This is a genomic window from Pseudomonas sp. FEN (assembly GCF_904067045.1).
Taxonomy (GTDB): Bacteria; Pseudomonadota; Gammaproteobacteria; order Pseudomonadales; family Pseudomonadaceae; genus Aquipseudomonas.
This window is the reverse complement of record NZ_CAJFDC010000036.1, coordinates 668,701-726,371: the sequence shown is the minus strand read 5'-3', so window position 1 is coordinate 726,371 and position 57,671 is coordinate 668,701. Positions and strand designations below refer to the sequence as shown.

Annotated in this window: 46 protein-coding genes, 1 tRNA gene and 1 pseudogene (1 of these 48 running past the window's edge); 25 read left to right on the top strand and 23 right to left on the bottom strand. The window is 61.1% G+C overall.

Annotation, left to right across the window (positions count from 1 at the left end):
- Positions 1-61: 61 nt before the first annotated feature.
- The 6 genes from PFEN_RS26900 to PFEN_RS26875 all read right to left on the bottom strand — a co-directional run bounded on the left by PFEN_RS26900 (position 62) and on the right by PFEN_RS26875 (position 8,001).
- The gene (locus tag PFEN_RS26900) at positions 62-886 is read right to left on the bottom strand and encodes an ABC transporter permease (protein WP_191489633.1); all 825 of its coding nucleotides are present in this window, start codon (positions 884-886) and stop codon (positions 62-64) included.
- 12 nt (positions 887-898) lie between these two features.
- Positions 899-2,146: an ABC transporter permease gene (locus PFEN_RS26895; RefSeq protein WP_191489632.1), complete on the bottom strand. Its 1,248-nt coding sequence runs from the start codon at positions 2,144-2,146 to the stop codon at positions 899-901.
- 277 nt (positions 2,147-2,423) lie between these two features.
- Entirely contained in the window at positions 2,424-3,464 is a 1,041-nt protein-coding gene (locus PFEN_RS26890; RefSeq protein WP_191489631.1) for an ABC transporter substrate-binding protein, read from the bottom strand.
- Between the two features lie 69 nt (positions 3,465-3,533).
- A complete protein-coding gene (locus PFEN_RS26885) occupies positions 3,534-4,658 on the bottom strand; it encodes an ABC transporter ATP-binding protein (RefSeq protein WP_191489630.1) in 1,125 nt (374 codons plus the stop codon).
- Positions 4,659-4,927: 269 nt separating this feature from the next.
- Positions 4,928-5,563 carry a response regulator transcription factor gene (locus PFEN_RS26880; RefSeq protein ID WP_191489629.1) on the bottom strand — a complete coding sequence of 212 codons (636 nt, stop codon included), beginning with the start codon at positions 5,561-5,563 and terminating at the stop codon, positions 4,928-4,930.
- Positions 5,560-8,001 carry a PAS domain S-box protein gene (locus PFEN_RS26875; protein WP_191489628.1) on the bottom strand — a complete coding sequence of 814 codons (2,442 nt, stop codon included), beginning with the start codon at positions 7,999-8,001 and terminating at the stop codon, positions 5,560-5,562. Before PFEN_RS26875 ends, PFEN_RS26880 begins: the two co-directional genes overlap by 4 nt.
- A gap of 72 nt (positions 8,002-8,073) precedes the next feature.
- On the opposite strand from PFEN_RS26875, the gene PFEN_RS26870 reads away from it, so the two are divergent.
- Positions 8,074-9,063, top strand: coding sequence for an alpha/beta hydrolase family protein (locus tag PFEN_RS26870; protein WP_191489627.1), 990 nt, complete (start codon positions 8,074-8,076; stop codon positions 9,061-9,063).
- Positions 9,064-9,226: 163 nt separating this feature from the next.
- On the opposite strand, the gene PFEN_RS26865 is transcribed toward PFEN_RS26870, so the two are convergent.
- From PFEN_RS26865 to PFEN_RS26855, 3 genes are read right to left on the bottom strand one after another with little or no spacing between them, the layout of a single operon-like run.
- Positions 9,227-9,994 carry a TerB family tellurite resistance protein gene (locus tag PFEN_RS26865; protein WP_191490265.1) on the bottom strand — a complete coding sequence of 256 codons (768 nt, stop codon included), beginning with the start codon at positions 9,992-9,994 and terminating at the stop codon, positions 9,227-9,229.
- Between the two features lie 2 nt (positions 9,995-9,996).
- The gene (gene murU, locus PFEN_RS26860; RefSeq protein WP_191489626.1) at positions 9,997-10,668 is read right to left on the bottom strand and encodes an N-acetylmuramate alpha-1-phosphate uridylyltransferase MurU; all 672 of its coding nucleotides are present in this window, start codon (positions 10,666-10,668) and stop codon (positions 9,997-9,999) included.
- On the bottom strand, positions 10,665-11,690 hold the full coding sequence (locus PFEN_RS26855) for an aminoglycoside phosphotransferase family protein (protein ID WP_191489625.1): 1,026 nt from the start codon (positions 11,688-11,690) through the stop codon (positions 10,665-10,667). The genes murU and PFEN_RS26855 overlap by 4 nt, the downstream gene beginning before the upstream one ends.
- 130 nt (positions 11,691-11,820) lie before the next feature.
- On the opposite strand from PFEN_RS26855, the gene PFEN_RS26850 reads away from it, so the two are divergent.
- The 11 genes from PFEN_RS26850 (at position 11,821) to PFEN_RS26800 (ending at position 25,962) form a co-directional block, all read left to right on the top strand.
- On the top strand, positions 11,821-14,631 hold the full coding sequence (locus PFEN_RS26850; RefSeq protein ID WP_191489624.1) for an LPS-assembly protein LptD: 2,811 nt from the start codon (positions 11,821-11,823) through the stop codon (positions 14,629-14,631).
- Positions 14,612-15,928: a peptidylprolyl isomerase gene (locus tag PFEN_RS26845; RefSeq protein WP_191489623.1), complete on the top strand. Its 1,317-nt coding sequence runs from the start codon at positions 14,612-14,614 to the stop codon at positions 15,926-15,928. The genes PFEN_RS26850 and PFEN_RS26845 overlap by 20 nt, the downstream gene beginning before the upstream one ends.
- On the top strand, positions 15,925-16,914 hold the full coding sequence (gene pdxA / locus PFEN_RS26840) for a 4-hydroxythreonine-4-phosphate dehydrogenase PdxA (RefSeq protein ID WP_191489622.1): 990 nt from the start codon (positions 15,925-15,927) through the stop codon (positions 16,912-16,914). The genes PFEN_RS26845 and pdxA overlap by 4 nt, the downstream gene beginning before the upstream one ends.
- Positions 16,911-17,729, top strand: coding sequence for a 16S rRNA (adenine(1518)-N(6)/adenine(1519)-N(6))-dimethyltransferase RsmA (rsmA, locus tag PFEN_RS26835; protein ID WP_191489621.1), 819 nt, complete (start codon positions 16,911-16,913; stop codon positions 17,727-17,729). The genes pdxA and rsmA overlap by 4 nt, the downstream gene beginning before the upstream one ends.
- A gap of 107 nt (positions 17,730-17,836) precedes the next feature.
- A complete protein-coding gene (gene apaG / locus PFEN_RS26830; RefSeq protein ID WP_191489620.1) occupies positions 17,837-18,217 on the top strand; it encodes a Co2+/Mg2+ efflux protein ApaG in 381 nt (126 codons plus the stop codon).
- Positions 18,217-19,092 carry a symmetrical bis(5'-nucleosyl)-tetraphosphatase gene (locus PFEN_RS26825; RefSeq protein ID WP_191489619.1) on the top strand — a complete coding sequence of 292 codons (876 nt, stop codon included), beginning with the start codon at positions 18,217-18,219 and terminating at the stop codon, positions 19,090-19,092. Before apaG ends, PFEN_RS26825 begins: the two co-directional genes overlap by 1 nt.
- A gap of 35 nt (positions 19,093-19,127) precedes the next feature.
- Positions 19,128-19,457 carry a thiosulfate sulfurtransferase GlpE gene (glpE, locus tag PFEN_RS26820; RefSeq protein ID WP_191489618.1) on the top strand — a complete coding sequence of 110 codons (330 nt, stop codon included), beginning with the start codon at positions 19,128-19,130 and terminating at the stop codon, positions 19,455-19,457.
- Between the two features lie 302 nt (positions 19,458-19,759).
- Positions 19,760-21,682: a PrkA family serine protein kinase gene (locus PFEN_RS26815; protein WP_191489617.1), complete on the top strand. Its 1,923-nt coding sequence runs from the start codon at positions 19,760-19,762 to the stop codon at positions 21,680-21,682.
- Positions 21,683-21,822: 140 nt separating this feature from the next.
- The gene (locus PFEN_RS26810) at positions 21,823-23,094 is read left to right on the top strand and encodes a YeaH/YhbH family protein (protein ID WP_191489616.1); all 1,272 of its coding nucleotides are present in this window, start codon (positions 21,823-21,825) and stop codon (positions 23,092-23,094) included.
- On the top strand, positions 23,091-24,668 hold the full coding sequence (locus PFEN_RS26805; protein ID WP_191489615.1) for a SpoVR family protein: 1,578 nt from the start codon (positions 23,091-23,093) through the stop codon (positions 24,666-24,668). The genes PFEN_RS26810 and PFEN_RS26805 overlap by 4 nt, the downstream gene beginning before the upstream one ends.
- Before the next feature lie 64 nt (positions 24,669-24,732).
- Positions 24,733-25,962, top strand: coding sequence for a multifunctional CCA addition/repair protein (locus PFEN_RS26800; RefSeq protein WP_191489614.1), 1,230 nt, complete (start codon positions 24,733-24,735; stop codon positions 25,960-25,962).
- Between the two features lie 242 nt (positions 25,963-26,204).
- Here the strand turns inward: PFEN_RS26800 and folK are convergent, their stop codons facing one another.
- Together folK and folB are read right to left on the bottom strand one after the other, a co-directional pair.
- Complete coding sequence (gene folK / locus PFEN_RS26795; RefSeq protein WP_191489613.1) at positions 26,205-26,723, bottom strand: 2-amino-4-hydroxy-6-hydroxymethyldihydropteridine diphosphokinase; 519 nt, start codon at positions 26,721-26,723, stop codon at positions 26,205-26,207.
- Positions 26,714-27,067, bottom strand: coding sequence for a dihydroneopterin aldolase (gene folB / locus PFEN_RS26790; protein ID WP_191489612.1), 354 nt, complete (start codon positions 27,065-27,067; stop codon positions 26,714-26,716). The genes folK and folB overlap by 10 nt, the downstream gene beginning before the upstream one ends.
- A gap of 74 nt (positions 27,068-27,141) precedes the next feature.
- Between folB and plsY the strand changes: the two genes are divergently transcribed.
- Complete coding sequence (plsY, locus tag PFEN_RS26785; protein WP_191489611.1) at positions 27,142-27,711, top strand: glycerol-3-phosphate 1-O-acyltransferase PlsY; 570 nt, start codon at positions 27,142-27,144, stop codon at positions 27,709-27,711.
- A gap of 46 nt (positions 27,712-27,757) precedes the next feature.
- Here plsY and tsaD read toward each other — a convergent pair whose 3' ends face one another.
- Positions 27,758-28,783 (bottom strand): tRNA (adenosine(37)-N6)-threonylcarbamoyltransferase complex transferase subunit TsaD, encoded by a 1,026-nt coding sequence (gene tsaD / locus PFEN_RS26780; protein ID WP_191489610.1) that lies wholly within the window; start codon positions 28,781-28,783, stop codon positions 27,758-27,760.
- 198 nt (positions 28,784-28,981) lie between these two features.
- Between tsaD and rpsU the strand changes: the two genes are divergently transcribed.
- From rpsU to PFEN_RS26750, 6 genes are all read left to right on the top strand, one after another.
- The gene (gene rpsU, locus PFEN_RS26775) at positions 28,982-29,197 is read left to right on the top strand and encodes a 30S ribosomal protein S21 (protein ID WP_002551877.1); all 216 of its coding nucleotides are present in this window, start codon (positions 28,982-28,984) and stop codon (positions 29,195-29,197) included.
- A 242-nt stretch (positions 29,198-29,439) separates the two neighbouring features.
- Positions 29,440-31,398: a DNA primase gene (gene dnaG / locus PFEN_RS26770; RefSeq protein ID WP_191489609.1), complete on the top strand. Its 1,959-nt coding sequence runs from the start codon at positions 29,440-29,442 to the stop codon at positions 31,396-31,398.
- A 67-nt stretch (positions 31,399-31,465) separates the two neighbouring features.
- Positions 31,466-33,313 (top strand): RNA polymerase sigma factor RpoD, encoded by a 1,848-nt coding sequence (gene rpoD, locus PFEN_RS26765; RefSeq protein WP_191489608.1) that lies wholly within the window; start codon positions 31,466-31,468, stop codon positions 33,311-33,313.
- Between the two features lie 118 nt (positions 33,314-33,431).
- Positions 33,432-37,172: a bifunctional diguanylate cyclase/phosphodiesterase gene (locus PFEN_RS26760; RefSeq protein WP_191489607.1), complete on the top strand. Its 3,741-nt coding sequence runs from the start codon at positions 33,432-33,434 to the stop codon at positions 37,170-37,172.
- A gap of 15 nt (positions 37,173-37,187) precedes the next feature.
- Positions 37,188-37,264 (top strand) — tRNA-Ile (locus tag PFEN_RS26755).
- 428 nt (positions 37,265-37,692) lie between these two features.
- On the top strand, positions 37,693-39,636 hold the full coding sequence (locus PFEN_RS26750) for a methyl-accepting chemotaxis protein (protein WP_191489606.1): 1,944 nt from the start codon (positions 37,693-37,695) through the stop codon (positions 39,634-39,636).
- 142 nt (positions 39,637-39,778) lie between these two features.
- Here the strand turns inward: PFEN_RS26750 and PFEN_RS26745 are convergent, their stop codons facing one another.
- On the bottom strand, positions 39,779-40,018 hold the full coding sequence (locus PFEN_RS26745) for a type II toxin-antitoxin system RelB/DinJ family antitoxin (RefSeq protein ID WP_100938517.1): 240 nt from the start codon (positions 40,016-40,018) through the stop codon (positions 39,779-39,781).
- Between the two features lie 125 nt (positions 40,019-40,143).
- Positions 40,144-40,513 (bottom strand): annotated as a pseudogene (locus tag PFEN_RS26740) (hypothetical protein).
- 501 nt (positions 40,514-41,014) lie between these two features.
- On the opposite strand from PFEN_RS26740, the gene PFEN_RS26735 reads away from it, so the two are divergent.
- The 5 genes from PFEN_RS26735 (at position 41,015) to PFEN_RS31160 (ending at position 45,717) form a co-directional block, all read left to right on the top strand.
- A complete protein-coding gene (locus tag PFEN_RS26735; RefSeq protein WP_191489605.1) occupies positions 41,015-42,166 on the top strand; it encodes a Fic family protein in 1,152 nt (383 codons plus the stop codon).
- Between the two features lie 40 nt (positions 42,167-42,206).
- Complete coding sequence (locus PFEN_RS26730) at positions 42,207-42,668, top strand: Lrp/AsnC family transcriptional regulator (protein ID WP_191489604.1); 462 nt, start codon at positions 42,207-42,209, stop codon at positions 42,666-42,668.
- A gap of 306 nt (positions 42,669-42,974) precedes the next feature.
- The gene (locus tag PFEN_RS26725) at positions 42,975-44,657 is read left to right on the top strand and encodes a flavin monoamine oxidase family protein (protein ID WP_191489603.1); all 1,683 of its coding nucleotides are present in this window, start codon (positions 42,975-42,977) and stop codon (positions 44,655-44,657) included.
- A gap of 13 nt (positions 44,658-44,670) precedes the next feature.
- A complete protein-coding gene (locus PFEN_RS26720) occupies positions 44,671-45,465 on the top strand; it encodes a carbon-nitrogen hydrolase family protein (RefSeq protein ID WP_191489602.1) in 795 nt (264 codons plus the stop codon).
- A gap of 117 nt (positions 45,466-45,582) precedes the next feature.
- Complete coding sequence (locus PFEN_RS31160; protein ID WP_263596646.1) at positions 45,583-45,717, top strand: hypothetical protein; 135 nt, start codon at positions 45,583-45,585, stop codon at positions 45,715-45,717.
- Here PFEN_RS31160 and PFEN_RS26715 read toward each other — a convergent pair.
- The 4 genes from PFEN_RS26715 to PFEN_RS26700 form a co-directional block, all read right to left on the bottom strand.
- Positions 45,714-46,034 (bottom strand): helix-turn-helix domain-containing protein, encoded by a 321-nt coding sequence (locus PFEN_RS26715; protein WP_191489601.1) that lies wholly within the window; start codon positions 46,032-46,034, stop codon positions 45,714-45,716. The two genes, PFEN_RS31160 and PFEN_RS26715, sit on opposite strands and share 4 nt — an antisense overlap.
- Positions 46,027-46,383 carry a type II toxin-antitoxin system RelE/ParE family toxin gene (locus PFEN_RS26710; protein WP_191489600.1) on the bottom strand — a complete coding sequence of 119 codons (357 nt, stop codon included), beginning with the start codon at positions 46,381-46,383 and terminating at the stop codon, positions 46,027-46,029. The genes PFEN_RS26715 and PFEN_RS26710 overlap by 8 nt, the downstream gene beginning before the upstream one ends.
- A gap of 217 nt (positions 46,384-46,600) precedes the next feature.
- The gene (locus PFEN_RS26705) at positions 46,601-47,884 is read right to left on the bottom strand and encodes an aminotransferase class III-fold pyridoxal phosphate-dependent enzyme (protein ID WP_191489599.1); all 1,284 of its coding nucleotides are present in this window, start codon (positions 47,882-47,884) and stop codon (positions 46,601-46,603) included.
- Positions 47,881-48,579, bottom strand: a complete 699-nt coding sequence (locus PFEN_RS26700; protein WP_191489598.1) for an MOSC domain-containing protein — start codon at positions 48,577-48,579, stop codon at positions 47,881-47,883. Before PFEN_RS26700 ends, PFEN_RS26705 begins: the two co-directional genes overlap by 4 nt.
- 102 nt (positions 48,580-48,681) lie before the next feature.
- On the opposite strand from PFEN_RS26700, the gene PFEN_RS26695 reads away from it, so the two are divergent.
- Positions 48,682-49,605: a LysR family transcriptional regulator gene (locus PFEN_RS26695; protein ID WP_191489597.1), complete on the top strand. Its 924-nt coding sequence runs from the start codon at positions 48,682-48,684 to the stop codon at positions 49,603-49,605.
- A 232-nt stretch (positions 49,606-49,837) separates the two neighbouring features.
- Here the strand turns inward: PFEN_RS26695 and PFEN_RS26690 are convergent, their stop codons facing one another.
- The 5 genes from PFEN_RS26690 to PFEN_RS26670 form a co-directional block, all read right to left on the bottom strand.
- Positions 49,838-51,616 carry an acyl-CoA dehydrogenase C-terminal domain-containing protein gene (locus PFEN_RS26690; protein WP_191489596.1) on the bottom strand — a complete coding sequence of 593 codons (1,779 nt, stop codon included), beginning with the start codon at positions 51,614-51,616 and terminating at the stop codon, positions 49,838-49,840.
- A 317-nt stretch (positions 51,617-51,933) separates the two neighbouring features.
- The gene (locus PFEN_RS26685; protein ID WP_191489595.1) at positions 51,934-53,730 is read right to left on the bottom strand and encodes an acyl-CoA dehydrogenase C-terminal domain-containing protein; all 1,797 of its coding nucleotides are present in this window, start codon (positions 53,728-53,730) and stop codon (positions 51,934-51,936) included.
- A gap of 89 nt (positions 53,731-53,819) precedes the next feature.
- The gene (locus tag PFEN_RS26680; RefSeq protein ID WP_191489594.1) at positions 53,820-55,112 is read right to left on the bottom strand and encodes a GGDEF domain-containing protein; all 1,293 of its coding nucleotides are present in this window, start codon (positions 55,110-55,112) and stop codon (positions 53,820-53,822) included.
- 233 nt (positions 55,113-55,345) lie between these two features.
- Complete coding sequence (locus tag PFEN_RS26675; RefSeq protein ID WP_191489593.1) at positions 55,346-57,151, bottom strand: phenylacyl-CoA dehydrogenase; 1,806 nt, start codon at positions 57,149-57,151, stop codon at positions 55,346-55,348.
- Between the two features lie 464 nt (positions 57,152-57,615).
- Positions 57,616-57,671, bottom strand: the final stretch of a protein-coding gene (locus PFEN_RS26670; RefSeq protein ID WP_191489592.1) for a pyrroloquinoline quinone biosynthesis protein PqqE. The gene runs 238 nt beyond the window's last position; the window shows 56 of its 294 coding nt (coding positions 239-294); its start codon lies beyond the right edge, outside the window; it ends in the stop codon at positions 57,616-57,618.

Sequence of the window (57,671 nt, the reverse complement as noted above, 5' to 3'; positions counted from 1 at the left end):
CGTTCCCATGGACGCCACGAACCCGTGGGAGCAGGGTTCGTGGTGTTTTAATAGGCCATTCTCACACCTGGGTGGTACGCATTTTCTCGCTACGCCCACGCAACCACTCCAGGGTCAGCAGCAGGATCACCGAGAAGGCGATCAGCAAGGTCGCCGCGGCAGCGATGGTCGGGCTGAGGTTCTCGCGAATACCACTGAACATCTGCCGAGGCAGGGTCGCTTGTTCGGGGCCGGCGAGGAACAAGGTCACCACGACCTCATCGAAGGAGGTGGCAAAGGCAAACAGCGCTCCGGAGATCACCCCTGGCGCGATCAACGGCAAGGTCACCCGACGGAACGCCGTCAGTGGCGAGGCGCCCAGGCTGGCAGCGGCGCGCACCAGGTTGTGGTTGAAACCCTGCAAGGTCGCCGACACCGTGATGATGACAAACGGCACGCCCAGCACCGCATGCACCACGATCAACGAGAAGAAGCTGTTGCCCAGCCCCAGCGGGGCGAAGAACAGGTAGCTGGCGACACCGATGATCACCACTGGCACCACCATGGGCGAGATCACCAGGGCCATTACCAGCGGCTTGCCCGGGAAGTCGCCACGGGTCAGGCCGATCGCCGCCAGGGTCCCGAAGACCATGGCCAGCGCCGTGGCCGCCGGGGCGACGATGATGCTGTTGCGCAAGGCCCGCATCCATTCCGCCGAGGCGAAGAAGTCCTGGTACCAGTGCAACGAGAAGCCTTGCAGCGGATAGACCAGGAAGCTGCCCGAGTTGAACGACAGCGGGATGATCACCAGCACCGGCAGGATCAGGAACAGCAGGATCAGCCCGCACAGAATACGCGAACTGTAGAACCAGACCCGCTCGACGGGCGACATGTAGGGGCTCAACATTTCTTATTCTCCTTAGCTCAGGCGCAGGCGGCTGGCGCCCACCAACCGGCTGTAAATCAGGTACAGGATCACGGTCGCCAGCAGCAGCAAGCCACCCAATGCGGTCGCCATGCCCCAGTTGATGCTGGTGTTGGTGTAGAAGGCGACGAAGTAGCTGACCATCTGGTCGTTCGGGCTACCCAACAACGCCGGGGTGATGTAGTAACCAATCGCCAGGATGAACACCAGCAGGCAACCCGCGCCAACACCGGCGTAGGTCTGCGGGAAATACACCCGCCAGAAGCTGGCGAAGGGGTGACAGCCGAGGGAAATCGCGGCGCGCATATAGGTCGGCGAGATGCCTTTCATCACGCTGTAGATCGGCAGGATCATGAACGGCAGCAGGATGTGCACCATCGAGATGTAGACGCCGGTGCGGTTGAAGACCAGTTCGAGCGGCTTGTCGATCACGCCCATGGCCATCAACGCGCTGTTGATCAGGCCGCCGGACTGCAGCAGCACGATCCAAGCCGCGACCCGTACCAGGATCGAGGTCCAGAACGGCAACAGCACGAGGATCATCAGCAGGTTGCTTTGCCGTGACGGCAGGTTTGCCAGCAGGTAGGCCAGCGGATACGCCAGCACCAGGCAGATAGCGGTGATCACCAACCCCATCCAGAAAGTGCGGGCAAAGATATCGAGGTAGATCGCCTGATCGGGGGTGGCCGGGGCCAGCTCACCGAGGTCGTCGATCCGATGGTCGACGGCCGCCAGCAGGTAGTAAGGGGTGATGCTGCTGGTGTTGCGACGGATCGCCTGCCAATAGGCCGGATCCCCCCAGCGTTCGTCGAGGGCCTCCAGTGCTTCTTTATAGGAGGCGGGTTCGGTCTTGAACGGCAAGGCACGCGCGGTCTTGGTCAGCAGGCTGCGGTAGCCGGCCAGTTCCATGTTCAGGCGCTTGGACAGATCGCCCAGCGTCTGGTTCTTGCGGGCGTCACCAAGGTCCTCGCTCAAGGCCTTGTAGACCGGTTCGCCGGGCAGGCTTTTGCCGTCCCAGGCCGCGACGGCCACCACGGTGCGCGGCATGGCGCCGACCACTTCCGGGTTACCGACGCTTTTATAGAGCAGCGCCACGATGGGTACCAGAAACACCAGCAGCAGAAACAGCACCAGCGGTGCAATCAAGGCCTGGGACTTCCAGCGGTTGACCCGCTCGGCATGCGCCAGGCGCTGCTTCAAGGTGGGACTGGTGACCTCGTTCAGAGGAACGGTGAGGGCCATGGCGAACTCCGGAATTCTTTTATTGTGACAGCGGGTGGCGCCCCGCTTCGGGACACCGCCTGTTGTTCTTCTGAAACACACAAACCCAGCAGGCTGAACACGCTCTTTGTAGGAGCAGGGCTTGTCAGATCGCCGCACCGCCACGCAGGCGGCCTTGAAACTGCCAAAAGCGTCGTCGGAACGCCGCCCGGACCAAGCCCAGCTCCTACCGGTTACGTGGCGCCTGCAAGACCGGGGCCCCGCAGGTTACGCCACGTAGTACCCGGGGCCTGCGGTATTACTTGGCCGCCCAGGCGTTGAAGCGCTGCTCCAACTGCTCACCGTTGTCCGCCCAGAAGCCGACGTCGATCTGCACCTGGTTGGCGATGTTTTCCGGGGTGGTCGGCATATCTTTCAGGATCGCCTTGTCAAGCAACGGTACTGCCTGGGTGTTGGCCGGACCGTAGGCGATGTTTTCCGAGTAGATCTTCTGCTGCGGCGGCGCTACCGAGAACGCGATGAATTTCTTCGCGGCGTCAAGACGTTCGCCTTTCAAGCCTTTTGGAATCGCCCAGGAGTCGAAGTCATAGACACCGCCGTTCCAGACGACCTTCAGATTGCTTTCCTTCTGTACCGCGGCAATCCGCCCGTTGTAGGCCGAGCTCATCACCACGTCACCGGAGGCCAGGTACTGTGGTGGCTGCGCACCGGCTTCCCACCACTGGATATTCGGCTTCAGTTCATCGAGCTTCTTGAACGCACGGTCCTGACCATCCTTGCCCGCCAGTACCTTGTAAACGTCTTTCGGCGCCACGCCATCAGCCATCAAAGCGAATTCCAGGGTGTACTTGGCGCCCTTGCGCAGGCCACGCTTGCCCGGAAACTTCTTGGTGTCCCAGAAATCGGCCCAGCTGGTCGGTGCGGTTTTCACTTTGTCGGCGTTGTAGGCCAGGACCGTCGACCAGACGAAGAAGCCAACACCACAGGGCTGGATGGCCCCCTTGACGTAGTCCGCGCCCTTGCCGAACAGCGCTGGGTCGAGGGGTTCGAACATGTCTTCGTCACAACCGCGAGACAACTCGGGCGACTCGACTTCCACCAGGTCCCAGGACACGCTCTTGGTGTCGACCATGGCCTTGACCTTGGCCATCTCACCGTTGTACTCACCCGCGACGATCTTGCCCTTGCCCGCCGCCTCCCACGGCGCATAGAACGCCTTGACCTGCGCGGCCTTGTTCGCGCCACCAAAGGACACCACGGTCAGGTCGGTCGCCGCCATGGCATTTGCCGCGCACATCAGCCCAAGGGTCAGGGCGCTGAATTTCAGGGATTTAAGCATTTATTCTTCTCTCCACAGTGCAGGTTGGTGAAGCACGGGGCGATGGATTCGCCTCTTGGGTTACCGCGGTCAGCTGGCGTCCAGTAACGGATCGAGCGCGCGAACGTGCTCCACCTGCCAGCCAAGGGGTACGACGTCGCCGACCGCCAGGGCCGGATCCAGCTCGGCAATCGGCTGTTTCACGAAAAAGTCGGTCTTGCCACAGACTTCCAGGCGCACACGCACGTGATCGCCCAAGTAGATGAACTCGGCCACGCGGCCCGAGAAGCGGTTCACGCAGGACTCGCTGGAACCGTTGAGGCTGATGCGCTCCGGGCGGATCGACAGGGTCACCGGCTCGCCGGTCTTGCCGACGTTCACCGCCAGCGCCTCGACCTTCTCGCCACGACCGAGCTCGACCACGCAACGATCACCGGTACGGCTGTGCAGACGGCCATTGAGGCGGTTGTTCTCGCCGATGAAGTTGGCGACGAAGGTGTTTTTCGGCTCTTCATAGAGAGTGCGCGGTGGCGCGATCTGCTGGATCTCGCCCTGGTGGAACACCGCCACGCGGTCGGACATGGTCAGAGCTTCGCCCTGATCGTGGGTCACGTAGACCACGGTCACGCCCAAGCGTTGGTGCAGGTGCTTGATTTCCATCTGCATGTGCTCGCGCAATTGCTTATCCAGTGCACCGAGGGGCTCGTCCATCAACACCAGCTGTGGCTCGAACACCAGCGCCCGGGCCAATGCCACCCGCTGCTGCTGGCCGCCGGACAACTGCGCCGGATAGCGCTGGGCGAACTTGTCGAGCTGGACCATGCCCAGCACCCGCTTGACCCGTTCGCCAACGTCGGTCTTGCTCAAACCGCGCACGGTCAACGGGAATGCCAGGTTCTCGGCAACGGTCATGTGCGGGAACAGGGCATAGTTCTGGAACACCATGCCGATGTCGCGCTTGTGCGGCGGAACATTGTTGATCGAGCGTCCGGCCAACAGGATCTCGCCGGCGGTCGGGGTTTCGAACCCGGCCAGCATCATCAGGCTGGTGGTTTTGCCGGAACCGGAAGGCCCGAGCAGGGTAAGGAATTCGCCTTTGCGAATGTCCAGGTTGAGGTCTTTGACGATCAGGTTCTCACCGTCGTAGCTTTTTTGTACGCCACGAAAGCTGACCAGTACATCGTTCGCCCCAGCGCTTGAATCGACCTCGCTCATACCCTCACCTTTTTGTTTTGGACTGCCGTGGAGCTAAGCCTAGTGAAGGCTCACCGCAGCGCAAATCGGGGGGGGAGAGAGATTGGCCTCAGCCGTCTGGAAGAATTGGGGTAGGGATCGCCCTACAAGGATGGCGGGATTGGATAAGCCCGCGGGCGGTTCCCGTCGCAAAGGCCCGGAACAGCGTCAAACGACTGCCCGATCTTGTCGTAAATGGATATGCACACACCTTTTTTGTGGGAGCGCGCTCCTACAGAGGAGGCGCGGGTTCAGAGCAGTTTGTGCTCCATTGCGTATTTCACCAGCTCGGCCAACGAGGTGATGTGCAGTTTTTGCATCAATCGCGCCTTGTGGGTGCTGATGGTCTTGCTGCTCAGCGCCAGTTGCTGGGCGATATCGTTGACGTTGGCACCCTGGGCCAGGCGTTCGAACACCGAAAACTCGCGTTCCGAGAGCAAGGCGTGCAGCGGCCGCGCATCGGTCAGGCCAACTTCGAAGACCATCCGGTCGGCCAGGTCCGGGTCAATGTAGCGACCGCCGGCCGCAACCTTGCGGATCGCTGTCAGCAACAGCGCCGGATCGCTGTCCTTGGTGGCGTAGCCGGCGGCACCGATCTTGAGGGCTCGTGCCGCCATCTGCGCCTCGTCGTGCATGGACAGCACCAGGATCGCCGGGGGATTGTTCAACGCGCGAATCCGTGGAATCGCCTCCAGGCCGTTGACGCCGGGCATGGAGATATCCAGCAGCACCACCTCGCAGGGTGTGTGGCGCAGGGCTTCGAGCAGTTGCTCACCATTGCTGGCCTCACCTACCACCGACAGGTCCTTGGCCAGACCGATCAACTGCTTGATGCCCTCGCGGACAATGGTGTGGTCTTCTGCTACCAGTACGCGGATCACGTTCATCTCCCGGTTGAATCAGTTGGACCGCTATCGCCGGCAATCAAGGCCTGTTCATCCAGCGGTACCCGTACGCTCAGGGTCGTCCCCTCCCCCAGCTCACTTTCCAGTTGCATAGTGCCGCCGAGCATCAACACCCGCTCACGCATGCCCACCACCCCAAAGGAGGCCGGCCTGTCGTCAGTAGCGACAAATCCGACACCATCATCACTGATGGTCAGGCACAAATCCTCGCCTTCGATCGCCAACGTCAGTTCAACAGTATGCGCCTGGGCATGGCGCATGACATTGGTCAGTGCTTCCTGAAGGATACGGAACAGGCCAATGGCTTTCGCATCACTGAGCGCCGGAACATGCTCTGGCACTTGCACCAGGCAGGGAATCTGGGTCCGAGCCTCGAACCGCCGGGCCTGCCACTCGATGGCCGAAGCAATACCCGCATCGAGAATCGGTGGGCGCAAGGCGGTCGCCACATCCCGGACCAACTGGAATAACTGGGCAATCAGCTTCTTCATGCTGTTGAGCCGCTCATTCAAGCCGGGATCGAGCTGGGCATAGGCCAGCTCGCACATGGAGGTTTCCAGCTTGAGCACGGTGAGCATCTGGCCCAGCTCGTCGTGAACTTCCCGGGCGATACGGGCTTTTTCCTCTTCACGGACGCTTTCCAGGTGGGCTGACAGTTCACGCAACTGTTCGCGGGAGGCTGCCAGCTCCAGCTCGATGCGCTTGCTTTCGCTGATATCCCAGACGATACCGTCCCAGACCACGCTGCCATCCTCCAGGCGACGGCTGATAGCCTTGATCTCGGCCCAGCGCTGCTGACCTTCGCGGGTCATGATCCGCCCTTGCCAGGACCAGTCGCTGTTCGCATCCAGTGCCCGATCCTGGGTCTGCTGGTAACTGGCCTTGTCATCCGCATGCACCAGGCTGCGCAGCCCGATGCCCGGTTGGCGCAGGATCGCCGGGGCGTAACCCACCAGGCTTTCACTGCCCTCGCTGATGTAGGGAAAATGCAGCTCGCCGGTCAGGGGCACACGCTCCAGGCGAAACACCAGGCCCGGCACATTGGCCGCGATCGCCTTCAAGCGTGCTTCGCTTTCCTGCACCGCCGCCAGCGCGCGGCGGCGCTCGGTGACGTCGTTCAGATAGACCACCAGGTATTCGCTTTCGCGAAAGCGCAAAAAACTCAACGACACATCGGCGGGCAGAACACTGCCATCAGCGCGAATACACTGGGTTTCAAAGCTTTGCACCCCCTCTTCATTGGCCCGGGCGCGCTTCCACAGGTTCAGCCAGCGATCCATGTGCAGGTTGGGCTCGAAGTCGATCAACGGGCGGTCGAACACCCCGCCCGGCGGATAACCGAGCATTTCTTCCGCCGCTCGGTTGGCATAACGGACATGACTGTCCCAGTTGACCCAGAGAATCCCCACCGTGCTCTGATCGATGGAAAACTGGGTCAAGCGCAGGGCTTCCTCGCTCGCCTCGCGCCGGGCAAGGTTTTCCCGGGCCGCGAGTAACTCGTGCTCCAGGCTGTGCTGCTGGCGACGCAGCCAGAAAACAATGGCCAAGCCTGCCAGCAGCAGCACCGCCAGCAGCAAGCACAGGTTTTGCCAGAAACCGGGCGACTCGGCCAGACGTGGATACTTCGGTTGCAGCCAACGGGCATGCAATTGCTCCAGATCCCGGGCCGGGATGGCGTGCAGGGCCTTTTCCACGATACCGGCCAGTTCCGGCCAGTCACGCCGCGTCGCAACCCGCAGCAGTTGCGGAAAGCCGATATCGCCGACCACTGCCAGTCCGGCGAACTCCTCCTCACTGGACAAGCGACCGAGCTGCGCCTCATCGATCACCGCGTAGCGGGCCTGCTGGCTCACCAACAATTGCAGGGCCTGCCGCTCCAGGGGGACACCCTGCAGATTGAGGCTGGGGTATGTGCCGCGCAGGTAGTCGGCGACCACGCTGGGCATGCGCACGGCCACGCGGGTCTGGCTGTCGAGTTTTTCCAGCTCCACGGCGCCCGCCCCGTTGCGCTCACCGACCACCAGTTGCGGTACGCGCATGTACGGATCGGAGAACAGCCACAGGTGCAACCCCGCCGGGGTCTGGGTCAACCCCGGCGCCAGGTCGATCTCACCCTCGCGCAAGGCTTTGTCCAGTTGCGCCTGATCGGGAAAGTTGCGCCAGGTCAGCTCGATATCGAGGCTGTTGGCGACCCAGTTCATGAGGTCCACATTGGCCCCGGACAACCGCTGCAAGCGGCGATCATATTGCGCATAGGGCGCCTGCAAGACCAGGCCGACCCGCAGCTCGCGATGCTGCTCGAGCCACTGGCGCTGCTCGCCGGACAAAGCGATAACCGGCCCAGGGGGAGCCGGAGCCGCCCAGGCGATCAAGGGAAAACACAAACAGCCGATAACCCACAGGCAGCAAAACCGTATCATCCGACGCTCACACACTGACAAATGCTGACCAACCCATTAGGCTGCCAGGATGACTCTGGCCTGGAAAATCCGATGCCCTTTCTCTACCGCCTGGCACTGCCTGCGCTGTGCCTGTCGCTGATACTACCCTGTGCCGCGCCAGTCCTGGCGGCTAATCCAACACCGGCCCCTACGCCAGCTCCCGCCGAAAAACCGGCGGAGCGCCAGCCCCTGCCCGAGCGTAGCCAGGACGACGCGGCCGCGCTGGAGCGGCAGTTGCCCCAGCAGGAACAACAGCAACTGCAGGCCGCAGGCGATAGCTTCCTGGCCTTGTGGAAACCGGCCAACACGCCCTCGCCCCTGGGTGCCGTGATCCTGGTTCCCGGTGCCGGCGAAACGGCGGACTGGCCCCAGGTGATCGGTCCGTTGCGCGGTAAGTTCCCGGATGCCAAGTGGAGCAGCCTGAGCCTGACCTTGCCGGATCTGCAAAGCGATGCGATCCAGCCGCGGGTGGCCGAGGCGCCCACGGCGCCGGCAGCGACCGCCAGCAACGGCAAGGACGCCAGCACCACGGCCAAACCCATCGAACAGGCGACCAGCGCTGAAGCCGAGGTGGTCGATCACGCCGCGGCACAAACCGCCGAAGACCAACTGAAGGCCGATGCAGAACGAATCTTCGCACGAATCGATGCGGCTATTGCCTACGCAAAACAGCAAAATGCTCGTAGCGTAGTTCTGTTGGGCCATGGCACCGGCGCTTACTGGGTGGCCCGCTATATGAGCGAGAAGCCCTCGCCGCAGATACAGAAACTGGTCCTGGTCGCCGCGCAGACCCCCACCAGCGCCACGCAGAACCTGGCGCAGCTCACCCCCGGACTGAAACTGGCAACGGCGGATTTCTTCTATCAGGACCGGCCGCTGGATCGCAAAGCCGCACTGGAGCGGTTGCAGGCCAGCAAGCGGCAGAAAACCTCGAGCTACAGCCAGGTTGCACTCAAGGCCCTGCCGGGCAACGCCGGCCAGGAACAATTGTTCCGACGCATTCGCGGCTGGTTGAATCCGCAGGATGTCGGCGGCCTCTGAGCACGGTCGGATACCGTCCTACCCACTGCGGCCAATACAAGGAGCCAGCTTGCTGGCGATGAGACCAGCAAGCCTCGCGCGGTCTGATTGGCCGCTATCGCCAGCAAGCCGACGCCTACCGGTACGGTGTTTTTCCGCAAAGCCCGCGGTTTCGCTCCAGGGCCTAACGAAAATCCCTGCGTTCGCGAATCAGCGAATAGGCATTGTGCAGGTCACGGGTCTTCTCCGTAGCCTCACGCACTTGCAAAGGCGTCGCCCCGCTGCCCGCAACCTTGTCGGGGTGGTGGCGGCTGAGCAGGCGTCGATAAGCCCGCTTGATTTGCGCCGGCTCGCTGTTGGCCGCCACCCCCAGTAACACAAGCGCCTCCTCGTAAGTCCCAGTACTGTTCGACAGCGACTTGCGACCGGGCTCGTAGTCATTGGCCAGGGCCTGGACCTGTTGCCTGGACCAGCCCAGCCATTTGCCCCAGAGCATGATCAGTTCACGCTCCGTCGACCCGACCCGGCCATCGGCCCAGACCATCCGCCAGCACGCCCGCAAAACGCCTTCGGCGGCATGGGGCTGCTGCTTCAGATGGTTCAGATAGCCGCGCAATCGATCATGCCCCGACTTGCCCCGGTTGAACGCGGCAATCGCCCGGCGCAGCGCCGCGTCGTGCATATCCAGTTGGCGCATTTCCTCGCGCGCCTGCTGGATATGTCCGTCGACCACCCGCCCATCACTCTTGGCCAACCGTCCCAGCAGGACGAACAGTAATTCATCGTTACGCAACGCGGGCTTGCCCCCCAGGCGTTCGCGCAAATGTGCGAGGCTGTGCAATTGCAGGCGCCGATCCAGCGCCTGTCCGAGCAATGCGCCCAACATGGCCCCCGGAATGCTGGCGATGGCAAAACCCGCCCCGGCTCCAATCAGAGTCCCTGGCCACAACATAATCACTGTCTCTCTTTCAACAATTGCTCGACTTGCGCCAGACGATCCAGCGTGCCGACATCTACCCAGTGTCCGCGCATGTGCTCTCCACTCACCCGTCCCTGCGCCATCGCCTCGCGCCACAGCGGCGCGATCTTGAAAGCACCGGCCGTGCAGGCGGCAAACAGTTTCGGGTGCAGGACTGAAATACCGCTATAGGTCAGTTTCTCGCCGACCGTTCCACCGTCATGCAATTGGCCGTCAAGCAGATTGAAGTCCCCGGACGGGTGATGCGCCGGATTGTCGACCATCACCAGATGTGCCAGCCCGCTGATCGGCCGACGCAGGGAGGCAAAATCATAGTCGGTCCAGATATCGCCATTGATCACCAGGAAAGGCTCCTCCCCCAGCAACGGCAATGCATGAAAAATACCGCCGCCGGTTTCCAGCGGCTCACCTTCGGGCGAATAGACGATATGCAGGCCATAGCGGGAGCCATCGCCCAGGTAGTCTTCGATTTGTTGCCCCAACCAGGCGTGGTTGATCACCACGTCCTTGAAGCCGGCGATAGCCAGCGCGCGCAGGTGATAGTCGATCAAGGGCGTACCCGCGGCCCGGATCAGTGGCTTGGGGGTGTGCAAGGTCAACGGGCGCATCCGCTCGCCTTTACCGGCGGCCAGAATCATCACCTTCATGACACGACACCTACCGGCTGACGCAGACCGGCCAACAACTCACCCAGCTCGGCCAGCTCGGGGCGGCGCGCCACCACCGCGTCTATATAGGCAAAGAAACGCGGCACATCCGCCAGATAACGCGGTTTGCCGTCCCGATGGCAGATCCGCGCAAAAATCCCGATCACTTTCAGATGGCGTTGCACGCCCATCAGGTCACTGGCCCGCAGGAACGCCTCGAAATCGGTCTGTACCGCGATCCCGGCGTCAACCGCCCGCTGCCAGTAGTCCCGTAGCCAGCCGTGGACCCGCGCTTCGGGCCAACTGAGGAAAGCGTCCTTGAACAGGCAGGTAATGTCGTAGGTCACCGGCCCGTAGACCGCATCCTGGAAATCCAGCACACCAGGGTTGGGCGTGCTGACCATCAGGTTGCGTGGCATATAGTCACGGTGCACCAGCACTTTCGGCTGGGCCAGGGCGCTGTCGATCAACAGGCCGCTGACCCGCTGCCACAGCGCCAATTGCGCGGGATCGAACGCACGCCCCAACTCATGCCCCACGTACCACTCGGGAAACAGTTCCAGCTCACGGCGCAACAACGCCACGTCATAACTGGGCAGTTCGCTGTCCATCGGCAGTTGCTGGAAAGCCAGCAAGGCGTCGATGGCATCGGCGAACAACCCATCGGCGTTGTCGGCGTCGATCACATCCAGATAGGTCTGGTTGCCCAGGTCGTTGAGCAAAAGAAAACCGTTTTCCAGATCCTGCGCGTAAATTTTCGGCACATTGATCGCGGATTTCGCCAGCAAATGGGCGATATCCACGAAAGGTTTGCAGTTTTCCCGGGGTGGCGGAGCATCCATCACGATCAGACTACGGCCCTCGCCCTCCCAGCGAAAATAGCGCCGAAAACTCGCATCGCTGCTGGCCGCGGTCAACGTGGCCGGGGGAATGGTGCCCCAACCTTCGACCTGGAAGAGCTTTTCCAACTGCAGATCCAGCCAAACTTTCAGGTGTTGCAAGCGTACATCTTGGTCAGGCATTACATGGGTCTCCGACGACGCTAGCCGTCAAGCGGGTGTTGCTTTATTATCCAGCATCTTTTTCTGACCATCGATAGGCGTGTGACCCCCACCGCGGGCAGATGGCACGCAGGAAGCCCGGACTAATAAGATGGCATTGAAATCCCCCGCGTTTCGTAAAAAATTCCCGTTGCTGGTTACCGGCGGTTTGCTGGCTCTGCAACCTCTTGCCACCCCATTCGCGGTCGCCGCGGAACAGTATGACTGTTCTGTCTCGACTTCCGGGTCCTGGGATTGCGCGCCCAAGACCACCACGGCCCAGTTGCCGCCACGTCCCGTGCATGACGGCAATGCCGAGGCCCTGGGCAGCAATGCCCCGGCGGACAGCGGTGCCAGCAGCGACAAGGCGGCCGGCCCGGTGCTGGTCACCGAGGCCAAGGGTCGCGGCCTGAAGTCGCGTAGCGCCGACTACAGTCACCTCGACTGGGTCCCGCGTGACAAGCTGACTGCCGCGCAGTTGGCCGAAGCCGGTCCTTATTGCTCTGGTTCCTATATCGAACCAATTCGTCCTGGCATGAATGACAAGACGAATAAAAGTGATGCACCGACCTTCATCGGCGCCAAAGCCTCGCGTTATGAGCAGGACAAGCAGGTCGCGACACTGGCCGGCGACGTGGTCATGCGCCAGGGCAGCATGCAGGTCGAAGCCGACGAAGCCAGCCTGTATCAAGCGGAAAACCGTGGCGAGCTGAACGGCAACGTTCGTGTTCGCGACCAGGGCGCCCTGCTGGTCGGCGACCATGCCGAGGTGCAGTTGGACACCGGCGAATCGCAGGTCGATAACGCCGAATATGTGATGCACAAGTCACGTGTGCGCGGCAGCGCGCTGTATGCCAAGCGCGCCGAGAACGCGATCATCCGCCTCAAGGACGGTACGTACACCACCTGCGAACCGAACAGCAACGCCTGGCAACTCAAGGGTAACAACATCACCCTGAACCCGGCGACCGGCTTCGGCACGGGGACCAACGTGACCTTGCGCGTCAAGGACATTCCGGTCTTCTATACCCCGTATATCTATTTCCCGATCGATGACCGTCGGCAATCCGGTTTCCTGCCGCCAAGCCTCTCCAGCGACAGCACCTCGGGTTTCAACCTGACCACGCCTTACTACTTCAACCTGGCACCGAACTACGATGCCACGTTGTATCCGCACTACATGAGCAAGCGCGGGATGTTGACCGAAGGCGAATTCCGCTACCTGACCAAGTCCAGCGAAGGGCAGTTCGGCGGCGCGGTCCTGAGCGACGAGAGCAACGACCGCGACAAGCAGTCGGATGCCACCAAAGATCGCTACATGGTCAACTGGCAGCACAAGGGCGGGCTGGATTCGCGGGTCCTGACCACGGTCGACTACACCAAGATCAGCGACCCGTACTACTTCCAGGATTTGCAGACCAACCAGCTCGGCGTCAAGAGCACTGACTATGTGAATCAGCAGGCCACGACCACCTATCGTGGTGACAGCTTTACCGCGCAGTTGAACGTGCAGGCCTATCAATTGGCGAGCGTGGCCGTTATCACGCCGTACAACCGCCTGCCGCAGATCACCTTCAACGGTACCTTGCCTTATCACCCGGAAGGGCTCAATTTCAGCTATGAAACTGAAGCCGTTCGCTTTGAGCGAAGCCTGGAAACCGGTACATTCTCCGACAAGGATGGCGTCACCACGCCACGCCTGGATACCAACGTGACCGGCCTGGCCCGCGCCAACGGCGACCGCCTTAACCTCAAGCCGGGGGTCAGCCTGCCACTCAACTGGACTTACGGTTTCATCACGCCGTCGCTCAAGTATCAGTACACCCAATACGATCTGGATCTGGGTTCGCAGGGTCAAACCGATATTGTGAACGCTCAGATTGCGGCTGCGGCAGCAGGCAAGGATTACGTTGGCGGGACCTACAGCCGATCGCAAAACCGTGGAGTCCCCATCGCCAGCATCGACAGCGGCCTGTATTTCGACCGCAGCACCGAGCTGTTCGGCACCAACTACCGCCAGACGCTGGAACCGCGCCTGTTCTATCTCTATGTTCCAGAGGAAGACCAGAAGAACATTCCCGTCTTCGATACCGGCGAGTACAGCTTCAACTATGCCTCGCTGTTCCGTGAAAACCGCTTCTCCGGCAACGACCGCGTCGGTGACGAGAACAAGCTGTCCCTGGGCGTCACCAGCCGCTGGATCGAGGACAACGGTTTCGAGCGTCAGCGCGTGAGTGTCGGCCAGGCGTACTACTTCAAGGATCGCGTCGTACAGTTGCCGGGCGTTGACTTCGCGACTCGCGCCGACGCCAAGACCAATGTCTCGCCGTATGCCCTGGAGTACGCCTACAACTTCAACCGCGACTGGCGTGCCACGGCCGACTACAACTGGGACCCGAAAAGTCACCAGCCACGGTCCGGCAGTGCAATGTTCCACTACCAGCCCGAAGACAACCCGAACAAGGTTATCAACGCCGGCTATCGCTATCGCAACGACCAGGTGATCTACAACCAGAACACCGGTCAATGGCAGTTCGGCGGCGACTACGGCACACCTGGCCAGCCAGGCTTCGTGAAGGACTACTACAAGATCGAGCAGCACGACTTCTCGGTCATCTGGCCGGTCGTGCCACAATGGAACGTCATCAGCCGCTGGCAGTACGACTACAACCGCAACCGTACGCTGGAGGCCTTCGGTGGCTTCGAGTACGACAACTGCTGCTGGAAAATGCGCCTGATCAACCGCTACTGGGTCCAGTATGACGAATTCAGTCAACAGGCTCCGCAAAACGAACGAGGCGACCACGGTATCTTCCTTCAGTTTGTACTGAAGGGCCTGGGTGGCGTCATGGGCAACAAGGTCGAGAGCTTCCTCGACAAAGGCATCCAAGGTTATCGTCAACGTGAAGATCAAGCTTTCTGATTGTCTGCGCCCGCTGATGCTGGGCGCGCTGGTCCTGAGCGCGGCGGTCCACGCCGCCGTGCAGCCCCTCGACACCGTCGCGGCCATCGTCGACAACGATGTGATCATGAAGAGCCAACTGGACCAGCGCGTCCACGAGGTTCAGCAGACCATCGCCAAGCGCGGCGGCGGCGTGCCGCCCACCAGTGTCCTCGACCAACAGGTCCTGGACCGCCTGATCGTCGAGAACCTGCAACTGCAGATCGGCGAGCGCTCCGGCATTCGCATCAGCGACGACGAGCTGAACCAGGCCATCGGTACCATCGCCCAGCGCAACAACATGAACATCGATCAATTCCGCGCCGCCCTGGCGCACGACGGCCTCTCCTACGAGGACGCCCGTGACCAGGTTCGCCGGGAAATGATCATCAGCCGCGTGCGTCAGCGCCGCGTCGCGGAGCGTATCCAGGTGTCGGAACAGGAAGTGAAGAACTTCCTCGCCTCGGACCTGGGCAAGATGCAGCTCTCCGAAGAACTGCACCTGGCCAATATCCTGATTTCGACCCCGGACAGCGCCAGCTCGCAAGCTATCCAGGCGGCAGCGGCCCAGGCCCAGGATGTCTACCGGCAACTCAAGCAAGGCGCCGACTTCAGTCAGTTGGCCATTGCCCGCTCCGGCAGCGATAACGCCCTGGAAGGCGGCGACATGGGCTGGCGCAAGCCGGCCCAGTTGCCACCACCGTTCGACCGCATGCTCAGCAGCATGGCGATTGGCGATATCAGCGAGCCAGTACGCACACCCGGTGGTTTCATCATCCTGAAAGTCCTGGAAAAGCGCGGTGGCGAGACACAGATGCGTGACGAAGTGCACGTTCGTCATATCCTGATCAAGCCCAACGCCATTCGCAGTGAAGCCGAAACCCAGGCCCTGGCGCAGAAGCTCTACGAGCGGATCTCCAACGGCGAAGACTTCGCCACCCTGGCCAAGAGCTTCTCGGAAGACCCGGGCTCGGCGCTCAACGGCGGCGACCTGAACTGGGTCGACCCGAACGCACTGGTACCGGAATTCCGCGAAGTGATGGCCAAGACCCCACAAGGCGTCCTGTCCAAACCGTTCAAGACCCAATATGGCTGGCACGTCCTGGAAGTCCTCGGCCGCCGCGCCACCGACAGCACCACCCAGGCCCGCGAACAGCAAGCGATGACCGTGCTGCGCAATCGCAAATACGATGAAGAGCTGCAAACCTGGCTGCGGCAGATCCGCGACGAAGCCTACGTTGAAATCAAGCTCCCCGGCGCGGAACAGGCGCCAAAGTGAAACCCCAGCGTTTCGCATTGACCCCCGGCGAGCCGGCGGGCATTGGTCCAGACCTTTGCCTGCTGCTCGCCTCGCAGCCCCAGCCTCACCCCCTGATCGCCATTACCAGTCGTGACCTGCTCCGTGAGCGGGCCACGCAACTGGGTGTGGCGGTCGACCTGCTGTCCGTGGCACCGGGCCAATGGCCCGATCAACCGGCACCCGCAGGCAGCCTGTATGTCTGGGATACCCCGCTGTCGACCGCCGTCGTCGCCGGGCAACTGGACAAGGCCAATGCGGCGTTTGTCCTGGAAACCCTGAGCCGTGCCGGCAACGGTTGCCTGGACGGCGATTTCGCCGGCATGATCACCGCCCCCGTGCACAAAGGCGTGATCAACGAATCCGGCATCGCCTTTTCCGGCCACACCGAATTCCTCGCCGACCTGACCCACACCGCCCAGGTGGTGATGATGCTGGCAACCGGTGGGCTGCGCGTGGCCCTGGTGACCACTCACCTGCCCCTGCGGCAGGTCGCCGATGCCATTACCGCGGAGCGCCTGGAGCGGGTCACCCGCATCCTGCATGACGACCTGCGGAAAAAGTTCGGTATCGCCCACCCACGCATCCTGGTCTGCGGGCTCAACCCCCATGCCGGCGAAGGCGGGCACCTGGGCCACGAAGAAATCGATATCATCGAACCGACATTGGAGCGCCTGCGCGGCGAAGGCATGGACCTGCGTGGCCCGCTGCCCGCCGACACTCTGTTTACCCCCAAATATCTGGAGCACTGCGACGCGGTGCTGGCGATGTACCACGACCAGGGCCTGCCCGTGCTGAAGTACAAAGGTTTCGGCGCCGCAGTCAACGTGACCCTGGGCTTGCCGATCATCCGTACTTCGGTCGACCACGGCACTGCCCTGGACCTGGCCGGCAGCGGCAACATCGACACCGGCAGCCTGCAAGTCGCCCTGGAAACCGCCTACCAGATGGCCGAGACCCGTTTATGACCGAGCAATACCAACACCGGGCGCGCAAGCGTTTCGGACAGAACTTCCTGCACGACGCCGGTGTGATCGACCGCATCCTGCGCGCCATCAATGCCAAGACCGAAGACCGCCTGCTGGAAATCGGCCCGGGCCAGGGCGCCCTGACCGAGGGCCTGCTGGACAGCGGCGCGCAACTGGATGTCGTTGAGCTGGACAAGGATCTGGTGCCGATCCTCAACCAGCAATTCGCCGGCCGGTCCAATTTCAGCCTGCACCAGGGCGATGCGCTGAAGTTCGACTTCACCCGCCTGAACCCGGCGCCCAACAGCCTGCGGGTGGTCGGCAACCTGCCCTACAACATCTCCACGCCGCTGATCTTTCACCTGCTGCACAACGCCAGTCTGATTCGCGACATGCACTTCATGCTGCAAAAGGAAGTGGTCGAGCGCCTCGCCGCGGGCCCCGGCGGTGGCGATTGGGGACGCCTGTCGATCATGGTCCAGTACCACTGCCGCGTGGAACACCTGTTCAATGTCGGCCCAGGCGCCTTCAACCCACCGCCCAAGGTCGACTCGGCCATCGTCCGCCTGGTGCCTCACGCCGTCCTCCCGCATCCGGCCAAGGATCACCGGCTACTCGAGCGCGTCGTTCGCGAAGCCTTCAACCAGCGCCGCAAAACCTTGCGCAACACCCTCAAGGCCCTGCTCAGCAATGCCGAGATCGAAGCCGCCGGTGTCGACGGCAGCCTGCGCCCGGAACAGCTCGACCTGGCCGCCTTCGTGCGCCTGGCCGACAAACTCAGTGAGCAGGTCGCCACGGCCCCCGACGCCAACTGATCTGCCGGGTAGCAGGCCAGCGTGCATGGCTGGCCTACTACCCGGGACTTGACCTAGACTGGGCTTCGTCCAGCGTCTCTTGCGCTTCAGCTTCCAAGGCCTTTTGCATGTCCGATCCTCGTTATCAGGTCGACGTCAGCGTCGTCACCCGTTTCCTTGCGGAACAATCGCAACCCGAGCAGAACCGCTTTGCTTTCGCCTACACCATCACAGTGCGGAACAACGGTGAACTGCCCGCCCGGCTGATGTCACGACACTGGGTGATCACCGATGGCGACGGCCATGTGGAAGAAGTCCGCGGCGCCGGCGTCGTCGGTCAGCAACCGCTGATCGAGGTCGGCCAGAGCCACACCTACAGCAGCGGCACGGTGATGACGACGAAAGTCGGCAACATGCAAGGCAGCTACCAGATGCTGGCCGAAGACGGCAAGCGCTTCGACGCCGTGATCGCCCCCTTCCGCCTGGCCGTGCCCGGGGCCCTGCACTGATGGCGGTGTATGCCGTTGGTGACCTGCAAGGCTGCCTGGAACCGCTCAAATGCCTGCTTGAGCGCGTCAGGTTCGACCCCGCCCAGGATAAACTGTGGCTGGTGGGCGACCTGGTCAACCGTGGTCCGCAATCCCTGGAAACCCTGCGTTTTCTCTACGGCATGCGCGAGTCGCTGGTCTGCGTGCTGGGTAACCATGACCTGCACCTGCTCGCAGCCGGACATAACATCGAACGCCTGAAAAAAAGCGATACACTGCGCGAGATCCTCGACGCGCCGGATCGTGTCGAACTGCTGGACTGGCTGCGCAGCCAAAAGCTGCTGCACCATGACGCCGAGCGCAACGTGGTACTGGTCCATGCCGGCATTCCCCCGCAGTGGAGCCTGAAGAAGGCCCTCAGATACGCCGCTGAAGTGGAAGCCGCCTTGCGCGACGATAGCCTCTTGCCGCTCTTCCTCGACGGCATGTACGGCAACGAGCCGAACAAGTGGGATAGCGCGTTGCACGGTGTAACCCGCCTGCGGGTGATCACCAACTACTTCACCCGCATGCGCTTCTGCACCGCCGACGGCAAGCTCGACCTCAAGGGCAAGGAAGGCGCCAACACCGCCCCGCGCGGCTACGCCCCCTGGTTCAGCTACAAGGAACGCCGGACCCAGGACCTGAAGATCATCTTCGGTCACTGGGCGGCGCTTGAGGGTCAATGCGACGAGCCCGGCATCTTCGCCCTGGATACCGGCTGCGTCTGGGGCGGCGCCATGACCCTGATGAACGTTGATACCGGCGAACGCCTGACCTGCAAATGTGACGCCCAGGGTGGTGTCGCCCCGCCACCAACCCTGGCCGAGCGATTCCGGGCCTGGCTATATCGCTAGACTGTACGACCTACCCGCACCAGACGGAGCCCGACATGACCGAATTCAAACGTATCCCGCCCGACCAAGCCCAGGCCCTTCGCGAGCAAGGCGCCGTGGTCGTCGACATCCGCGACCCGCAGACCTTCGCCCTGAACCATATCAGCGGCGCCCGGCATCTGGACAACCACAACATCGCCGATTTCATTCGCGCCGCCGACCTCGACGCCCCAACGGTAGTGTGCTGCTACCACGGCAACTCGAGCCAGGGCGCGGCCGCCTACCTGGTCAGCCAGGGCTTCAGCGACGTCTACAGCCTGGATGGTGGCTTCGAACTGTGGCGCACGACCTATCCGTCAGAAATTGCTCAAGATATGTCCGAATAATTTTTTTCTCTCGCTGAAGCCCGCAGGATTCGCGGGCCAGAGCCTTTCCTGACGAACGGTCAAGCATAACTAATTGCTCATCTTGACTTGCCCCCGCCGATTCCGAACTATCCTTAAGCGCAGGCCATCCAAATCAGGGGAGAGCCGGTACACCGGCGTACGGGTCATCGGTAGTAATTTTCAAAGTGAGCGTCGCTTTGAAGGTGTTCTGGGGGGTAAACGGCAACAGCTTCTTGCGGTTGCATGCCAGCACTGGACTGATTGATCCGGCACCGGCTCCACGTATCGAGCGAGGTGACGTCATGAGCATTTTCAGCCATTTCCAACAACGCTTCGAATCCACACGGCAAGAAGAACTCACGCTGCAGGAGTACCTTGAGCTGTGCAAAAAGGATCGCAGCGCTTACGCGTCGGCAGCTGAAAGGCTGCTACTGGCAATCGGCGAACCCGAACTGCTGGATACGTCCACCAACTCACGGTTGTCGCGCATCTTCTCCAACAAGGTGATCCGTCGCTATCCGGCCTTTGAAGACTTCCACGGGATGGAAGAATGCATCGACCAGATCGTTTCGTATTTCCGCCATGCCGCCCAAGGCCTGGAAGAGAAGAAACAAATCCTCTACCTGCTCGGTCCCGTGGGGGGTGGTAAATCGTCCCTGGCCGAAAAACTGAAACAACTGATCGAGAAAGTGCCCTTCTACGCCATCAAGGGGTCGCCGGTCTTCGAGTCGCCACTGGGGTTGTTCAACGCCACGGAAGATGGCGCGATCCTCGAGGAAGACTTCGGTATTCCACGGCGCTACCTGAACACCATCATGTCGCCCTGGGCCACCAAGCGCCTGGCCGAGTTCGGCGGTGACATCAGCCAGTTCCGGGTGGTCAAGCTCTACCCGTCGATCCTCAACCAGATCGCCGTGGCCAAGACCGAACCTGGCGACGAAAACAACCAGGACATCTCCGCCCTCGTCGGCAAGGTCGATATCCGCAAGCTTGAAGAGTTCCCACAGAACGACGCCGACGCCTACAGCTACTCGGGTGCGCTGTGCCGGGCCAACCAAGGCCTGATGGAGTTCGTGGAAATGTTCAAGGCACCGATCAAGGTGCTGCACCCACTGCTCACCGCCACCCAGGAAGGCAACTACAACAGTACCGAAGGCCTGGGGGCGATTCCGTTCACCGGCATCCTGCTGGCCCACTCCAACGAATCGGAGTGGCACACCTTCCGCAACAACAAGAACAACGAAGCCTTCATCGACCGTATCTACATCGTCAAGGTGCCGTACTGCCTGCGGGTCAGCGACGAGGTGAAGATCTACGACAAACTGTTGTTCAACAGCTCCCTGTCCAAGGCCCATTGCGCGCCGGACACCCTGAAGATGCTCGCCCAGTTCACCGTGCTCTCGCGCCTCAAGGAGCCGGAGAACTCGAACATCTACTCGAAAATGCGGGTCTACGACGGCGAAAACCTCAAGGACACCGATCCGAAGGCCAAGTCGATCCAGGAGTACCGCGACAGCGCCGGTGTCGACGAGGGCATGAACGGCCTGTCGACCCGTTTCGCCTTCAAGATCCTGTCGAAAGTCTTCAACTTCGATCCCCACGAGATCGCCGCCAACCCGGTGCACCTGCTGTACGTGCTGGAACAACAGATCGAACAGGAACAGTTCCAGGCCGAAACCCGTGAGCGCTACCTGCGCTTCCTCAAGGAATACCTGGCACCGCGCTATATCGAGTTCATCGGCAAGGAAATCCAGACCGCGTACCTGGAATCCTACAGCGAGTACGGCCAGAACATCTTCGACCGCTACGTGCTGTACGCCGACTTCTGGATTCAGGACCAGGAATACCGCGACCCGGAAACCGGCGAAATCCTCAATCGCGTGGCCCTGAACGAAGAGCTGGAGAAAATCGAGAAGCCGGCCGGCATCAGCAATCCGAAGGATTTCCGCAACGAGATCGTCAACTTCGTCCTGCGTGCCCGGGCCAACAACAACGGCAAGAATCCAACCTGGCTCAGCTACGAGAAGCTGCGGGTGGTGATCGAGAAGAAGATGTTCTCCAACACCGAGGATCTGCTGCCAGTCATCAGTTTCAACGCCAAAGCCAGCAAAGAGGATCAACAGAAACACAACGACTTCGTCACACGCATGGTCGAACGTGGCTACACCGACAAACAGGTACGACTGCTCTCCGAGTGGTATCTGCGGGTCAGGAAATCGCAGTAGTAACGGCAGCTGCAAGCGGCACGCGACAAGCCGCGGGCACGTTTATCGACGTGCTTGCGGTGCAGGAGCTGACCGCTTGTCTTTAAGCTTCCAGCTTGGCGCTTGAAGCTTGTAACTTGAAGCTGTCCGGAGGGCTCCTCATGAGCTATGTGATCGACCGACGTCTCAATGGCAAGAACAAGAGCACGGTGAACCGTCAGCGCTTCCTGCGGCGTTATCGTGACCACATCAAAAAGGCTGTCGAGGAAGCCGTGAGCCGGCGTTCCATTACCGACATGGAGCATGGCGAACAAATCAGCATCCCGGGCCGCGACATCGATGAGCCCGTGCTGCACCACGGCCGTGGCGGCAAGCAGACCGTGGTTCATCCTGGCAACAAGGAATTCACCAGCGGCGAGCATATTCCCCGACCTCCTGGCGGCGGCGGTGGCCGCGGCCCGGGCAAGGCTGGCAACTCGGGCGAAGGGATGGACGAGTTCGTCTTCCAGATCACCCAGGAAGAGTTTCTCGAATTCATGTTCGAAGACCTGGAACTGCCGAACCTGGTCAAACGCAACCTCACCGGCACCGATACCTTCAAAACCGTCCGCGCCGGGATCAGCAACGAGGGCAACCCCTCGCGCATCAACATCATCCGCACCCTGCGCTCGGCCCATGCGCGGCGAATCGCCCTGTCCGGCAGCAGCCGGGCCAAACTCAAGGAAGTCAAGGCCGAACTGGAGCGCCTGAAACGGGAAGAACCGGACAACTTCGGCGATATCCAGGAAATCGAGGCGGAAATCGAGAAACTCAGCGCGCGTATCCACCGCATACCGTTCCTCGACACCTTCGACCTCAAGTACAACCTGCTGGTCAAGCAACCCAACCCCAGCTCCAAGGCCGTGATGTTCTGCCTGATGGACGTGTCCGGCTCCATGACCCAGGCGACCAAGGACATCGCCAAGCGTTTCTTCATCCTGCTGTACCTGTTTCTCAAACGGAACTACGACAAGATCGAAGTGGTGTTCATCCGCCATCACACCAGCGCCCGGGAAGTCGACGAAGAGGAGTTCTTCTACTCGCGGGAAACCGGCGGCACCATCGTTTCCAGCGCATTGAAGCTGATGCAGGAGATCATGGCCGAGCGCTACCCGACCAACGAGTGGAACATCTACGCTGCCCAGGCGTCCGACGGCGACAACTGGAACGATGACTCACCGATCTGCCGCGATATCCTGATCAACCAGATCATGCCGTTCGTGCAGTACTACACTTACGTGGAGATCACCCCCCGCGAACACCAGGCCCTGTGGTACGAATACGAGCGCATCAGCGAAGCGTTCGGCGATACGTTTGCCCAGCAGCAGCTGGTGTCGGCCGGCGATATCTATCCGGTCTTCCGTGAACTCTTCCAGCGCAGGTTAGTGACATGACCGCCAAAGAGCAGAAACAGAAACAACAGAAGCGCCAACCCATCTCCACCGGTTCGGAGTGGACCTTTGAGCTGATCCAGGCCTACGACCGCGAAATCAGCCGTATCGCCAATCGCTACGCCCTGGACACCTACCCCAACCAGATCGAGGTCATTACCGCCGAGCAGATGATGGACGCCTACGCCTCCGTCGGCATGCCCCTGGGTTATCACCATTGGTCCTACGGCAAACACTTCCTCAGCACGGAAAAATCCTATAGCCGCGGCCAGATGGGGCTGGCCTACGAGATCGTGATCAACTCAGATCCATGCATCGCCTACCTGATGGAAGAAAACACCATCTGCATGCAGGCGTTGGTAGTGGCCCATGCCTGCTATGGCCACAACAGCTTCTTCAAGGGCAACTACCTGTTCCGCACCTGGACCGATGCCAGCTCGATCATCGACTACCTGGTCTTCGCCAAGCAGTACATCATGCAATGCGAGGAGCGCCATGGCATCGACGCGGTCGAGGACCTGCTCGACTCCTGCCATGCCCTGATGAACTACGGTGTCGACCGTTACAAACGACCCTATCCGATTTCCGCCGAGGAGGAACGGCGGCGGCAGAAGGACCGCGAGGAACACCTGCAAAAGCAGATCAACGACCTGTGGCGCACCATCCCCAAGGGCGCGGACAAGTTCAGCGACAAGGACAACGCACGCTTCCCCCCCGAACCCCAGGAAAACATCCTCTATTTCATCGAAAAACACGCACCGCTGCTGGAGCCCTGGCAACGGGAAATCGTCCGGATCGTGCGCAAGATCGCCCAATATTTCTACCCGCAACGCCAGACCCAGGTCATGAACGAAGGCTGGGCGACGTTCTGGCACTACACCCTGATGAACGATCTCTACGACGAAGGACTGGTCACCGACGGCTTCATGATGGAGTTCCTGACCTCCCACACCAGCGTGGTGTTCCAACCGGGCTTCGACAGTCCCTACTACAACGGCATCAACCCCTATGCACTGGGGTTTGCCATGTATCGCGACATTCGACGGATCTGCGAGTCCCCCACGGATGAGGATCGTCACTGGTTCCCGGAACTGGCCGGCAGTGACTGGCTCTCGAGCATCAAGTTCGCCATGAGCAGCTTCAAGGACGAGAGCTTCATCCTGCAGTACCTGTCACCGAAAGTGATTCGCGACCTCAAGCTGTTCAGCATCCTCGATGACGACCAGCGCGACGACCTGCTGGTGCCGGCCATCCACGACGAAGTGGGCTACCGGACCATTCGCGAAACCCTGGCCGCCCAGTACAACCTGGGCAACCGCGAGCCCAACGTGCAGATCTGGAGCATCGACCGCCGTGGTGACCGCTCGCTGACCCTGCGTCACCAGCAACATGACCGCAAACCCCTGGGTGACTCGACCGAGGAAGTGCTCAAGCACCTGCACCGCCTCTGGGGCTTCGATATCCACCTGGAAACCCTGCAGGGCGACCAGGTCATGAAAACCCACCACGTCCCGCCCAGAGGCGAGCACAGCGATGGGGATTACGGTCGACTGGACCTGGCCGTGATTCATCTCTGAACCGCGTCCTTGCCTCCGTTGGCGCGATACACAGGTTATCCTGTCGTGCCAACGGAGGTTTTTCATGCAGATTTATAAAGTCGGCGGCGCGGTTCGCGATCGCCTGTTGGGCCAACCGGTGACCGATATCGACTGGGTCGTGGTCGGTGCCAGCGCCGAAGACATGCTCGCCAAGGGGTTTCGCCCGGTCGGCGCGGACTTTCCAGTGTTTCTCCATCCCTCCAGTGGCGAGGAATATGCCCTGGCCCGGACCGAACGCAAGAGCGGACGCGGTTATGGCGGCTTCACCTTCCACGCCAGCCCCGAGGTCACACTGGAAGAGGACCTGATCCGTCGGGACCTGACCATCAATGCCATGGCGGAAGACGAGCACGGCAACCTGACCGATCCCTATCACGGCCAGGCGGATCTCGCAGCCCGTCTTCTCCGCCACGTTTCCCCCGCATTTGCCGAAGATCCCCTCCGGGTCCTGCGCGTTGCCCGCTTTGCCGCGCGTTATGCCGCCCTGGGTTTCAAGGTCGCTCCCGAGACACTGGCACTGATGCGCCAGCTGGCTGAATCGGGTGAACTGCAGACGCTGACGCCAGAGCGCAGTTGGAAGGAAATCTCCCGCGCCCTGATGGAAGGCCAGCCCCAGGTGTTTATCCGGGTGCTGCGCGACTGCGGCGCACTCGCCGTGCTGTTTCCAGAAGTCGATGCGTTGTTCGGGGTACCGCAACCTGAAGCCCATCACCCGGAAATCGACAGCGGCGTGCATACCCTGAGCGTTCTGGAACAAGCCGGGCGCCATCAGCAACCCTTGACCGTGCGCTGGGCCTGCCTGCTGCACGACCTCGGCAAGGGACTGACACCCGAAAGCCAATGGCCGAAGCATATTGCCCACGAGTTCAAGGGATTGAAGCTGATCAAGGCGGTGAACGAGCGCTACAAGGCGCCGCGCGACTGCCAGGAACTGGCCTTGCTGGTGGGCGAATACCATACCCATGGCCATCGCGCCCTGGAGCTCAAGGCCACGACCTTGCTGGAGTTGTTGCAGAGTTTCGATGTCTATCGACGACCGCAGCGTTTCGAGGAGTTCATCGCCGCCTGCGAAATGGACGCGCGCGGACGCCTGGGGCTGGAGCAGCGAACTTATCCACAGGCGGATTATTTACGCGGGGCGGCGGCGGCGGCCAAGGCAGTTGCGGTTCAGCCGCTGCTGGAACAGGGCTTCAAGGGGCCGGAACTGGGCGAAGCGCTCAAGCGTGAGCGCCTCAAAGCCCTCAAGGCCTACAAGGAAAAAAGTACTGGCTGAAACGCACGCCCCCACCCTGTGGGGGCCGGATTTATCCGCGAAGAGGCCCTTGAGGGGGCCAGAAGCTTCGCGGGCAAGCACCGCTCCCACATTGGCTATCGAGTCGCGTGCAAGTTCTTGATTCGACACTAAGCAGCGCGAGAGCCGGCTTGCCGGCGATGGCGGCCGAATAATCGCTGCAAGGCTTGCGGGCCTCATCGCCAGCAAGCTGACGCCCACAATGACCGCGCCGACCTTACGACCTACAACAGATCCGGCGGCGTCAACTGTACCCCACGCCACTCAAACGCCACGGGGGCCAGCACCTGATCGATCCGCGCCTCTTGCCACAATGTCGCGAAAGATTTCCCCGCCTCGGGATGCTGTCGCTCCGGTGCAATCAGCGCCAACGGCCACAACACAAAGGCATTCTTGAGAATTTCCGCCCGCGGCAGGATCAGCCCGTCGAAATTCCCGACCCAATCGCCATACAACAGCACATCGATATCCAGTGGCAGCCCTTTGCGATCCGGCGCATAACGGCCATTGTCAGCCTCGATGAACTTCAAGCGCCGATCCAACTCCAGCAACGGCAGGTCGGTAAATGCCGAGACCACCAGATTGAAGAACGGCCCGCTCTTGATGCCCACCGGCTGGCTTTCGAACACCGCCGAACAGCGTATATCCACCAGGAAAGTGGCCAGCGCATCCAACCCGGCGCGCAAGTGGGTTTCGCGCTCGATATTACTGCCGAGCCCGAGATAAACCTGAGTTAGCGACATCCGCGCTCGATCTCCACGCCCACGCCCTTGGCCGCCGCAACGGCACCCGGCTTGGTCAACTTGAGGTGCAACCAGGGAATCTGGAACTCGCTCATCAACACCTGGGCCAGGCGTTCGGCGAAGGTCTCCACCAGTTGGAACTGCGACTGCTCGGCAAACAACTGGATGCGCGCGCAAACGCTCGCATAATCGAGGGCCAGGCTCAGATCGTCGCCGGCCGCCGCCGGGCGGTTGTCCCAGGCAAAACTGAGATCAAGACGCAGGCACTGACGGATGCCGCGCTCCCAGTCATAGGCACCGATCACGGTGTCGACTTCCAGGCCCTCGATAAACACTCTGTCCAAGCACTTCTCTCCGCAGCACGACAAGGGCGCAATGCGCCGTTAGAATCAGGGCGTCCCCACCCGGAATAGTTAGCATGTTTTGGTTACTGGCGATCCTCGCCTACCTGCTCGGCTCTCTGTCCTTCGCCATTTTGCTCAGCCGCCTCACGGGAAGCCCCGATCCGCGAATGAGTGGCTCGGGCAATGCCGGCGCGACCAACATGCTGCGCCTGGCCGGCAAGAAGCTGGCCATCCTGACCTTGCTCGGCGATCTGTGCAAAGGCCTGCTGCCGGTGCTGATCGCCAACGCCGCCGGATTGTCGCTCCAACAACAAGCCTGGGTCGGGCTCTGTGCCGTCCTCGGTCACCTGTTTCCGTTGTACTTCCGCTTCCGCGGCGGCAAAGGCGTCGCCACGGCGGCCGGCATGCTGCTCGGGCTTTATCCACCCGCCGCCCTGCTGGCCCTCGTGATCTGGCTACTGACCTTCTCCCTCACCCGCACCAGCTCGCTCGCCGCCCTGATCGCCACCCCGCTGACCCTGCCGCTGCTGGCCTGGCAGGAACCCGCCGCCTTGCTGCCGATGAGCGTGGTAACCGGACTGATCGTCTGGCGCCATCGCGGCAATCTACGCGACCTTTTCGCAGGGCGCGAACGACATTTCTGATCCTGGCCGTGAAGATGGCTCACCCGCCACCTCACGCGGCCCCCACTTAAATCGCCGACAACTGCTCCATCGGCCAACGTGCCTGCACACTGATCGCCAGGCTTTCCTTCTGCCCGGCCTGCAGCCGCTGGCAGCCGGCAAACGCGATCATGGCGCCATTGTCGGTGCAGAACTCGGGGCGGGCATAGAACACATCGCCCCTCATCTCGCCCAGCATCTTTTCCAGCGAAGCGCGCAGGGCCTTGTTGGCACTGACGCCGCCGGCGATCACCAGGCGCTTCATGCCCGCCTGCTTCAATGCCCGCTTGCACTTGATGGTCAAAGTCTCCACCACCGCCTGCTGGAAGGCCAGCGAGATGTCGCAACGGGTTTGCTCACCGTCGTCTCCAGCGCTGACGCACTGCTGCCAGGTATTCAAGGCGAAGGTTTTCAAACCGCTGAAACTGAAATCCAGCCCCGGGCGATCGCACATCGGCCGCGGGAAAACGAAACGCCCCGCCACGCCCTGCTCGGCCAACCGGGCGATTTCCGGACCACCCGGATAATTGAGACCGATCATCTTCGCCGTCTTGTCGAAGGCTTCGCCAGCCGCGTCGTCCAGGGTTTCCCCCAGCAACGCGTATTGACCGATGCCATCGACGCGAACCAGCTGGGTGTGCCCGCCGGAGACCAACAAAGCGACGAACGGAAACGCCGGCGGTTGCTCTTCCAGCATGGGCGCCAGCAAGTGACCTTCCATGTGATGCACGCCCAGGGCCGGTATATCCCAGGCAAAAGCCAGCGCCTGAGCGCACGAAGCCCCGACCAGCAAGGCCCCGACCAGGCCGGGGCCAGCCGTGTAGGCAATTGCATCGATCTCGCTCGGCGCGCAGTCGGCTTCGGCCAGGACCTGGCGGATCAACGGCAGCATGCGTTTGACGTGATCACGCGAGGCCAGCTCCGGTACCACGCCGCCATAGGCGCGGTGCAGGTCGATCTGACTGAACAACGCATCGGCGAGAAGCCCGCGCTCACTGTCGTACAGCGCGACACCGGTTTCGTCGCAGGAGGTTTCTAATCCCAGTACTAGCATGGGTTTGCGCCTTGTAGAGGCTGAATTCGAAGGCGCGCATAATAGTCGTCACTCCGGGCCCCTACCAGCGGTTTTCGATCAGAGGCTTTGCATTCCGCGCCATGAGGGGTTAACATCCGCAACCCTTAAAAACCGACGATCTCCAGTGCGCTTTTGCCTGAGGACGTCGACCCCGGTAATGAATGAAGGTAGCTCTGGATGCCAGCCGTCAAAGTTAAAGAGAACGAACCCTTCGACGTAGCTCTGCGTCGTTTCAAGCGCTCCTGCGAAAAAGCCGGTGTTCTGGCTGAAGTTCGTAGCCGCGAATTTTACGAGAAGCCGACTTCGGAGCGTAAGCGCAAGGCAGCAGCAGCTGTCAAACGTCACGCCAAGAAAGTTCAGCGCGAACAGCGCCGCGCCGTTCGTCTGTACTAATACACAGACGTTCGTTGCAAGCTTCTGCCAAGCCCGGCCCTCAGCCGGGCTAATGGCATTTGCGGATATCGCTTGATGCTTCACCGTCGAAGCCGCCGATGCGACCCAGACGAACCTGCTTCACCCCGTCAGACCTGGCACTTGCCAGCGGTGCGCGTCTTTACTGACGAGCCTTCCAAGGCTAACGACGAGCACACCCTTTCCGTTCCAGCTATCGAGCACTCTGCGATGATGAGAACGCCATGGCCGGGCTAATTCCCCAAAGCTTTATTGACGACCTGCTCAACCGCACCGACATCGTCGACGTGGTGAGTTCGCGCGTGCAACTGAAAAAAGCTGGCAAGAACTACACTGCCTGCTGCCCGTTCCACAAGGAAAAGACCCCGTCCTTCAGCGTCAGCCCGGACAAGCAGTTCTACTATTGCTTTGGCTGCGGCGCTGGCGGCAACGCCCTGGGCTTTCTCATGGACCACGACAACCTGGACTTCCCCCAGGCCATCGAGGACCTGGCCAAAGCCGCCGGCATGGAAGTTCCCCGCGAGGAAAGCGGACGCGCGCACAAGCCGCGCCAGCCGACCGATTCGCCGCTCTACCCGCTCCTGACCGCCGCCGCCGACTTTTATCGCCAGGCCCTGAAGAGCCATCCGGCGCGCAAGGCGGCGGTGGACTACCTCAAGGGCCGCGGCCTGACCGGTGAGATCGCCCGGGATTTCGGCCTGGGCTTCGCCCCGCCGGGCTGGGACAACCTGTTCAAGCACCTGTCCAGCGACACACTGCAGCAGAAAGCCATGATCGACGCCGGCCTGCTGATCGAGAATGCCGAAACCGGCAAGCGCTACGACCGCTTTCGCGACCGCGTGATGTTCCCCATCCGCGACAGCCGCGGCCGGATCATCGCCTTCGGCGGTCGGGTACTGGGCGACGACAAGCCGAAGTACCTGAATTCGCCGGAAACCCCGGTGTTTCACAAGGGCCAGGAACTCTACGGCCTGTTCGAAGCCCGCAAGAACAACCGCAACCTCGACGAAATCATCGTCGTCGAAGGCTACATGGACGTCATCGCCCTGGCCCAGCAAGGGCTGCGCAACGCCGTCGCGACCCTGGGCACCGCCACCAGCGAAGAACACCTCAAACGCCTGTTTCGCGTGGTGCCCAACGTCCTGTTCTGCTTTGACGGCGACCAGGCCGGCCGCAATGCCGCCTGGCGCGCACTGGAAGCCACCCTGAGCAGCCTGCAGGACGGGCGGCGCGCACGCTTCCTGTTCCTGCCCGAAGGTGAAGACCCGGACACATTGATTCGCGCCGAAGGCACTGACGCCTTCCGCGCCCGGATCAACCAGCACGCGCAGCCGCTGGCGGATTATTTCTTCCAGCAACTGACCGAAGAGGCCGATCCGCGCTCGCTGGAAGGCAAGGCGCACATGGCCACCCTCGCCGCGCCGCTGATCGACAAGGTACCCGGCGCCAACCTGCGCACCCTGATGCGCCAGCGCCTCACCCAGATCACCGGCCTGACCAGCGAAACCGTCAGTCAGTTGGTGCATAGTGCGCCGGCCGACGCGCCACCGGCCTATGATCCCGGCATCGACTACGACGCCATGCCCGACTATTCGGACTATCATGCCCCGCAGGAGACCTACGTCCCCCAGCAGGAGTGGACACCGAAAAAGCCCGGCGCGGGCGGCAAGAAGTGGGACAAGAAGCCCTGGGACAAGAACGGCAAGCGCGGCGACCGCGACGAGCCCCGTGGCCCACGGACCCCGGCCGCCGTCGAACCGCCAACGCTTACCGCCCTGCGCACCCTGGTCCATCATCCGCAGTTGGCGGAGAAGGTCGAGACCGCCGGTCACCTGGCCGATGAAGAAAACACCCATGCACAGCTGCTCGTGGCCTTGCTCGAAGCCGTGCAAAAGAATCCTGGGCTAAGCTCATTTCAACTGATTTCGCGTTGGCACGGCACCGAACAGGGTCGATTACTCACCCGTTTGGCGGAAAAGGAGTGGCTGATTGAAGGAGAAAACCTTGAACAACAGTTTTTCGACACCATAACCAGTCTGTCAGCCCGTCAAACCGAGCGAAAACTGGAACAACTCATCAGGAAGTCGCGGCAAGGCGATTTGAGCGCTGAAGACAAAAATCAGCTGCTTGAACTGCTAAAACGCAATCTTCCTGCATCAAACCCGACCTCAACTGGCGCGTGAGGTCATAGCTCGGGTATAATCCTCGGCTTGTTTTTTGCCCGCCAAGACCTTCAGTGGATAGGGTGTTATGTCCGGAAAAGCGCAACAGCAGTCTCGCCTCAAAGAGTTGATCAGCCGTGGTCGTGAGCAGGGTTACCTGACTTACGCGGAGGTCAACGACCACCTGCCGGAGGATATTTCAGATCCGGAACAGGTGGAAGACATCATCCGCATGATCAACGACATGGGGATCAACGTATTCGAGAGTGCTCCGGATGCGGATGCCCTTTTGTTGGCCGAAGCCGATACCGACGAAGCCGCTGCCGAAGAAGCAGCGGCTGCGTTGGCGGCAGTGGAAACCGACATCGGTCGCACTACCGACCCGGTGCGCATGTACATGCGCGAAATGGGTACGGTAGAGCTGCTCACACGTGAAGGCGAAATCGAAATCGCCAAGCGTATCGAAGAGGGCATCCGTGAAGTGATGGGCGCAATCGCGCACTTCCCCGGCACGGTTGATCACATCCTCAGCGAGTACGATCGCGTCACCAGCGAAGGCGGTCGGCTGTCCGACGTCCTGAGCGGCTACATCGACCCGGACGACGGCATTGCGCCGCCTGCCGCCGAAGTACCACCGCCTGTCGATCCCAAGGCGGTGAAAGCCGACGACGACACGGACGACGAAGAAGCCGAAGCCAGCGACGACGAAGAAGAAGCCGAAAGCGGTCCGGATCCGGTCATTGCCGCACAGCGTTTCGGCGCCGTGGCCGAGCAGATGGAAATCACCCGCAAGGCCCTGAAAAAGCACGGTCGCCACAACAAGGCGGCGATTGCCGAATTGTTGGTCCTGGCCGAGCTGTTCATGCCGATCAAGCTGGTACCGAAGCAGTTCGAAGGCTTGGTCGAGCGCGTTCGCAGTGCCCTGGACCGCCTGCGCCAGCAGGAACGCGCCATCATGCAACTGTGCGTGCGTGATGCTCGCATGCCGCGTGCCGACTTCCTGCGCCAGTTCCCGGGCAACGAAGTTGACGAAAGCTGGACCGAGGCCCTGGCCAAAGGCAAGAGCAAGTACGCCGAAGCCATTGGTCGCCTGCAGCCGGACATCATCCGTTGCCAGCAGAAGCTGACTGCGCTCGAGACCGAAACCGGTCTGACGATTGCCGAGATCAAGGACATCAACCGTCGCATGTCGATCGGCGAGGCCAAGGCCCGCCGCGCGAAGAAAGAGATGGTTGAAGCGAACCTGCGTCTGGTGATCTCCATCGCCAAGAAGTACACCAACCGCGGTTTGCAATTCCTCGACCTGATCCAGGAAGGCAACATCGGCCTGATGAAGGCAGTGGACAAGTTCGAATACCGTCGCGGCTACAAGTTCTCGACCTATGCCACCTGGTGGATCCGTCAGGCGATCACTCGCTCGATCGCCGACCAGGCCCGCACCATCCGTATTCCGGTGCACATGATCGAGACGATCAACAAGCTCAACCGTATTTCCCGGCAGATGCTGCAGGAGATGGGTCGCGAACCGACCCCGGAAGAGCTGGGCGAACGCATGGAAATGCCTGAGGACAAGATCCGCAAGGTATTGAAGATCGCCAAAGAGCCGATCTCCATGGAAACCCCGATCGGTGATGACGAAGACTCCCATCTGGGTGACTTCATCGAAGACTCGACCATGCAGTCGCCAATCGATGTTGCTACCGTTGAGAGCCTCAAGGAAGCGACTCGCGAAGTGCTCTCCGGTCTCACCGCCCGTGAAGCCAAGGTCCTGCGCATGCGTTTCGGCATCGACATGAATACCGACCACACCCTTGAGGAAGTCGGCAAGCAGTTCGATGTCACCCGTGAGCGGATTCGCCAGATCGAAGCCAAGGCGCTGCGTAAGCTGCGCCACCCGACGCGAAGCGAGCATCTACGCTCCTTCCTCGACGAGTAACATCAAAACCCCCGGCTCGCCGGGGGTTTTGCTTTATGCAGATTCCCTTTTCTCCATCCGCCATCCGCGCGCCGCCCGTCTACACTCGAATCATCCCCCGAGCCATAACGAGACCGTTATGCCCAGACTGACGGCAATGCTGCTGTTTTCGCTGCTTGCCTGGACCGCAACGGCTGGCGCGTTGAATCTCACCGATGACGAACGTGACTGGCTCAAAGCCCATCCGCAACTACGCCTGGGCGTCGACGCATCGTGGCCTCCCTTCGAGTTCAGGGGCGAAAGCGGCGTCTATCAGGGGCTGGCAGCCGACTACATCCATCTGATCGAAGACCGCCTGAGCATCAAGCTCACCCCCATCGAGCCCGTGAGCTGGACCGAGGTACTGCAACTGGCCAGGACAGGCCAAGTCGACCTGCTACCCGGCATCATGTCGACCCCGGAACGCCAGACCTACTTGTCCTTTACCCGTCCCTACCTGGACTTCCCGATTGTCATCCTGGCCCATGAAGGTGGCGCCAAACCCCATAACATGAAGGAACTTTATGGGTTGAAGATCGCGGTGGTGGAAAACTACGCGCCCCATGAGTTGTTACGCAGCCATTACCCGGACCTCAACCTCGTGGCCCTGCCCAACGTCAGCTCGGCCTTGCAGGCCCTGGCCACCGACAAGGTCGATGCGGTCATCGGTGATCTCGCCTCCAGTGTCTGGAGCCTGCGTCAGCTCAAGCTCGAAGGACTCTACGTCAGCGGCGAAACGCCCTATCGCTACCAGTTGGCAATGGCCGTGCCGCAGGAGCAGAAAATCTTCGTGGGTATTCTCGACAAGGTCATGGCCGATCTGAGCGTCACCGAGACCGAGGCGATCCAGAAACGCTGGGTGGGCAACGTCCTGGTCAATCCCTCTTTCTGGAGCGACCTGCTGCTCTACGGCCTGCCCGGTATCCTGCTGCTGGTTAGCGTACTGGTCGTGGTCATCCGCATCAATCGTCGTCTGAGCTCGGAAATCTCCCGCCGGGTGGCCCTCGAACAGGAACTGCGCAGCAGCGAATACCACTACCGCGGCCTGGTGGAGAGCCTGTCGGCCATCGCCTGGGAAGCGCGCATGGATTACACCTACACCTATGTCTCACCCCACGCCGAAGCCCTGCTCGGTTATCCGTTGGCCAATTGGCTGATTCCCGGGTTCTGGCGCAGCATCACCCACCCCGCCGACCTGACCCGCGCCCAGGCCTTCTGTGACAAGGAGATCGCCGAAGGCCGCGACCATACACTCGACTACCGGGTGATCAGTGCCGATGGCCGCACCTTATGGGTACGCGACCTGGTCGCCCTGATCGAACACGGCCATGAGCCGTTGATACGCGGCCTGATGATCGACATCAGCGAAACCAAACGCACCGAAGAAGCGCTGCGCCTGTCCGAACAGAAATTCGCCTCGGTCTTCCGCCAATGCCCGGACATCCTGGTCATCGCCCGCCTGTCCGACGGCTGCCTGCTTGAAGTCAACAAAGCCTTCGAGGAACAGATCGGCCTGAAGGCCGGGAAAGTGGTCGGACATACCGCCAGCGACCTCAACATCTGGGGTATCGACGGCACCGGCCCGGACCTGTTGCAGCGCTTGCAGGGCGGTAGCATCCGCAACCTGGAAATGCCCTTCAGACGCAGCAATGGACAATTATTTACCGGCCTGCTCTCCGCCGAACCCTTTGAACTCGACACCACGCCGGCCCTGGTGGTGGTGGTCAGGGACATCAGCCAGCTCAAGCGAACCCAACAACAATTGCAAACCTCCGAAGAAAAGTTCGCCAAGGCCTTCCACGCCTCCCCCGACGGTTTGCTGCTGAGCCGGCAAAGCGATGGCCTGTTGCTGGAAGTCAACGAAGGCTTCAGCCGCCTCACCGGCTACAACAGTGCCACCTCGCTCGACCATTCGACCATGGACCTGGGCATCTGGGTCAACCTGAACGAACGCAAACACATGCTCGAACTGCTGCAACGCGATGGTTTTGTTCGCGACTTCAGCTGCCATATCCGCCGCAACGACGGACAGATCCGCCTGTGCGAGGTCTCCAGCCGGCCGCTACCGATCGCCGGTGAGGACTGTATGCTGACCATCGCCCGGGACATCACCGAACGTCACCTCATGCAGGAAAAGCTGCAGCAGGCCGCCACCGTCTTTGAAAGTACCGCCGAGGGCGTGCTGATCACCGACACCCAGCAACACATCAGCGCGGTCAATCGGGCCTTCAGCGAAATCACCGGCTACAGCGAAACCGAAGCCCTCGGCCACACCCCGCGCCTGCTTGCCTCCGGCCAGCACGACAGCGCCTTCTACGCGGCGATGTGGCACCAACTGACCGCCGACGGCCATTGGCAAGGCGAGATCTGCAACCGTCGCAAGAATGGAGAGCTCTACCCCAGTTGGCTGACCATCAGTGCCGTGCGTAATCGCGATAGCGTCATCACCCACTTCGTCGCCGTGTTCGCCGACATCTCCAGCCTCAAGCATGCCCAGGCGCGCCTGGACTACCAGGCCCATCACGACCCCTTGACCGGGCTACCCAACCGCACCCTGTTCGAAAGCCGCCTGCAGGCCGCCCTGAACGACCAGATTGAAAACGGTGGCCAGGGCGCCGTGCTGTTTCTCGACCTCGATCGCTTCAAACACATCAACGACAGCCTCGGCCATCCAGTCGGCGACCTGCTGCTCAAAGGCATTGCCACTCGGCTCAAGGAGCAATTGCGTGACATCGACACCGTGGCCCGGCTGGGCGGCGACGAGTTCATCATCCTGCTGCCGGGCCTGCACCAGGCCAGCGACGCCTTGCACCTGGCCAACAAGCTGCTGGGTTGCTTCAGCGCCCCGTTCCAGGCTGGCGAGCACGAGTTTTTCATCAGCGCCAGCATTGGCACCAGCCTCTACCCCAGGGACGGCAACGACGTTGCCACCCTGGTCAAGAATGCCGACGCGGCGATGTATCGCTCCAAGGCCAAGGGCCGCAATCGGGTCGAGAGCTACACCCGCGACCTCACGGTCCAGGCCAGCGAGCGCGTGGCCCTGGAGCACGAGTTGCGACGGGCCATCGAGCGTGAGGAACTGCACCTGCTCTACCAACCCAAGATCAGTCTCGACAGCGGTCGACTGGTGGGGGCCGAAGCGCTGATTCGTTGGCAACACCCGGCCCTTGGCGAGGTGCCGCCCGAGCATTTCATTCCGCTGGCCGAAGAGAACGGCATGATCCTGCAGATTGGCGACTGGGTACTGGAGCGCGCCTGCCGGCAGATGCAGCGCTGGAACAGGATCTATGGCGACTTCGGCCCGCTCTCGGTCAACCTCGCCGGCGCGCAGTTGCGCCAACCGAACCTGCTCGCGCGGGTCGAGCAGTTGCTCAGGGAATACCGTCTCGAACCCGGGCGCCTGCAATTGGAAATCACCGAAAATTTCATCATGAGCCAGGCCGAGGAGGCTCTGGACGTCCTCCACCAGCTCAAGCGCCTGGGAGTGCAATTAGCCATTGACGACTTCGGCACCGGCTATTCGTCACTGAGCTACCTCAAGCGGCTGCCACTGGATGTGCTGAAAATCGACCAATCGTTCGTGCGTGGTTTGCCGGACGACCCCCACGATGCCGCTATCGTACGCGCCATTATCGCGCTGGGGCGCAGCATGCAGTTCACGGTGATTGCCGAGGGCGTGGAGAACCAGGCTCAGCAGGCTTTCCTGGCCGCCGAAGGCTGCGAACAGATCCAGGGCTACATCGTCAGCCTGCCGCTGTCAGCCGAAGAATTCGCCACCACCTTTCTTCATATGAAGCTTTCGGAGTTTTCGGATAGCACCAGCGGGAAACCATCGCTATAATTCGCGGCCTACTGAGGGCCTATAGCTCAGTTGGTTAGAGCAGAGGACTCATAATCCTTTGGTCCACGGTTCAAGTCCGTGTGGGCCCACCACCTTTGAAAGCCGCGCACTGCGCGGCTTTTGCATTTCTGGCAAAGCGCGTTTTCCGGCTCTGAAAAGGGCCAAAAATCGCCTTCCGTCCAAGATTCGTCCAATCTCAAAATTTCTCGTCCTGAAACGGCCGTTTTTTCTTCTTCGAAATCACTGTCAACGGGTTCTGCCTGGAGATCCAGCGGCTCGGCATGGTGAGACTCAGGGGCTTGGTCCTTCAGGATGGCAAGGCGCCTAACTGATCGAACAGTTCCCAGATAGCCTTGGTAAATGCAAACGAGGCCCGCAGTGCGACCAAAACCGCGATCTGCCTAGCCGACTAAAGTCGCTCCCCACCCCACCTGCGATTCCCTCGGGTATGGCTTATATTGCCCCGCTTCAACCAAACACGGCCTGTGGCAGCAAGTTCGCGGCACTTTAAGGAAAGACCATGTTCAGACGTTTCAGCCAGGCCCTGAGTAATATCGGTGTCAATGCCAAGCTTGCCCTGGGCTTCGGCCTGCTGCTGCTGATGACCTTGCTGATCGCGCTGACCGGCTGGCACAGCACCACCAACATGATCGAGCGCAGCAACAAGATCAGTGCCATCGGCGCCCTCAGCGCCCTGACTAACGATTTACGCGCCAAGCGCCTACGTTACCTGGCTGATCGCAACGAACAAAACAGCGCAGCCGTGTCACTGGTGCTGGAGCGTATCCAGGACAATCAGCGGTCTCTGAGCGGCGCGCTGAGTATTCCCGCGGACCTGCAACTTATCGAGGAGCAAGGCCGCATCGTCGAGGACTACCGGAGCCGCTTCAACACGCTTGAACAAACCTTCAAAGACCGTGAAACCGCGCTCGCGAAGTTGATACAGAACGCGGCGCAAATCACCGAGGCGCTGAATGAAGCCACCCAAGACCTGGTTAACGCCCCGGCGCTTGAAGGGCAAGATGAACATCAGCGCCTGAGCCAGTTTCAGGCCACCAGCTTGCTCGCCGTGCATATCCAGCAGGCCCGCATCGTGGTCTACGGTTTGATCTACACCAATGATCCGAGCAAAGAGCCAGGGGCCCTGGCGAGTATCGATCAGGTCACGGCCGAACTGCTCAAGGTTCGCGCCGTCACCGCCCCTCAACAACAAGGCATCCTGACGCAGGCGGAACACGCGCTACAACAGTACCGCCAGGATGTGCAGAGCTATGCCGCGCAAGTACACACCAGCCTGGAAATGCTCGATCAGATGGCGGCTTTGGGCGTCAGGCTTGAAGACCTTAGCCAGAAGCTCATAGACAACCAGAGCCAGACACGTGATAGCGAGGCGCAAAGTGCCCGTCAATTGCTGATCATCAGCACACTGCTGGCGTTAGCCCTGGGCATCCTCGCGGCATGGTTCATCACCGGGCAGATCGTCCATCCGCTGTTGGAAACCCTGAAAGCCGCGGAGCGTATCGCTGGCGGGGATCTCAGCCACGATATCAAGACCGAGCGACGTGACGAGCTGGGCCAACTACAGCGCAGCATGCAGTACATGACGGTAAGCCTGCGCAAGCTGATCGAAGGCATCAGCCTGGGCGTCACCCAGATTGCCAATGCGGCGGAAGAGCTGTCCTCCGTTACCGAGCAGACCAGCGCGAATGTGAACAGTCAAAGAGTCGAGACGGATCAAGTCGCGACCGCCATGAACGAAATGGCCGCCACCGTACAAGAAGTGGCGCGCAATACCGAGGAAGCTTCAAGCGCCGCCGCGGCCGCGGATAAAGAAGCGCGCGCCGGTGAAAAAGTGGTCGGTGAAGCGATAGATCAAATCGAACTGCTGGCCCTGGAAGTCGGCAACTCCACCGTAGCCATGAACCTTCTGGAGCTCGAAAGCGAAAAAATCGGCGGCGTGCTCGATGTGATCAAAGCCGTGGCTGAACAAACCAACCTGTTGGCACTCAACGCCGCCATTGAAGCCGCGCGAGCGGGTGAAGCCGGACGCGGCTTCGCGGTAGTGGCCGACGAAGTCCGAAGCCTGGCTCAACGCACGCAGAAATCCACCGAAGAAATCGAAGGGCTGATCGCCGACCTGCAAAGCGGTACACAGAAAGTCTCCGCCGTGATGGAAAGCAGTCGTATCCTGACGGATAGCAGCGTCGAATTGACCCGTCGCGCCGGAACATCACTGGAAAGCATCACGCGCACGGTGTCGACAATCCAATCGATGAGCCAGCAGATTTCCGCCTCGGCTGAAGAGCAAAGTGCCGTGGCCGAGGAAATCCATCGCAGCTTGCTCAACGTGCGCGACATCTCCGAGCAAACCGCGGGCGCCAGCGTGGAAACGGCGGCCTCCAGTGTCGAACTGGCCAGGCTGGGCCACGAACTGCAGGAAATGGTCAGCCAATTCCGTACTTGAGAACACGCGAACAACACATGCGAACGGTTGGCATCAATGTGCGAATTGGGCACAACCGTAGCCAGCTTCTTCTTGAGTCGCTGGCGCACGGCGTTCCCCCGGGTTGTGCCACTCCTTTAACGCCCGCGCATCGAATTCAAGGCTATAGGTCATCCAGTGAAACCTTCACTCGCTGGGGAGCTGCCAATCGCTCGCGCACCGTGGCGAGCAAGGCCTCATCGTCCTCAGTCATCAGAATCGGCTTGAACGGCAGCTGGCCGCGCTCTGCCACGTACTGCAAGGCTTGACGCATCAGCTCGGAAGGGGTGACACCCAGTTTTTCAAGCTCATGGTAAGCACGTGCTTTGAGGTCGTCGTCAATGCGGACGTTGATGGATGCCATGGGCATGCACCTCGCCGTAATGACTAATGTCACTACGGCGAGGCAAAAAAGCCTTTTTTACAAGCCCGTAAGATGTCCGTTCAGCCTGCTGATCAGAACCCCAACCACAGCAGGCGCCATTTCAATCAAGAAGGCTGATCGTCTAACGCCGCTGAGACGTGATGAGGAGAGGACGATCCCTCAAGCAGGGCATCCACCACAGCGCGCGCCATTTCTACCGAGTGGAGCATGCCCCAGAACAGAGAGCGTTCCACCGGGTTCGTGTGCAAGCTGATTTCGTCACCGTTCAGTTCGGCGGCTTCAAGCAATTTCGACACGTAGATCAGCGCATCCTGTGCCTTGACGCCCGGTTGGATGGCAAAAATCGAGGGCCTGAGAGGGTCGGCGTAATTGACGGTTTTGGAAACGGTTAAAGCGAGGGTATCAAGCAAGCGGGCAGTATCGGGCCGTGCCGACTTGAGATCTTTGGGCGGCAGGGGTAATTTTCTTAATCATCGTGGATCTCCAACTCATTAAGAGGGGCTCTCCACACTCGCTGCGAAACAAGGGTGGCGAACTGTACGCAGGTTCGCAGACCGGAGAGTTGGCAACCGGCAGGCATAAGCCTCCTGCGCACAGCCCGCCATAACGCGGACATAAAAAAACCGCATACGCGGCGCTGTGCGCCAACTCAACTACCGGGCTGCGAAACCCGTATCGCTGAATTTGCAGCGACAACAGGAATGTAGACTCAGCAGCGGGCGCACACAACATTCTCCCATGTCCAAAATGTGTAGGAAATATAAGTTTTTTGGACAGCTATTTCTCATCATTTCGAGGCACTGGCGGCGGGCTACGAACGCGTAAAGGACGTAATGGTCGCAGTGCTCTTGCACTGATGCAGCATTAGACCACTACACCTCCCAGCTAGACGATGAGCCGAATAAATCGCACAATCGGCTCACCATATGAGCCGAATAAGCGATTTATTCGGCTCACGCTCATGCGGAGTCCTCTATGAACGATCTGCCTCACTGGATCTGGCAGCAGCCCGACTGGCCTCATTTCACCTGGCAGGAAAAGGCCCTGACGCCGCTGCTGCTGGAATGCGGACGCGCCCAAGGACGTTTGCTCGGCATGACCGCCGCCATAGGCAAGGACAGCAGTGCGCAGAACGAACTGGATGCCTTGCTGCAAAACATCATCGCCTCCTCAGCCATCGAAGGAGAGCCGTTGAATGTCGGTTCAGTCAGGTCCTCGCTGGCAAGACGCCTCGGACTGAGCGCCGACCAATCCGCCAGCCCACGTAGCGAAGGCCTGGCGGAACTGCTGCTGGACGCAACGCAACACCATCACTCGCCGTTGAGCCTTGAGCGCCTGCTGTATTGGCACTCGCTGCTGTTCCATGCCGATGAAAGCCTTCTGGCACCAGAAATCCGTATTGGCATGTTGCGCGGTAACGAGCCAATGCAGGTGGTCTCAGGACGTCTGGATCGACCTGTCGTACATTTCGAGACACCTCCGCGCACCGGACTCGACAAAGAACTGATGGCGTTTATCCACTGGTTCAACGCCACTCAGGCAGATACGGCATTCGATCCATTGCTGCGCGCGGGCGTCGCACATTTCTGGTTTGTGACCCTGCATCCATTCGATGATGGCAATGGTCGCCTGACCCGCACCCTCACCGATCTGGCACTGGCGCAGGGCGAACAGCAGGCGATTCGGTTCTATGCGCTGTCCGCGAGCATTCTCGAAGACAGAAAGGGTTATTACGAGATCCTCGAGTCCTCCCAGAAAGACTCAATGGATATCACCCCTTGGCTGCAATGGTTCCTGAAAACCCTTTTGCGCAGCCTGGAACAGGCTCAGATCAATATCGATCGGGTGCTGGTCAAGGCACGGTATTGGCAACAGCATCGCCATCTTCAACTCTCGCCGGAACAACTCAAAGTTATCAACAGGCTGCTCGATGGCGGTGAGAGAGGTTTTGAGGGTGGTATCAATGCCGCGCAATATCAGGCGGTCGCCAAAGTCAGCAAGGCGACGGCAACTCGCCATCTGGCGGATCTTCTGGAGAAAGGCTGCCTCTATCGCCTTCCCGGAGGCGGACGCAGTACCCGCTACCAGATTCCCGGCCTAAGGCCGGCGGATCCCTCAAGCCTGTAACATGGCACCACTCTCAACACCCGCCACCGGAGCCCCAACCTTGTCCGACACCCAACCACCCGCCCTCGACGAAATCGATCGTCAGTTGATTTCCGCCCTGCAGATCAATGCCCGCGAAAGCGTGGCGATGCTGGCACGGCAGTTGGGGATCGCGCGTACCACGGTGACCTCACGACTGGCGCGCTTGGAGAAGGCCAAGGTGATTACCGGTTATGGCGTGCGCCTGGGTCGGCGGGTGGCTGATGGCGGTTTGCAAGCCTATGTCGGGATCACCGTCCAGCCGCGTTCGGGCAAGGATGTGGTGCGGCGTCTCAGTGCCATGGCGCAGATCCAGCAACTCTGTGCCGTGAGTGGCGAGTTCGATTATGTAGCGTGGCTGCGCAGCGACTCGCCAGAACAGCTGGACCAGTTGCTCGACCAGATCGGCAGCGTTGAAGGGGTGGAGAAGACCACGACCTCGATCATTCTCAGCAGCAAGGTCGACCGGGGACAGCCGGTTTAACACCACCGATTTGCCGACTGAACCCCGTACCTGTAGGAGCTGGGCTGGCCGGGGCGCCGCATCGCCGCGAAGAGGGCCTTGAGGGCGCTGAAAGCTTCATCGGAACGCCGCCCGGACCAAGCCCTGCTCCTACAGGAATTCGTCGTTTCGAATATATTTTTCGTCATAACGTATCAACAGCTATCAAAACGACGACACTTTGCGTCTTTTTAACGTACTCCCTGCTACCTACAATGGCCCCAGTCTTTTCCTATCTATACTCCAGCCGGACATATCGCCCGGCCCGAGTCGCCAGCAAGGTCAGCCATGAACAAGAATAATCGCCATCCTGCCGACGGTAAAAAACCTATCACCATCTTCGGCCCGGACTTCCCCTTCGCCTTCGATGACTGGATCGAGCACCCGGCCGGACTGGGCAGCATCCCGGCGGAAAATCACGGTGCCGAGGTAGCGATTGTCGGTGCCGGGATCGCCGGCCTGGTGGCCGCTTATGAACTGATGAAGCTGGGCCTCAAGCCGGTCGTCTACGAAGCCTCGAAAATGGGCGGGCGCCTGCGCTCCCAGCACTTCGAAGGGACCGAAGGTATCATCGCCGAACTGGGTGGCATGCGTTTCCCAGTCTCGTCCACCGCGTTCTACCACTACGTCGACAAGCTCGGCCTTGAGACCAAGCCCTTCCCCAACCCGCTGACCCCGGCTTCCGGCAGCACGGTGATCGATCTCGAAGGCGAAACCTATTACGCCGAGAAACTCGCCGACCTCCCCGCCCTGTTCCAGGAAGTCGCCGACGCCTGGGCCGATGCCCTGGAAGACGGCGCGCGCTTCGGCGATATCCAACAGGCCATTCGCGAGCGCGACGTGCCGCGCCTGAAAGAACTGTGGAACACCCTGGTGCCGCTGTGGGACGACCGCACCTTCTACGATTTCGTCGCCACCTCCAAAGCCTTCGCCAAGCTGTCGTTCCAGCACCGCGAAGTGTTCGGCCAGGTCGGTTTCGGTACCGGTGGCTGGGACTCGGATTTCCCCAACTCGATGCTGGAAATCTTCCGCGTGGTGATGACCAACTGCGACGATCACCAACACCTGGTGGTCGGCGGCGTGGAGCAGGTGCCGCTGGGGATCTGGCGCCATGTGCCGCAGCGCTGCGCCCATTGGCCGGCCGGCACCAGCCTGAGCACCCTGCACCACGGCGCACCGCGCACCGGCGTCAAGCGCATTGCCCGCGCCGCCGATGGCCAGTTCGCGGTCACCGACAATTGGGGCGATACCCGTCACTACGCCGCCGTCCTGACCACTTGTCAGAGCTGGCTGCTGACCACCCAGATCGAATGCGAGGAATCGCTGTTCTCGCAGAAGATGTGGATGGCCCTGGACCGCACACGCTACATGCAGTCCTCGAAAACCTTCGTCATGGTCGACCGCCCGTTCTGGAAGGACAAGGACCCGGAAACCGGTCGCGACCTGATGAGCATGACCCTCACCGATCGCCTGACCCGCGGCACCTACCTGTTCGACAATGGCGACGATAAGCCCGGGGTGATCTGCCTGTCGTATTCGTGGATGAGCGACGCCCTGAAAATGCTCCCGCAGCCCATCGACAAACGGGTGAAACTGGCCCTGGACGCGCTGAAGAAGATCTACCCGAAAGTGGATATCGCCGCGCGCATCATCGGCGATCCGATCACCGTGTCCTGGGAAGCCGATCCGCATTTCCTCGGAGCCTTCAAAGGTGCCCTGCCCGGCCACTATCGCTATAACCAGCGGATGTACGCGCACTTCATGCAGGCTGACATGCCCGCCGAACAACGGGGCATTTTCATTGCCGGTGACGACGTGTCCTGGACGCCGGCCTGGGTCGAAGGCGCGGTACAGACCTCGCTCAATGCGGTATGGGGCATCATGAACCACTTCGGTGGACGCACCCACGCCGAGAACCCGGGACCCGGCGATGTCTTCAATGACATCGGTCCGATTGCCCTGGCCGACTGAAAGGAACCCGCCCGTGCAGATCGCCCTCTACCAATGCCCACCGCAACCGCTGGATGTCGCGGGCAATCTGCAACGCTTGCAGCGCCTGACCGTCGAGGCCCGGGGCGCGGACATGCTGGTGCTCCCGGAGATGTTCCTGAGCGGCTACAACATCGGCGCCGAAGCCGTCGGCGCCCTGGCCGAAGCCCGCGATGGCGCCAGCGCGCAGCATATTGCCGCCCTCGCCCGGGCGGCGGACATGGCCATTGTGTACGGTTACCCGGAGCGCGATGAGGAGGGCCGGATCTACAACGCGGTGCAGTTGATCGACGCCCAGGGCCAGAGCCTGTGCAACTATCGCAAGACCCACCTCTACGGCGACCTGGATCACTCGATGTTCAGCGCCGGACCCGACCACTTCCCGGTGGTGGAACTGGGCGGCTGGAAGTTCGGGCTGCTGATCTGCTACGACGTCGAGTTCCCGGAAAACACCCGGCGCCTGGCCCTGAGCGGGGCCGAAGTGATCCTGGTACCCACCGCCAATATGGTGCCATTTGATTTCGTCGCCGATGTCACCATTCGGGCCCGGGCTTTCGAGAACCAGTGTTTTGTGGCCTATGCCAACTACTGCGGCCATGAGGGCGATATCCAGTACTGCGGCCAGAGCAGCATCGCCGCCCCGGACGGCAGCCGCCTGGCCCGGGCGGGCCTGGATGAAACCTTGATCGTCGCCACCCTGGACCGTGCGCTGATGCAAGCGTCACGGGCCAGCAACCGCTACCTGCAAGATCGCCGTCCGGCGCTGTACATGGACCTGAGCCGGGACTGAGCGGCGGTTATCCGCTAAAATGGGCATTCCTCTTCCAAGGAAACGCCCATGTCCCTGCCGACCGCGCCCGACCCCGAAGATCTTGCGTCCTCGAACGAAGCCGGGGAGCCTGCGCACGTGCCGCCACCGTCCACCCCTCTAGTGCCCACTGAAGCGGTCGACCGTGCCGGTCTGATTCGTGGCCAAACCAGTGCCCACCGCGGGCTGCGCACCTTTGCCCAGGACCGCTCGCGCAATCGCCGCGAGCGCTAGGCCAATATCTGCAAGCCGTATTTCTGCACGATGCTCAACAACTTGAGTGCCATGCCGCTCGGTTGCTTATCACCCGCCTCCCACTGCTTGACGGTCGAAGCACTGGTGTTCAGGTAACGAGCGAAGACCGGCTGACTGACATGGTTGCGCTCGCGTAACAGCTTGATCTGCTCCGGGGCGATTTCATCCGGTACCGGCGCCAGGCAGGACTCATCGAACTCACGCATGGTCGCCTTGCTGATCGCCCCAATGGCATGCAACGCACTGGCCGACTCATGAACCGACTCCAGCGCCTCGCTCTTGAATGTCTTACTCATGACTTATCTCCACAAACTCTTTCATATCCAGCAGTTGTTGCACCTGCTGATCACTGAGCGCCTCATAGGCTTTGGCCAACGCCTTGAAGGCACCAAGCTCCTGCGCCGTGATATTGCTCTGATCGCTTTTGGCGAACAGAAACTGGAAGACCCAGTAGCAACGCCCCCTCGCCAGGACAATGGCGCGATGGCGGTTCTCATTGAGTTGCTTCTTCCAGACACCGCCGCCCAGATTGTCCGCCTGACCGCCAATGGCCTCCTTTATCGCAGCGACCAGCGCTGCATCGGTAATCAATGCCTTTCTCGCATCGACGCTGAAGCGCCGGGTTTTGAAAAACCTGTATGGCATGGAAATCCCTCTCCAAAACATACCACTTAGTGGTATATAACCTCAAGCCCGTCACCGACCTCATTGCTCGGACTCCTGGAGGGCGTGCGGTGTAAAACCGCGAGCGCTGAATAGCACCCACAAAAAAACGCCCCGTGCCAAAAGAGTCAGGCACAGGGCGACGCGTTATACCGCGAGACGGTTCGGGAATTCGTTAAGGAAAAGGAGTCGGTCAGTGTCAGACGGCAATGCCCTTGCGACAGTGGACCTGGGCGGTCCGCACACGGGAAAAGGCGTGGCCCAGGCGTAGCAGCATCTCGTCGATGTCGCTCTTGCTGACGTTCAGCGCCGGCGTAAAACGCAGGCAGTCGGCTTTCGGCGCATCCAGCAGCAGCCCTTCCTGTCGCGCCGCCTTGACCAGCGCATCCGCCCACTCGTCCCCCAGGGTCAAGCCCCAGAGCAGGCCGGTGCCGCGCAACTCACCCTGGTCATGACGCTGGGCCAGGCGTGTCAGCCCATCCTGCAGGTATTGCCCGCTTTCGCGGACATGGGCGAGGAAGTGACCGCCGAGCAGTGTGTCCAATACCGCCAGACCGGCGCTGCACATCAAGGCATTGCCATGGTGGCTGCCGCCGATTTCAGCCGGCGCGAAACAGCAGGCCCGGCCCCGCGCCAGCAGGGCGGCCAGCGGTACGCCGCCGCCCAGGCCCTTGCCCAAGGTGATGATGTCCGCACGCACACCGTACTGCTGTTCGACCAGCAAGGTGCCGCAACGCCCCATGCCGGTCTGCACCTCATCCAGAATCAGCAGGATGCCCAACTCGCGGCATAACCGTTCGACGCCCTTGAGATAGTGCCCACTCGCCGGAATCACCCCGGCGGCATTCTGGATCGGCTCCAGCATGATCGCGACGGTCTTGGCATCCACGGCCGCATGCAAGGCGGCCAGGTCATTGAACGGCACCTGGCTGAAGCCCGGCAGCTGGGGTTCGAAACGGTTGTCAAAGACCCCAGGAGTTGACGCTGCCATGGCGCCGAAACCACTGCCGTGGCAAGCGTTGCTCACTGAAATGATCCGACAGGCACCACCGCGATACAGTTGCCCCCATTTGCGCGCCAGCTTGATTGCACCGTCGCAGGCCTCGGAGCCGCTGTTGAAAAAATGCACCTGGTCGCAAGCGGTGGTCTCGCACAAGCGCTGGGCCAGATTCAATTGCCCCTGGTTATGAAAGCCGACCCCGGCGTTGAGCAAGCCATAGGCCTGGTCGGACAAGGCCCGGGCCAGCACCCCGGGGCTGTGACCGAGACAGTTGCTCCCACCGCCCTGGCTGAAATCCAGATAGGCCTGCCCTTGTGCGTCCCATACCCGGGAGCCCTGGCCGCGGACGAACACCGGCGCGGGGCGCTCGATAGCCGGCATCAGATAGTCATGGGGCACGCTGTCATGTCGGGTCGATTGTCGGTACTCGGCCGTCAGGTCATCGAGACTCGGCGGCGTGCGCCGCAAGCTGAACAGGTTCATGCGCGCAGCCCTTCCAGAGGCAGGCCGAGCAACCGCGCCGACCAGTCTTCCACCCGCCCACTGCGCAAGCGCTTGATGGCCGTGTCGCGCCAGCGCGAGGACAGCGCCGGGCAGTCCACCAGTTTCTTCAGCCCCGCGTATTCCAGGGGTTCCTGATAAAAGGCATGCAGCGCCCAGGCCACGGTCAGGCCGGGATAACTGCGCTGGATCAGTTCGAAAGGTTGATCGGCGCTGACAAACCCCGCCTTGAGCACCCGGTAGAACCAACCGCAGCGCCCCGAATCCTGGGCCTGCTGTGGCAGGTCCGGCAAGGCCCCGAGGCGGCTCAGGCGATAGCAGGCCGAGCGTGGCTGGCTGATCTGCAACAACGCACCGCCCCAGCGAAACAGGTCGCCCAGGCAGACCTGCTCCTCGGTCAGCCCCAATGTCGACAAATTCTCGCCAAAGGCCGGCGCCGCCCAGTCGAGCTGCGGATAGTGCTGCCGCCAGTAAGCGTAATGCTCGGCGGGATAGTGATGCACCGCCCGCTCGGGACCGGTATGGAAACGCGGGTCGCCATGCTCATCGCTGCCCAGCCCTTGTGGCCACAACCAGAGCCGGTTGGCAACCCGGTGTTTATCCGTATCCCCCACCAGACCCTGCCCGAGATTTTTTGCCTTGCCTATGTAAACACCGTCCACGCAAACAGTATTCATCGCACGCTATGGCCCTGTAAGCCCTTTTAATTGGGCGTAGACTAGGCGTCCCCGGCACTAGCGGCCATTTCGTTTTTCGAGCATTTTCGATAAGTAAAGCCTATGGATTTCAAGCAACTGCGTTATTTCGTCGCGGTCTATGAAGAAGGCCATGTCGGCCGGGCCGCCGAGCGTCTGTCGATCTCGCAACCGGCCCTCTCCCAGCAGATCCGCCAACTCGAACACAACCTCGATGTGGCCCTGTTCGAACGCAGCAGCAAGCGCCTGCTGCCGACTCTCGCCGCCCACACACTCTACAACCATGCGCTGCCGCTGCTCGATGGCCTGCAACGGGCCCGTGACGACCTGCGCAACTTCCAGGGCCAGGCCCTGCGAACCCTGGCCATCGGTGTATTGCAGACCGTCCACACCAGCCTGGTACCGCAAATGCTGGAGCGAGTACGCAAGGCCCAGCCCCATCTGGTGGTGCAGATCTACGAATTGACCGGCATGGAGATCGAGCGACGCCTGCTCAACGGTTCGCTGGACATCGGCATCAGCTATCTGCCACCGCGCCAGCCCGGCCTGCATGGGGTGCTGTTGTACGAGGACGAGCTGCAACTGGTGATTCCCAGCGATCACCCGCTGCGAGAATTCAAGAAAGTCTCCTTGAGCCAGGCCGCCGAACTGCCGATGTTGCTGCTGGGTGAGGAGTTCCAGATTCGCCAGATCTGGCAGGGGCAACTGGCCAACCTGGGGCGGCGCCCTCAGGTCCAGGCCGAGTTGAACAACATGGCCGGTATTCTCGACAGCCTGCCCCACACACGACTGGCGACAGTACTGCCGGGGCGCTCGCGCCAGGAGCATGATGACGACCTGCTGCTGTGGAAACCGCTGACCGAGCCGCGCGTGGCCTTGAAAGTCGGGCTGGTGTGCCGGGATGTACAACGCCAACAAGCGACGCTGGAGTTGTTGCGCACCTTGCTCGAAGACGTGATGAATCACCCAGGCGGGCATGCCTCGGCGGTCCGTGAAGGACTGAACTGAGCGGCACTTTTTTCGCACAAAAAGAAAACCCCGCCGAAGCGGGGCTTTGCAGACTGTTTCCCTGACATCCATTTCACTCCACCATCCTGGCGGAATCCTACGTGTCCCTGTTGTTACTTTTGAGCTTCCTGCTCGACGTCCTTGGTACAAAGATTATCGCTGGATCCAATTTGGCGAAAGGGGCAAACAGCAGCGCGTTATGTAAGTAAATGCTTACAAGACATCCGAAGAATCAAAATTGCTCGGCATCCAGTAGGAACAACGACTCGCTCCCAGCCTTCACCGATGCCGTCAGCGAGTGAATACGCGGCAACAAACGTGCGAAATAGAACCGCGCCGTGCCCACTTTGCTTGCGTAGAACGCCTCCTGATTCTCCTTGCCCAACGCGGCCTTGGCCATCAGCGCCCACATGTAGGCATAGGCGGTGTAACCGAAAGCCTGCAGGTATTCGACAGATGCCGCACCGATCTCGTTCGGATTGCTCTTGGCATGCTCCAGGACCCAGGCCGTCAGCTCATCGAGGTTATCCACAGCGGCGCTCAGCGGCTGGGTGAACTCGGCCAGCCCGGTGTCGGCGGTCTTGATGAAATGGCGAATCTCTTCAGCGAACTGCCGGTAGTAGGCGCCGCCGTTGCCGACGATCTTGCGCCCCACCAGGTCCAGGGCCTGGATACCGTTGGTACCCTCGTAGATCTGCGTGATACGCACATCACGCACCAGTTGTTCCTGCCCCCACTCGCGGATATAGCCATGACCGCCGAACACCTGTTGGCCGTGCACGGTGGTTTCCAGGCCGAGGTCGGTCAGGAATGCCTTGGCCACGGGTGTCAGCAAGGCCACCAGACCATCCGCGCGCTCGCGGGTGGCGGCGTCCTCGCTGAACTTGGCGGTGTCCAACTGCATCGCCACATAGGTGGAAAAAGCCCGGCCGCCTTCGTTCGAGGCTTTCATGGTCAACAGCATGCGGCGCACATCGGGATGCACGATGATCGGGTCGGCGACCTTGTCCTTGGCCTTCGGCCCAGTCGGAGAACGGCTTTGCAGACGATCCCGAGCGTACTCGACGGCATTCTGGTAAGAGCGCTCGCCCGACGCCAGGCCCTGGATGCCCACCCCCAGGCGCTCGTAGTTCATCATGGTGAACATCGCGGCCAGGCCCTTGTTCGGCTCGCCGATCAGGTAACCCACGGCTTCGTCGAAGTTCATCACGCAGGTCGCGGAAGCCTGGATACCCATCTTGTGCTCGATGGAACCGCAGTTCACCGGGTTGCGGGCACCGAGGCTGCCATCGCTGTTGACCAGGAACTTCGGCACCAGGAACAGCGAGATGCCCTTGGGACCGGCCGGGGCATCCGGCAGCTTGGCCAGCACCAGGTGAATGATGTTCTCGGTCAGGTCGTGCTCGCCACCGGTGATGAAGATCTTGGTCCCGCTGACCTTGTAGGAACCGTCCGCCTGCGGCTCGGCCTTGGTGCGGATGATCCCCAGGTCGGTACCGGCATGAGGTTCGGTCAGGCACATGGAACCGGCCCATACCCCCGAATACATGTTCGGCAGGTAGGCGGCCTTCAGCGCTTCGCTGGCGTGGGTGTTGATCGATACACAGGCACCGGCCGTCAGCATCGGGTAGAGGCCGAACGCGAGGCTGGAGGAGTTGATCATTTCTTCGACCTGAGCCGACACCGCCTTGGGCATGCCCATGCCACCGAAGGCCGGATCGCCGCCGACGCCAACCCAGCCACCTTCGGCATAGGTCTGGTAGGCCTGCTGGAAACCAGCGGGCGTGGACACCGCGCCGTTGTCCCAGCGGCAACCCTGTTCATCGCCGCTGCGGCTCAAGGGCGCGATGCTCTTGGCCGTGACCTTGCCAGCCTCTTCGAGAATCGCTTCGACGGTTTCGGCGTCGACGGTCTCGGCCAGGGCAGGCAGTTGAGCCCAGAGTTTCGCGACCTCGAACACTTCATTGAGGACGAAGCGCATATCGCGCAGGGGCGCTTTGTAGTCAGCCATGGCAAACCTCGCAAGATCTAAACGATAAGCCCAAGTGGGGCCGATTTTCTGAGGTTTGAGTTTACCCCAACAACTTTTTAGACACATAGGGTCTTTATGTGACTTTTTTATTGTTTTCGGTCACATGCATATCAAAGTCATGTGGTGGCTGTTCTGGCCTATTCGCGGGCAAGCTCCGCTCCCACAAATGTTCTGTTGTGCATGAGACTTGTGTTCGACGCGGAAATTAATGTGGGAGCGGTGCTTGTCGGATCGCCGCACCGCCGCGAATAGGCCCTCAAGAGCACCCACAGACCTTCCGCCCCACTCGAAGACAGCTACAGCGCGAACAACTCCGCCGGCAGACGCATCAAACACTCACTCCCCGCCTCCACCGCCGCCCGATGGGCGCTCGTACGCGGCAGCAGGCGCTTGAAGTAGAACTCGCAGGTCGCCAGCTTGCCCTGGCAATACTCGGCATCGCCACTCCCCTCCTCCAGTTGCGCCTGGGCCACCAGCGCCATGCGCAGCCAGAGGTAGGCAAGGACGATGTAACCGCTGTACATCAGATAGTCCAAGGCCGCGGCGCCCACTTCATCGGGATTCTTCATCGCCGCCAGGCCGACCTGGGTCGTCAGCTCGCCCCACTGCTGGTTCAAAGCGTCGAGTTGCGCCACATGGCTCTTGAGCTGCGGATGCCCGGCATTCGCCGCACAGAACTTATGCACGATCCTGGTAAAACCACGCAGCAGCTTGCCCTGGCTACCGAGCACTTTGCGTCCCAGCAGATCCAGCGCCTGAATCCCATTGGTGCCTTCGTAGATCGGCGCGATCCGGCAATCGCGGACCAGTTGCTCCATGCCCCACTCACGAATGAAGCCGTGGCCACCGAACACCTGCATCCCATGGTTGGTCACCTCAAGGCCGGTCTCGGTCATGAAGGCCTTGCAGATCGGCGTCAGGAAGGCCAGCAGGTCCTCGGCATCCTGACGCTGCGCCGCATCGCCGCCCAGATGAGCAATATCCAGCCACTGCGCGGTGAAGTAGGTCAGCGCCCGGTTGCCTTCGTTGAAGGCCTTCATGGTCAGCAGCATGCGCCGCACGTCGGGATGCACGATGATCGGGTCGGCGACCTTGTCCGGGGCCTTGGGACCGGTGAGCGCGCGCATCTGCAGGCGATCGTTGGCGTACCTGACCGCACCCTGGAAGCTCGTCTCACCCAGGCACAGGCCCTGCATCCCGGTACCGAGCCGGGCATGGTTCATCATGGTGAACATGCAGTTCAGGCCCTTGTTGGCCTCGCCGATCAGAAAGCCTTTGGCCTCATCGAAGTTCAACACGCAGGTCGCTGACGCCTTGATCCCCATTTTGTGTTCGATGGAGCCGCAATGCACCCCATTGCGCGCGCCTGCGTCACCGGCGCTATCCGGCAGGAATTTGGGCACGATGAACAGGGAAATCCCCTTGGTCCCCGCCGGCGCGTCCGGCAGCTTGGCCAATACCAGGTGCACGATGTTCTCGCTCATGTCGTGCTCACCAGCGGAGATGAAGATCTTGCTCCCGCTGATCGCATGGCTGCCGTCGGCCTGGGGCACCGCGCGGGTCTTGATCAGCCCCAGGTCCGTGCCGCAATGAGCCTCGGTCAGGCACATGGTGCCGGTCCAACGGCCCTCGGTCAGTTTGCTCAGGTAGGTGTTTTTCTGTTCCTCGGTGCCGTGGGCATGAATCGCCGACATGGCGCCATGGGTCAGGCCCGGGTACATGCCCCAGGAGGTATTGCTGGAACCGATCATCTCGCTGATCACCAGCCCCAGGGACAACGGCAGGCCTTGTCCACCATAGGCCGGATCCGCTGCCAGGCCATGCCAGCCGCCTTCGACATACTGCGCAAAAGCCTGCTTGAAGCCCTGGGGCGTGGTCACCACGCCGTTGTCGAAATGGCAGCCTTCTTCATCGCCGGAGCGGTTCAGCGGCGACAGCACCTGCTCGCAGAACTTCGCGCCTTCCTCGAGGATCGCGCCGACCATATCGGGACTGGCATCGGCGGCGCCGAGCGCGAGGTAGTGGGCGTGAAAATCGAAAACATGGTCGATCAGAAAGCGCATATCGCGTAGCGGGGCTTTGTACTCAGGCATGGTCGTTTCTCCGGCAGCAGATGACTCAACCTACTGCCCGATCCAGCCCCGGACAATCACCGTCCAAGCGCTGAATGCTCCACCATCACTCAGCCGACAGCTTCACCCGTGCGGATCGCGCCACGCCGGGTCTGCCCCGCCGCGACCACACAGTTACGCCCCGCGCCCTTGGCGGCATAGAGCGCCTGGTCGGCGGACTTGAGCACTTCTTCCGGGCTGCGCTGGTCCAGTTGGCGCTCGGCGACACCGATGCTGACGGTCACCGACACGCTCGTGGCGGCGCTGCCGGCACGGCGCTGACGACCTTGCTGGTCGTCCTGGGGGCGGTTGTCCGGGTTGCGCAACTGGATATGGTAGTTGGCGATCACTTCGCGAATGACCTCCAAGTGCGGCATGCACTCTTCCAGGCTCTTGCCGGCGAACACCACCGCGAACTCTTCACCGCCATAGCGATAGGCGCGACCGCCGCCGCTGACCTTCGCCAGCTTGCTGGCCACCAGGCGCAACACCTGGTCGCCAACGTCGTGACCGTGGGTGTCGTTGAACTTCTTGAAATGGTCGACGTCGGTCATCGCCAGCACATAGTTACGCCCCAGGCGTTGCATGCGCTCGTTCAGCGCACGGCGTCCCGGCAAGCCCGTGAGCTCGTCGCGGAAGGCCATCTGATAGGCCTCGTGGGCCACCGCCGCGGCGATCATCAACATCACCTGGCTGCACATGATGTTCAGGGTGAACGGCAGGATGAAGGTCTTGGGCAACATCCAGAACAGCCCGAGCAGCCCGGTCAATTGCGCCGCGTGCAGCGGTCGCGGATGGCGCCAATACTGGACCAGGAGCAACAGGAAGGAGGCGAAAAACACCGGATAGGACAGCTGGATCAGACTCATCCAGGCGCCGTGCAGCGCCGGCCAGCGGATTTCCGCCAGCCACTCGAGCAGGGTTTGCGGATAACTCTGCTCCAAGCCCAGCGCCACGCTACCCACCGCCAGCAGCACGGCAAAACGCGCCACCATGTCCTGGAACAGATGGGTACGCTCCTGCCAGGCGGCATACACGCCGAACAGCAGTGGCAGCAACAGGCAACACAGGTGAAAGACCACGGCGGCGTCTTCCCGGACCTTACCGTGATCGCGGTAGTAATCGGTCTGGGTCGAGAGCAGGAAATAAGCGATGTACACCGTGACCATCAGGAACAGTTCGCGCTGACGTCGGTATACCGCGCAATAGGACCCGCCGAGCAACAGCACCAGGGTCGGCAGCACATTGAACAGCGAGGTGAAGAAGACGTTGAGTTCCTTGACGTAGGCAGCCGCAAACCCCGCAAGCAACAACAGCAGCGAAGGTAAAAAATGACCGACGTGGACAGCGGAAGAACGCGGCAAGGGTAAAGCTCCGACCGGCAAAGCAATAGATGGCATTGTGCCTGTATTTTAAGATTTAAAGCACGGCAATGTGACATCAGTCACAAACGCCATCTCTTTAACGGCAGCGCAACGATTCTTCTTAGCGATTCAGTCGGGAATTTTTTGTCTACGTGACCGCCAGGAAGGACACGCAAAAAAGCCGCTTCGCCCAAGGGCGAAGCGGCTTTTCACAGGCTGGAACTCAGTGCGGCTCAGTAACCCAGGCTGAAGTTCTCTTCCTTCATGTCCATCAGGTTATTGGCGCCCGACAGCATGGCTGCCACGTGAGTGCGGGTCCGCGGCAGGATGCGCTGGAAGTAGAAACGCGCGGTCTGCAGCTTGGCGGTGTAGAAGCCTTCCTCGCTGGTACCGGCGGCCAGTTTTTCGGCCGCCAGGCGCGCCATATCGGCCCAGAAGTAAGCCAAGCAGGCATAACCGGAGTACATCAGGTAGTCCACCGAAGCGGCGCCGACTTCTTCCCGGTCCTTCATGGCGGCCATGCCGACTTTCATGGTCAGTTCGCCCCACTCCTTGTTGATGGCCGCCAGCGGCGCGACGAACTCGCTGACCGCTTCGTTGCCTTCGTTGGCCTGGCAGAACTTGTGGACGATCTTGGTAAAGCCCTTCAGTGCTTCGCCCTGGGTCATCAGCACTTTGCGCCCCAGCAGATCCAGGGCCTGGATACCGGTGGTGCCTTCGTACAGCATCGAAATGCGGCTGTCGCGAACGTTCTGCTCCATGCCCCACTCAGCGATAAAGCCGTGGCCGCCGTAGATCTGCACGCCATGGTTGGCGGCTTCGAAGCCGACTTCGGTCATGAACGCCTTGGCAATCGGAGTCATGAACGCCAGCAGGGCGTCGGCTTTCTTCTTCTCTTCTTCATCCTGACCGTACTTGACGATATCAACCTGCTTGGCGGTGAAGTAGACCATCGCCCGGTTACCTTCGGCGAAGGCCTTCATGGTCAGCAGCATGCGACGCACGTCTGGGTGCACGATGATCGGATCAGCAGCCTTGTCCGGCGCTTTCGGGCCAGTCAGGGAGCGCATCTGCAGACGTTCACGCGCATATTTCAGGCCACCCTGGAAACCGATCTCGGCATGGGCCAGACCTTGCAGCGCGGTCCCCAGGCGAGCGGTGTTCATGAAGGTGAACATGCAGTTCAGGCCCTTGTTCGGCGGGCCGATCAGGAAACCGGTGGCCGCGTCGAAGTTCATCACGCAGGTGGCGTTGCCGTGGATGCCCATCTTGTGTTCGAGGGAACCGCAGGAAACCGCATTGCGCGCGCCGACGCTACCATCGGCGTTCGGCAGGAACTTGGGCACGATGAACAGCGAAATACCCTTGGTACCAGCCGGTGCATCCGGCAGGCGTGCCAGGACGATATGGACGATGTTATCGGCCATGTCGTGTTCACCGGCCGAAATGAAGATCTTGGTCCCGCTGACCTTGTAGGAACCGTCGGCCTGAGGCTCGGCCTTGGTCCGCAGCATGCCCAGGTCGGTACCGCAGTGCGGTTCGGTCAGGCACATGGTGCCGGTCCATTCGCCGGAGACCAGCTTGGTCAGGTAGGCCTCTTGTTGCTCGGGCGTACCGTGTTCGGAAATGGTGTTCATCGCGCCATGGGACAGGCCCGGGTACATGCCCCACGACCAGTTGGCTTCGCCGACCATTTCGCTGACCGCCAGGCCCAGGGACTCCGGCAGACCCTGGCCGCCGTGTTCGACGTCGTGGGCCAGGCTTGGCCAGCCGCCTTCGACGAACTGCTTGTAGGCTTCCTTGAAACCGCTCGGGGTCTTAACGCCGGACTCGCTCCAGGTGCAACCTTCGGTGTCGCCGACCCGGTTCAACGGAGCCAGTACCTGCTCACAAAACTTGGCGCCTTCCTCGAGAATGGCGTCAACCATGTCCGGGGTAGCGTCCTGGCATGCCGGCAGGCTCTGATAGTGCGCTTCGTAACCGAGCAGCTCGTCGCGGACGAAGCGAATATCACGCAAGGGGGCCTTGTAGTCAGGCATAGCGATAAACCTCTGCTGATGAATCCTGGAATAAGCGACCGCGTCGATTTGCCACGCCGGTCAAACGGTTGTTTGAAACATACGTTTGCGCTCAATCCTTGTCAAGTGTCGTTCATAATCCATTCGTCATACATGGCTGAAAGAGGCGCAGGAAAAGACCGACAGCCTTGAAGGGCAGCCAGGGGCGCGTCATGGAAAGAATAGTCGAGGCTAAGCGGGGGCTTATGAAACGAGGGAGAAGTTCAGGAATCGCCGCTGTGGCGAGCGGGCTTGTCGGAACGCCGCACCGCCGCTCAGGGTTGCGAAGCAGCCCTAAAACCTGCGAATCCGGTGTATCAGATAGACCGAGGCGGCCGGTTTTGCGGCTGCTGCGCAGCCGAGCGTGGGCAAGCCCACTCGCCACAAATCTCGGTCAGGCTTGAGAGATCATTCGTAGTTGAACAGTATTGGTGTTGCCCACCCCATCAAGCGTAGGTATCGATCAACGTACCCAGCGCCTGGTCCGAGGCCTTGGCCACCT

Coding starts and splice junctions, on each gene's coding strand:
- plsY (WP_191489611.1), top strand. CDS start 27,142: ATGTTTTGGTTACTGGCGATCCTCGCCTACCTGCTCGGCTCTCTGTCC.
- dnaG (WP_191489609.1), top strand. CDS start 29,440: ATGGCCGGGCTAATTCCCCAAAGCTTTATTGACGACCTGCTCAACCGC.
- PFEN_RS26865 (WP_191490265.1), bottom strand. CDS start 9,994: ATGTTGTGGCCAGGGACTCTGATTGGAGCCGGGGCGGGTTTTGCCATC.
- PFEN_RS26705 (WP_191489599.1), bottom strand. CDS start 47,884: ATGAACCTGTTCAGCTTGCGGCGCACGCCGCCGAGTCTCGATGACCTG.
- folK (WP_191489613.1), bottom strand. CDS start 26,723: ATGTCGCTAACTCAGGTTTATCTCGGGCTCGGCAGTAATATCGAGCGC.
- PFEN_RS26890 (WP_191489631.1), bottom strand. CDS start 3,464: ATGCTTAAATCCCTGAAATTCAGCGCCCTGACCCTTGGGCTGATGTGC.
- PFEN_RS26800 (WP_191489614.1), top strand. CDS start 24,733: ATGCAGATTTATAAAGTCGGCGGCGCGGTTCGCGATCGCCTGTTGGGC.
- PFEN_RS26745 (WP_100938517.1), bottom strand. CDS start 40,018: ATGGCATCCATCAACGTCCGCATTGACGACGACCTCAAAGCACGTGCT.
- PFEN_RS26805 (WP_191489615.1), top strand. CDS start 23,091: ATGACCGCCAAAGAGCAGAAACAGAAACAACAGAAGCGCCAACCCATC.
- glpE (WP_191489618.1), top strand. CDS start 19,128: ATGACCGAATTCAAACGTATCCCGCCCGACCAAGCCCAGGCCCTTCGC.
- PFEN_RS26715 (WP_191489601.1), bottom strand. CDS start 46,034: ATGAGTAAGACATTCAAGAGCGAGGCGCTGGAGTCGGTTCATGAGTCG.
- PFEN_RS26855 (WP_191489625.1), bottom strand. CDS start 11,690: ATGCCTGACCAAGATGTACGCTTGCAACACCTGAAAGTTTGGCTGGAT.
- PFEN_RS26735 (WP_191489605.1), top strand. CDS start 41,015: ATGAACGATCTGCCTCACTGGATCTGGCAGCAGCCCGACTGGCCTCAT.
- PFEN_RS26700 (WP_191489598.1), bottom strand. CDS start 48,579: ATGAATACTGTTTGCGTGGACGGTGTTTACATAGGCAAGGCAAAAAAT.
- apaG (WP_191489620.1), top strand. CDS start 17,837: ATGTCCGATCCTCGTTATCAGGTCGACGTCAGCGTCGTCACCCGTTTC.
- murU (WP_191489626.1), bottom strand. CDS start 10,668: ATGAAGGTGATGATTCTGGCCGCCGGTAAAGGCGAGCGGATGCGCCCG.
- PFEN_RS26675 (WP_191489593.1), bottom strand. CDS start 57,151: ATGCCTGACTACAAGGCCCCCTTGCGTGATATTCGCTTCGTCCGCGAC.
- rpsU (WP_002551877.1), top strand. CDS start 28,982: ATGCCAGCCGTCAAAGTTAAAGAGAACGAACCCTTCGACGTAGCTCTG.
- PFEN_RS26825 (WP_191489619.1), top strand. CDS start 18,217: ATGGCGGTGTATGCCGTTGGTGACCTGCAAGGCTGCCTGGAACCGCTC.
- PFEN_RS26815 (WP_191489617.1), top strand. CDS start 19,760: ATGAGCATTTTCAGCCATTTCCAACAACGCTTCGAATCCACACGGCAA.
- PFEN_RS26710 (WP_191489600.1), bottom strand. CDS start 46,383: ATGCCATACAGGTTTTTCAAAACCCGGCGCTTCAGCGTCGATGCGAGA.
- rsmA (WP_191489621.1), top strand. CDS start 16,911: ATGACCGAGCAATACCAACACCGGGCGCGCAAGCGTTTCGGACAGAAC.
- PFEN_RS26760 (WP_191489607.1), top strand. CDS start 33,432: ATGCCCAGACTGACGGCAATGCTGCTGTTTTCGCTGCTTGCCTGGACC.
- PFEN_RS26750 (WP_191489606.1), top strand. CDS start 37,693: ATGTTCAGACGTTTCAGCCAGGCCCTGAGTAATATCGGTGTCAATGCC.
- PFEN_RS26850 (WP_191489624.1), top strand. CDS start 11,821: ATGGCATTGAAATCCCCCGCGTTTCGTAAAAAATTCCCGTTGCTGGTT.
- PFEN_RS26690 (WP_191489596.1), bottom strand. CDS start 51,616: ATGGCTGACTACAAAGCGCCCCTGCGCGATATGCGCTTCGTCCTCAAT.
- PFEN_RS26725 (WP_191489603.1), top strand. CDS start 42,975: ATGAACAAGAATAATCGCCATCCTGCCGACGGTAAAAAACCTATCACC.
- PFEN_RS26810 (WP_191489616.1), top strand. CDS start 21,823: ATGAGCTATGTGATCGACCGACGTCTCAATGGCAAGAACAAGAGCACG.
- PFEN_RS26900 (WP_191489633.1), bottom strand. CDS start 886: ATGTTGAGCCCCTACATGTCGCCCGTCGAGCGGGTCTGGTTCTACAGT.
- rpoD (WP_191489608.1), top strand. CDS start 31,466: ATGTCCGGAAAAGCGCAACAGCAGTCTCGCCTCAAAGAGTTGATCAGC.
- PFEN_RS26875 (WP_191489628.1), bottom strand. CDS start 8,001: ATGATACGGTTTTGCTGCCTGTGGGTTATCGGCTGTTTGTGTTTTCCC.
- PFEN_RS26885 (WP_191489630.1), bottom strand. CDS start 4,658: ATGAGCGAGGTCGATTCAAGCGCTGGGGCGAACGATGTACTGGTCAGC.
- PFEN_RS26880 (WP_191489629.1), bottom strand. CDS start 5,563: ATGAACGTGATCCGCGTACTGGTAGCAGAAGACCACACCATTGTCCGC.
- PFEN_RS26685 (WP_191489595.1), bottom strand. CDS start 53,730: ATGCCTGAGTACAAAGCCCCGCTACGCGATATGCGCTTTCTGATCGAC.
- tsaD (WP_191489610.1), bottom strand. CDS start 28,783: ATGCTAGTACTGGGATTAGAAACCTCCTGCGACGAAACCGGTGTCGCG.
- PFEN_RS26895 (WP_191489632.1), bottom strand. CDS start 2,146: ATGGCCCTCACCGTTCCTCTGAACGAGGTCACCAGTCCCACCTTGAAG.
- PFEN_RS26695 (WP_191489597.1), top strand. CDS start 48,682: ATGGATTTCAAGCAACTGCGTTATTTCGTCGCGGTCTATGAAGAAGGC.
- PFEN_RS26870 (WP_191489627.1), top strand. CDS start 8,074: ATGCCCTTTCTCTACCGCCTGGCACTGCCTGCGCTGTGCCTGTCGCTG.